The organism is Microbacterium sp. NPDC055357 (assembly GCF_053644835.1).
In genome coordinates this window covers 63,618-121,079 of record NZ_JBSHLZ010000009.1, presented here as the reverse complement: position 1 = coordinate 121,079, position 57,462 = coordinate 63,618, and the positions used below count along the sequence as shown (strand labels likewise).

Genomic DNA, 57,462 nt, shown 5'->3' with positions numbered 1-57,462 from the left:
CCGGTGACGGCGGACTCCACGAGCGAGAGCGAGAGGAAGCCCTCTTCGGCACGCTGCCACAGCATCGGCAACCGGGTACGCGCGTCACGGACCAGCCGGGCCACATCCTGCACCGCCCGCTCGGACAACTGCAACCGCAACGCGATATCGACGATCACGGCACGCTCGGCCAGATTCGACCCCGCCCGGCCCTCGACCGACGTGTACACGTACGGGTGCCGCACCGCGGTATCGATCGCCTCGACGATACGACCCGCACGAAGAGCCAGACGACGATTCGCGTCCATATGGTCGGCCAGCGCAGCATCCAGAAGATGACCCAAGATCTCTTCGGCGGGCAGGCGCACCGGTGTCACTTCTTCGGGATACGGGTCCTCCGCCATGCCCCCAAGTGTAGTACAAAGCTACGACACAGGGAAGGGTTCACTCGAAAGGAAATGCGAACAGAGGCATCGTAGAGTCGAACGATGACAGCCGACACGATGACGGGAGTCGACGGCCGTGCTCGGTGCGCGTGGGTCGGTGCGGACGCCGAGTACGCGCGCTACCACGACGAAGAATGGGGCGTGCCCCTGCACGGCGACCGGCGCTTGTTCGAGAAGATGGCGCTCGAGGGATTCCAGGCAGGGCTGTCGTGGATCACGATCTTGCGCAAGCGGCCGAGGTTTCGCGAGGTCTTCGCCGGGTTCGATCCGGCGGCCGTCGCGCAGTTCGATGAGCGCGACGTCGAACGGCTCATGGCCGATGCGGGCATCATCCGCAATCGCGCCAAGATCGAGGCCACGATCTCGAACGCGCGGATCGTGAGCGAGATGGATGCCGGTGAACTCGACGCGCTGATGTGGTCCTTCGCGCCCGAGCCGGGCACGCGTCCCGACTCCCTCGCCGACGTTCCCGCGATCACCGCCGAGTCGACGGCGCTGAGCAAGGAGCTGCGCCGTCGCGGCTTCCGGTTCGTCGGCCCGACGACGATGTACGCACTCATGCAGTCCGCCGGCATGGTCGACGACCACGTCATCGGCTGCTGGCGCGCTCTCCCCTGACAGCGAGACCGCATCCGCACGCCGAGACCGTGGGTAAACCCCGCAGTCTCGGCGTGCCGTTGCAGTCTCGCGGTCACGTGGTCGAACCCACGCGGCGGGCGCGGACCCACGGGTGGGCGCGGGCGCGGACCCACGCGGCGGGCGCGGGCCGGACCCGTGCGGCGGTCGCGGGCCGGAGCCGTGCGGCGGTCGCGGGCCGGACCCGTACGGCCGACCACGGGCCGTCCCGCACGGCCGACCCGCACGGTCGACCCGCACGGCCGACCCGCACGAATGAGGACGCGGAGTGTCCGGGGTGTGCGGCACAATGTAGCCGACTCGAGGGGGACCATGTCCGACAAGCACGTCGCCGATTCGCACGAAGTCATCCGCGTCACGGGAGCACGCGAGAACAACCTCAAAGATGTCAGCGTCGACATTCCCAAACGCCGCCTCACGGTCTTCACGGGCGTGAGCGGCTCGGGCAAATCGTCGCTCGTGTTCGCCACGATCGCGAACGAATCGCAGCGCCTCATCAACGAGACCTACCCGACCTTCGTGCAGCAGTTCATGGGGCAGCTGAACCGCCCCGACGTGGATGCGCTCGAGAACATCAGCCCCGCGATCATCGTCGATCAGGAACGCATGGGTGCGAACTCGCGCTCGACCGTCGGCACGGCCACCGACGCGCAGGCGATGCTGCGGATCCTCTTCAGCCGGCTGGGCCAGCCGCACGTCGGCCCGCCCCAGGCATTCTCGTTCAACGTCCCCTCGGTCTCCGGCGCGGGCGCCGTGACGATCGAGAAGGCGGGCAAGCGCATCAAGGAGCGCAGGTCGTTCGAGATCACGGGCGGCATGTGCCCTGCCTGCGAGGGTCTCGGCGAGGCGAGCGACGTCGATCTCGACGAGCTCTTCGACCGCACGAAATCGCTCGCCGACGGCGCCATCACGATCCCGGGATACAACGTCGACGGATGGATGGTGAAGGGGTACACCGAGTCCGGGCTCCTGGATCCGACGAAGCCGATCGCCGACTACACCGAACAGGAGCTGCAGGACTTCCTCTACAAGGAGCCGACCAAGGTCAAGATGTCCGGCATCAACGTGACCTACGAGGGACTCGTCCCGAAGATCACGAAGTCGATGCTGCAGAAGGACCGTGACGCGCTGCAGCCGCACATCCGCGCGTTCGTCGAGCGCGCCGTGAAGTTCATGCCGTGTCCGGCATGCGGCGGGACGCGCCTCAACGACGGGGCGCGCTCGTCCAAGATCCGCGGGATCAGCATCGCGGATGCCGCGGCGATGCAGATCACGGATCTCGCTGCCTGGCTGCGCACGGTCGACGATCCCGAGGTCGCGCCGCTCATGGAGGGTCTGCGCAGCACGATCGACTCCTTCGTCGAGATCGGACTCGGGTACCTCTCGCTCGACCGCGCGTCGGGGACGCTGTCGGGCGGAGAGGCGCAGCGCACCAAGATGATCCGCCACCTCGGGTCATCGCTCACCGACATCACCTACGTCTTCGACGAGCCGACCGCGGGCCTGCACCCTCACGACATCCAGCGCATGAACGATCTGCTCCGGCAGCTGCGCGACAAGGGCAACACGGTGCTCGTCGTCGAGCACAAGCCCGAGGTGATCGAGATCGCCGACCACGTCGTCGACCTCGGTCCCGGCGCCGGCCGCGCCGGCGGCGAGATCCGGTACACGGGAGACGTCGCGGGGCTCCGCGCCTCGGACACGATCACGGGACGCCATCTCGACCACAGGGCACGGCTCAAGGACGCGGTGCGCACGCCGACCGGTGCGCTCGAGGTGCGCGGGGCGGCGCAGCACAACCTGAAGAACGTCGACGTCGACGTGCCGCTCGGGATCCTCACCGTCGTCACGGGTGTCGCCGGCTCCGGCAAGTCCTCGCTCATCCACGGCAACCTCCCCGCCTTCGACGACGTCGTCGTGGTCGACCAGGCGCCCATCAAGGGCTCACGCCGCTCGAGCCCCGCGACGTACACGGGCCTGCTCGACACGATCCGCTCGGCGTTCGCGAAGGCGAACGGCGTCAAGCCGGCCCTGTTCAGCGCCAACTCGCAGGGCGCGTGCCCCGCGTGCAAGGGACTCGGCGTCATCATCACGACGCTCGGCTTCACGCAGAGCGTCGAGACGCTGTGCGAGCTGTGCGACGGCACGGGCTTCAGCGACGACGTGCTGGAGTATCGGCTGGACGGCAAGAACATCGCCGAAGTGCTCGCGATGTCGGCATCCGAGGCGGCGGAGTTCTTCACGAAGGGACCGGCGCACACGGTGCTCGCACGCCTCATCGACGTGGGCCTCGGCTACATCACGCTCGGTCAGGCGCTCAACACGCTCTCGGGCGGAGAGCGGCAGCGACTCAAGCTCGCCATCTCGATGGCGAAGAAGGGGGCCGTCTACGTGCTCGACGAACCGACGACGGGCCTGCACCTCGCCGACGTCGACAACATGCTGGGGATGCTCGACCGGCTCGTCGAGGCGGGCAACTCGGTCATCGTCATCGAACACCACCAGGCGGTCATGGCGCACGCCGACTGGATCATCGACATCGGGCCGGGAGCAGGTCACGACGGCGGTCGAATCGTCTTCGAGGGCACGCCGGCCGACCTCGTGGCATCCGGTGACACCCTCACCGCGCGGCACTTGAAGGAGTACGTCGCGCGGTGACCGATGGGGAATCATCCCCATGTCCGCGATTCCCGGCTCGGAAAACCCCCGGTTAGGCTGATCCGGTCACTCGTCTGCGAGCGACCCGATGCATCGCGTCGGCAGTGCCCTCGGGGGAGGCCCATTCCATGAAGTCGGTCGCGTGGCTGCGCGCGCGTCCGCGCGCTTTCGCGTCGGCCGGTGTCGTGACGGCGTCGGCGGTCGCCCTCACGACGATGGCCTTCGTCTACCAGGGCTTTCCGACGACCGAAGTCGACCTGCACGACGGCGGGGTCTGGGTCACGAAGCAATCGAGCCTGCTGGTCGGCCACATCAATCACGAGTCCCAGGTGCTGGACGGCGGTCTGCGCACGACGACGAGCGACTACGACGTGCTGCAGTCCGGCGACACCGTCTTCCTCGTCAACGACACGGATGCGACCCTGACGACGATCGACCCCGCGATGGTCGTGCTCGCAGACTCCGCACCGCTGCCCGCCGGGGCGCAGACGGCACTCGGCGGCCCGACCGTCTCGATCCTCGACCCGGCCTCGGGCGATCTGTGGGTCGTGCCGGCGAAGGGCGTGGGTGCGTTCAAGGTGCAGGGCACGGACCCGACCGTCTCACTCGGCAAGGGCGCCGCGTCGACGGTCGGTGTCGACGGCACCGTCTACGGCGTCTCGGTCGAGACCTCTGAGCTCGTGACGATCCCGGTCGACCCGCAGGGCACGCCCGGCGACCCGCAGCGCTCCGCCCTCGACGGCATCGACACCACCAGCACCGCGAGCGTCACGGCCGTCGGCACGACCGCCGTCGTGCTCGACACCGCCTCCGGCACGATCTTCACGTCCGCCGGCCGGAGCACGGTTCTCGACGACGGCGACACCGCGGTGCTGCAGCATCCGTCCGCAGCGACGGATGCCGTGACGGTGGCGACCAGGTCAGCGCTCGTCCGCGTCCCGTTCGACGGCGCCGCACCGACGGTCGTCACGACGACCGCGGGCGCCCCTGCCGCGCCCGTTCACATGGAAGGCTGCGCGTACGGGGCGTGGGGTGGTTCGGGCGCGTTCGTGCGCGACTGCGTCGGCGAGGAGCACGACCTCCAGGCCGACATCGACGGCCTGGAGGACACGGCGGTGCTGCGGTTCCGCACGAACCGCGACGTTGTCGTGCTCAACGACATCGTCGGCGGCGCTGCATGGATGGCGAGCGCCAGCCTGCAGAGGGTCGACAACTGGAACGAAGTGACGCCGCCCGAGAGCGACGAGGAAGACAACGAAGAGACCACGGAGGAGTCGGTCGAGACGACGCTGCCCGAGCGAACCGACGTCAATACTACGCCGGTCGCGAACGACGACGACTTCGGAGTGCGACCCGGTCGCACCACCGTGCTGCCGGTGCTCGACAACGACAGCGACGCCGACGGTGATGTGCTGACCGTCACCCTGCCCGAAGGCGACCCGGCGCTCGGAACCGTGCAGCCGGTCAACAACGGCGCCGGTCTGCAGATCGCCGTGCCCGAGGATGCGACCGGCGGGGACTCCTTCACGTATCGGGTCGATGACGGTCGCGGGGGGACAGCCACCGCGACGGCGCGGCTGAGCGTCCACGGGTGGGACGTCAACGCGGCCCCCGTGCAGAAGCGGATCACGGCGGTGACCGTCGAGTCCGGCGGCACCGTGTCGTACAACGTGCTGCCCGACTGGATCGACCCCGACGGCGACGATGTGTACCTCGCCCTCGCGACGCCCGCGGAGGGCGATGAAGCGGACTTCACCTCGGACGGCCGGATCACCTACCGCGCGGTCGGCGGCACGCAGGGGCGCAAGGACGTCGTCGTGCTCGTCTCTGATGGCGACAAGGTCGCCGAGGGCATCGTCCGGTTCGACGTGCGCCCCGTCGGCTCGACCGTGCCGGTGACCAACGCCGATCACGTCGTCGTGCGGGCGGGTCAGACGGCGACGGTCGCCCCCCTCGTGAACGACACGAGCTCGGGAAGCGAGCCGCTGCGCCTCACGCGCGTCGACGAGGTGAAGAACGCGACGGTGATCCCGGACTTCGCCAACAAGACGTTCTCGTTCACCTCCGACATCCCGGACACCTACTACGTGCAGTACCTCGCGTCGGCGGGTGCCAACGGGGTTCCGGGGATCGTGCGCATCGACGTGCTCGACGAGGCCGACACCGACCGTGCGCCCGTCGCGGTGCGTGACATCGCGCTGCTGCCCAGCGGCGGCGATGTGCTCGTGAACGTGCTCGCGAACGACTCCGACCCCGCGGGCGGAATCCTCGTCGTGCAGTCGGTGACGGTCGAACCGGACAGCGGCATCGCCGTATCCGTGCTCAACCACGAGACGTTGCGGATCACCGATCAGGCGGCACTGGCGCAGCAGGTGCGCATCTCGTACCGCATCTCGAACGGCGCGAAGACGGCGGAGGGTGAGGTCATCGTCATCCCGGTGCCCGCGCCGGAGCAGCTGCGCCCCCCGGTCGCAAACGACGATCAGGTGATCGTGCGCGCGGGCGACGTCGTCACGATCCCCGTGCTCGACAACGACTACCACCCGAACGGCGACAGGCTGCGCGTCGCCCCCGACCTCGTGGCACCGCTGGTCGATCCCGCCGACGGCGAGATGTTCGTCACCGAGGACACGCTCCGCTTCCACGCCGGCGACGAACCCAAGACGGTCTACGCCACGTACGAGGCCGTCGATTCGACGGGACAGAAGGATGCCGGATACGTCACGATCCAGATCCTCCCGGTGAACGAGGAGACGAACACCGCTCCCCGGCCGCGCGACCTCACGGCCCGCGTCCTCAACGGCGCGAGAGTGAAGATCGCGGTGCCGCTGGACGGCATCGACCCCGACGGCGACTCGGTCGAACTCGTCGGCCTCGCCTCGGCGCCCGGCAAGGGCCGCATCGTCGAGGTGGGCGCCGACTACATCATGTACGAGGCGTTCGGAGACGCGGCGGGTCTCGATTCGTTCGCGTACCGCGTGCGCGACTGGCTCGGCAAAGAGGCCACGGCTCCCGTCCGGGTGGGCATCGCGCCCGCCGAGGCGGTGAACCAGGCGCCGTACGCCGTCAAGGACTCGATCATCATGCGACCCGGTCGCTCTGTCGCCGTGCCGGTGACCGCGAACGACTCCGACCCCGACGGTGATCCGTTCAGCCTCGTCCGCGACGGCCTCGTGGTCCCCGACGTGCCGGGCCTCACCGCGACGGTCCAGGGTCAGCGTGTCGTCGTCACCTCGCCCGACGAACCGATCGAAACGTCGATCCAGTACAAGATCCGAGACGCCCGCGGTGCCGAGGCGACCGCCGTCCTGCAGATCACCGTCGACGAGGACGTTCCGCTCTCGCGGCCCATCGCGCGCGACGACCGCGTCCCGACGGAGAAGATCGACGGCGGCACCGTCGATCTCGCGGTGCTCGACAACGACGAGGACCCGGACGGCACGAAGGATGCGCTGACGGTCGAGGTCGACGCGGGTGCAGCGCGTGTCCTGGCCGACGGCCGGGTGCGTGTGACCCTCGCCGACGAGCGCCAGCTGCTCAGCTACACCATCACCGATGCCGACGGGCTCTCGGCATCCGCTTTCATCTTCGTGCCCGCCCTCGGCACGCTGCCCCCGACGATCATCGACACGGGAGCCGTCGAGGTCGGCAGCGGCGAGACGATCGAGATCCTCCTCGCCGATCACGTGCGCACGTCGGACGGGAGCAAGGTCGTGATCACCGAGGCGGCCAAGGTGTCGGCCGGGCACTCGAACGGTGCATCCCTCGTGAAGGACCAGACGACGCTCGTCTACACATCGGCCGACCGCTACTTCGGACAGGACGCGATCAGCTTCGAGGTCACGACGGGCACCGGCCCCGATGACCCGAAGGGCATCAAGGCGCTGCTCACGATCCCCATCACGGTCCTCCCGCCGGAGAATCAGCAGCCCACGTTCGTCAACGGGCAGATCGATGTCGCACCCGGCGAGGATCCGGCGTCGCTCGATCTCGCCGCCCTCACGACCGATCCCGATCCCGGCGACGCGGACAAGCTCCAGTTCACGCTCGTGGGCGGTGCGCCGAGCGGCTACACCGCCCGGATCGACGGGGGCACCCTCGCGGTCGGCGCGAGCGCCGACACGCCCAAGGGGTCGGGTGCGACGCTGAAGATCCGCATCACGGACGGCGACACGGAGCCGATCGAAGGCGCCGTGAGCGTCAGGGTCACGGCATCCACGCGCCCGCTCGCCACGGCGAACGACGACACCGTGCCCGAGGCGCACCAGGGCAAGACGGTCAGCGTTCCCGTGCTGGCGAACGATTTCAACCCGTTCCCCGATGAGACGCTCACGGTCACGACGGTGACGCTCGAGACGGGTTCCGGTCGGTCCGAGATCGCGGGCGATCAGGTGCGCGTCACGCCCGATGCCGACTTCTTCGGCACGATGGTCGTGCGGTACCGGATTCAGGATGCGACGAAGGATGCCGATCGCGAGGTCGACGGTCGCATCCGCCTGACGGTGCAGGGTCGCCCTGATGCGCCGGGTACGCCCACCGTGTCGAGCGTGCAGGATCGCACGGTCGTGCTGTCGTGGAGCCCGCCGCCCAACAACGGCGCCGAGATCGAGAAGTACGTGGTCACCTCGACCGCGGGCGACTACACGAAGGACTGCACGGCGACGACGTGCACGCTGGACCGCCTCACCAACAACGTCGAGTACAACTTCACGGTCGTCGCGGTGAACCGGGTCGGCACATCCGATGCGTCTCCGACATCGGCGACGGCGCGACCGGATGCCCGCCCCGACACTCCGAACCCCCCGGCGCTCGTCTTCGGCGACCGCAGCCTGCAGGTGTCGTGGGTGACGCCGTCGACGCCGGGGTCGCCCGTCGAGTCGTTCACGCTCGAGATCTCACCGGCCCCGCCGTCGGGGATCACGCAGAAGACGGGCCTCACCGGCACCTCCACGACGTGGGAAGGTCTCGAGAACGGCACGAACTACCAGGTGCGCGTGCGCGCCCACAACCGTGCGCCCGACCCGTCGAGCTGGAGCGCGTTCTCGGCCGGCATGGTGCCCGCGGCCCCGCCCTCGGCCGCTGCCGCGCCGACGACCTCCCGCCTGGACCCGGTCGGCGGGCAGGCGCAGATGCAGGTGGCGTGGGAGCCGCCCGCGGCGAACGGCGACGCGATCGACCAGTACCGGCTCAACGTCATCCGCGGCGGATCGGTCGTCAGCACGGTCACCAGCATCCCCGGCAGCGCCCGGTCGCAGGCGGTCGTGATGGCGGCATCCGAGACCGATTACACCTTCACGGTCGAGGCGCACAACAAGGCCGGCTGGGGCGCGGTCAGTCCCGCATCGGCTCCGCGCCGCGGGTTCACGCAGCTCGGAGCGCCGACGAACGTGCAGGCGACGACCCCCGCCGCCGACAGCCGCATCGTGGTCGACTACGGCGCCGCCGCCGGCAACGGCGCGCGGGCCGGCGAGATCGCCTACGAATACAACGTCGGAGGTGGCTGGCGCAGCGATTGGGACGGCCGCATCATCACGGCCGGCATCTCGAACAACTCCAGCTATACGGTGCAGGTGCGCGGCTACACGACGATCGACGGCGTCCGCTACGACGGTCCCCCCGCGTCGGCGCCCGCACAGGCCGCACCGTACGGTCCCGTGAACAACCCCGGGGTGTCCGCGCAGAACCTGGGCACCTCGGTGCGCGTCAACTGGTCGGCCCCCGCACCGAACGGGCGTGCGATCGCGGTGACCCAGATCAGCGTGAACAACGGCGGATGGCGTGATGTCGCCGCGAGCGGGTCGGAGACCCACGGCAACGGCTACCAGCAGACGCATTCGATCCAGGTGCGTTCGCGGGATGCCGCGGGCCAATGGTCGGCGGTCGTGTCGGCGAGTGCCCGGACCAACAACCCGCCCCCGCCGACGACCTGGTCCATCACGCCGCCGCCGAACGGCACGTGCGTGCAGCCCGACTTCAACTACAGCCGGTTCGGCAACGGCAACTGCTCCTCGTACTGGCTGCGCGCGAGCGACGGCCCGCAGACCGCGACGTGCTTCCGCGACTTGACCGGATGGGCGGTCGAGGGCGACACGATCTGGTACTGGCTTTCCGGGCGTGGCGTGTACATGAGTCGCAAGGGCGTGAGCGGCAGCGCGTCGGGGATGCCGGCATGCTGACGGCCGCCGGCCCGGAGCCGACCGGTGCGGCGAGGGTTAGGCTGTTCGAGTTGTTCGTGATCGCTTCACGCACCGCGCCCCGGGGGAGGCCGATTTCATGAAGTCGTTCGCTTGGCTGCGGGCGCGCCCGAAAGCACTCGCGTCGGGGGCTGTCGTCACGGTGTCGGCGGTGGCGCTCACGACGATGGCCTTCTTCCACGAGGGGCTTCCGACGACCGAGGTCGATCTGCACGACGGCGGTGTGTGGGTGACGAAGCAGTCGAGCCTGCTCGTCGGCCACTTCAACCACGAGTCCCGCGTGCTCGACGGCGCCCTGCGCACGACGAGCGACGACTACGACGTCCTCCAATCCGGCGACACGGTGCTCGTGCACAACGGCACCGACGCGACGCTGACGACCGTCGACCCCGCGATGGTGGCGCTCACGACGGCGGCGAGGGTGCCCGGTGACGCACAGGTCGAACTGGGCGGACCCACCGTCGCGGTCCTCGACCGGCCGTCGGGCGACCTGTGGGTCGTGCCGGCTGCCGCGGCAGGCTCCTTCGAGCTGCAGGGCACGGACCCGATCGCGTCGCTCGGCGCGGGTGCTGCCGTGACGGTGGGCGCCGACGGCACGGCGTACGCCGTATCGCGCACGACGGGCGAACTCGTGACCGTCCCCGTCGACCCCGACGGCGCGGCTCTCGATCCGGAGCACCGCGAGATCGCCGGCGTCGACGAGACGAGCGAGGTCAGCATCACGGCGGTGGGTGAGATCGCGGTCGTCCTGGATGCGGCATCCGGCACCGTGCACACCTCGACGGGCCAGTCCACCGAGATCGAGCGCGGCGACACGGGTGTGCTGCAGGAGCCGTCGGTCGCGACCGACGCGGTGGTCGTGGCGACGTCGTCGTCGCTGGTGCGGGTGCCGCTGGACGGGTCGGAGCCGACGGCGACGTCGTCCGGCGCGCAGGGCACCCCGGCGGCGCCGGTGCAGCTGCTGGGCTGCACGTACGGTGCGTGGTCGGGCTCGGCGGTGTTCGCCCGCGACTGCATCGGGACCGACAACGATCTCACGACGGAGATCGAGGGGGCGGATGCTGCGACCGTGCTGCGTTTCCGCGTGAACCGCGACGTGATCGTGCTCAACGACATCGTCGGAGGCGCGGCGTGGATGGCCAGCGACAGTCTGCAGCGCGTCGACAACTGGAACGATGTGACTCCGCCCGAGAGCGAGTCCGAGGAAGAGGACGAGCAGACGACGGAGGAGTCGGTCGAGACGACGCTTCCCGAGCGCACGGAGGAGAACACGCCGCCGATCGCCACCGACGATGACTTCGGTGTGCGTCCGGGCCGCACAACGGTGCTTCCCGTGCTCGACAACGACAGCGACCCCGACGGCGACGTGCTCACGGTGACGCTGCCCGACGGAGACCCGGGTCTGGGCGCGGTGCAGCCGGTCAACAACGGCGCCGGGCTGCAGATCGCCGTGCCGGAAGAGGCGACCGGGTCGGATGCCTTCGTCTATCAGGTCGATGACGGCCGCGGCGGCACGGATACCGCGACGGCGCGGCTCACGGTGCACGGCTGGGACGTCAACGCGGCTCCCGTGCAGAAGCGGATCACCTCCGTCACGGTCGAATCCGGCGGCACGGTGTCGTACAACGTGCTGCCCGACTGGATCGACCCCGACGGTGACGACGTCTTCCTCTCGGCGGTCGCGCCCTCGGAGGGCGATGAGGCCGACTTCACGTCGGACGGACGGATCACCTATCGCGCGGTCGGTGGCACGCAGGGCCGCAAGGACGTCCCGATCGTCGTGTCCGACGGCGACAAGGTCGCCGAGGGCGTCGTGCGCTTCGACGTGCGCCCCGTCGGCTCGACCATCCCCGTCACCAACGCCGACCACGTCGTCGTCCGCGCCGGCCAGACGGTGACCGTCTCACCGCTCGCGAACGACACGAGCTCGAGCCGTGAGCCGTTGCGCCTGACGCGTGTCGACGAGGTCGCCGGCGCGACGATCGTGCCGGACTTCGCCAACAAGACCTTCTCGTTCACGTCGGACATCGCCAAGACCTATTACGTGCAGTACCTCGCGTCGGCCGGCGCCAACGGCGTGCCTGGCCTCGTGCGCGTCGATGTGCTCGACGACGCCGATCTCGAGCGCGACCCGATCGCGGTGCGCGATGTCGCTCTGCTGCCCAGCGGCGGCGACGTGCTCGTCAATGTGCTCGCGAACGACAGCGACCCCGCCGGCGGCATCCTCGTCGTGCAGTCCGTCACGGTCGAGCCCAACAGCGGCATCGCGGTGTCGGTCCTCAACCACGAGACCCTGCGCATCACCGACCAATCCGCGCTCGGCGAGCAGGTGCGCATCTCGTACCGGATCTCCAACGGCGCCCGCTCCGCGGAGGGCGAGGTCGTCGTCATCCCCGTGCCGGCCCCGTCGCAGCTGCGGCCTCCCGTCGCGAACGACGACGAGGTCATCGTGCGTGCCGGCGACATCGTGACGATCCCCGTGCTCGACAACGACTACCACCCCAACGGTGACACGATCCACGTCTCGCCCGACCTGATCCCGCCGTTCATCGACCCCGCCGACGGTGAGATCTTCGTCTCCGAAGACACCCTGCGCTTCCGCGCCGGTGACGAGCCCGGCACGGCGTACGCGACGTACGAGGTCTACGACAGCACGGGACAGAAGGACGCCGGCTACGTCACGATCCAGATCCTGCCGGTCAACGAGGAGACGAACACGGCTCCGCGGCCGCGTGACCTGACCGCCCGCGTGCTCAACGGCTCCCAGGTGAGAATCGCGATTCCGCTGGACGGCATCGATCCCGACGGCGACTCGGTCGAGCTCGTCGGCGTCGCGAGCGCGCCCAAGAAGGGACGCATCGTCGAGGTCGGCCCCAACTACCTGACCTACGAGGCCTTCAACGAATCGGCGGGCCTCGACTCGTTCACGTATCGCGTGCGCGACCGGCTCGGCAAGGAGGCGACGGCACCCATCCGTGTCGGCATCGCCCCGGCGGAGGCGTCGAACCAGGCGCCGTATGCCGTGAAGGACTCGGTCATCATGCGCCCCGATCGCTCGGTCGCCGTTCCCGTGACGGCGAACGACTCCGATCCCGACGGGGATCAGTTCGGCCTCGTCCGCGACGGTCTCGTCGTGCCGGACATCGAAGGGCTCAAGGCCGTCGTCCAGGGGGAGCGCGTCGTCGTGACGTCGCCGCCCGTGCCGGTCGAGACGAGCGTGCAGTACACGATCCGCGACGCGCGCGGTGCCGAGGCGATGGCGGTCCTGCAGATCACGGTCGCCGAAGACGTGCCGCTGCAGCGTCCCATCGCCCGCGACGACCGGATCCGCCCCGAAGACATCGACGGCGAGACGGTCGACGTCGAGGTGCTCGCGAACGACGAGGACCCCGACGGCACGAAGGACGGCCTGACGGTCACGACCGACGCCGCGACGGCGCGGGTCGTCGGCGGCGACACGCTGCGGGTGACGCTCACCGACGAGGCGCAGCTGCTGACCTACACGATCACCGATCAGGATCGCCTGACGGCGTCGGCGTTCGTCTTCGTCCCCGGCCTCACGACGATTCCGCCCGTGCTCACGACGGTGCAGGGCATCGAGGTGGTCAGCGGCGAGACGGTCGAGATCCCGCTCGCCGAGCACGTGCGTGCGGCGGCGGGCAAGCGGGTCGTCATCACCGAGGCGGCGAAGGTGCAGGCGTCGAACGCGAACGGCGCGAACCTCGTGAAGGACCAGACGACGCTGGTCTACACGTCGAGAGACGGCTACTTCGGTCCGGATGCCATCACCTTCGAGGTGACGGACGGCACGGGGCCCGATGACCCGGCCGGCATCAAGGCGATGCTGACGCTCCCCATCACGGTCCTGCCGCCCGACAATCAGCAGCCCTCGTTCACGAACGGCCAGATGGACGTGGCTCCGGGTGAGGATGCCGCGACGCTCGACCTGCGTGCGCTCACGACGGACCCCGACAGCGGTGACCTCGAGCGCATGCGCTATCAGCTCGTCGGCGGTGCTCCGTCGGGGTTCTCGGCCTCGATCGACGGCGGCAGCCTCCTGGTGAGCGCGTCGGCCGGCACGGCCAAGGGCACGACCGTGACCCTCGCGATCCGCATCGCCGACGGCGAGACCGAGCCGATCGAGGGCAGCGTGACGGCGCGCGTGACGGCGTCGACGCGTCCGCTGCCGACCGCCAACGACGACACGATCCCCGAAGCGCACCAGGGCAAGACCGTGACGGTGCCCGTGCTCGCGAACGACTTCAACCCGTTCCCCGACACCCCGCTCAAGGTCACGACGGCGATCGTCGAGACCGGGGCCGGCACGGTCGATGTCGCGGGCGATCAGGTGCGCGTCACGCCGAACGGCGACTTCTTCGGAACGATGGTCGTGCGCTATCGCGTGCAGGATGCCACCGCCGACGTCGATCGTGAGGTCGAGGGCCGCATCCGTCTCACGGTGCAGGGCCGGCCCGACGCGCCGGGCACCCCCACCGTGTCGAGCGTGCAGGATCGCACGGTCGTGCTGTCCTGGAGCCCGCCGCCCAACAACGGCGCCGACATCACGACCTACACGGTCGAGTCGGTCACCGGCAACTACACCAAGGCCTGCGCCGCCACGACGTGCACCCTGGACGGCTTGACGAACAACGTCGAATACAACTTCACGGTCGTCGCGACCAACCGCGTGGGCGATTCGGACCCGTCGGCACCGTCAGAGACGGCCCGCCCCGACGCGCGGCCCGACACCCCGCAGCCGCCGACGCTGGTCTTCGGCGATCGGAGCCTGCAGGTGGCCTGGGTCACGCCGACGACCCCGGGATCCCCCGTCGAGTCGTTCACGCTCGAGATCTCGCCGGCCCCGCCGTCGGGCATCACGCAGAAGACGGGCGTGACCGGCACGTCGCTGACGTGGGACGGTCTCGAGAACGGCACGAACTATCAGGTGCGCGTGCGGGCGCACAACCGTGCGCCCGACCCGTCGAGCTGGAGCGTCTACTCGGCACCCATGGTGCCGGCGGCACCCCCGGCGGCTGCCGGAGCACCGACGACGGCGCGCCTGGAGCCGGTCGGCACCCAGGCGCAGATGCAGGTCGCCTGGCAGCCTCCCGCCAACAACGGCGACACGATCGACCAGTACCGCGTCAACGTCCTCCGTGGTGGTTCGGTCGTCAACACGGTCACGAACATCCCCGGCGGCGTGACGGCGCAGGCGATCGTCGTGGCGGCATCCGAGACCGACTACACCTTCACGGTCGAGGCGCACAACAAGGCCGGCTGGGGTGCGGCCAGCGCCGCGTCGGCGCCGCGCCGCGGGTTCACGCAGCTCGGTGCGCCGACGAACGTGCAGGCGACGACTCCCGCGGCGAACAGCCGCATCGTCGTGACGTACGGCGCCGCACCGGGCAACGGCGCGCGCGCCGGCGAGATCGCCTACGAGTACAACGTCGGAGGCGGCTGGCGCAGCGATTGGGACGGCCGCACGATCACGGCGGGGATCTCGAACAACTCCGCCTACACCGTGCAGGTGCGCGGTTACACGACGATCGACGGCGTCAGATACGACGGTCCGGCGGCGTCCTCCGCGAGCGCCGCACGCCCGTACGGCCCGGTCAACACTCCGGGCGCGGGGGCGACGGCCAGCGGCACGACGATCACCTACTCGTGGTCTGCTCCGGCAGACAACGGCCGCACGATCCAGGTCATGCAGATCAAGATCAACGGCGAAGCCTGGAAGAACGTCGGCCGCTCCGGAAGCGAATCGCGCGACCACGGTCACAGTTACACGGGCACGATCCAGGTACGGGCCTACGACACAGAGGGTCAGGTCTCGGCCGTCGCATCGAAGTCGGCGACGACCTCCGCGCCGCCGCAGGCGTCTGCGCAGACGTACAAGGGCATCCGGACCAACAGTCCGACCTGCACGTCTCAGTACTGCCACCAGATCGGCGTGACGGTGAAGAACTTCCCGGCCGGGAACTACGACATCGTCTGCAACCACACCAACGGCGGCACGGCGTTCGCGCGCTACCCCAACGTGTACCTCCCCGCGAACGGTTCGAAGGAGTTCACGTGCCACTTCGGTGGACTGTCCGGAACCCAGGCGTGGATCACGATCGTGGGCTGGGGCGACGCCGCACGCGCGAACTGGTGACCCCGATCGCTCCATACGCCCGCATCTTCGAGAGAAAGACACGACACACATGACTATGACCCCCGAACAGGCGGCCTGGTTCCAGGGCACCTTCGCCCGCCTCGTCGACAACGTCGACCGCGCCCTCATGGGCAAGCGCGAGGTCGTCGGGCTCGTGCTGGCGGCGATGCTCGCCGAAGGGCACGTGCTGCTCGAGGACGCACCGGGAACGGGCAAGACGAGTCTCGCGAAGGCCCTCGCGGCGACGGTGCAGGGCACCAGCAGCCGCATCCAGTTCACGCCCGACCTCCTGCCCTCCGACGTCACGGGCGTGACGATCTACGACCAGGCGACCCGCCGGTTCGAGTTCCACAAGGGTCCCGTGTTCGCCTCGATCGTGCTCGCCGACGAGATCAACCGCGCGTCGCCCAAGACGCAGTCGGCGCTGCTGGAGGTCATGGAGGAGTCGCGGGTCACCGTCGACGGCGTCGCGCACGAAGTGGGGCGCCCGTTCCTCGTCATCGCGACGCAGAACCCGATCGAGCAGGCCGGCACGTACAAGCTGCCCGAAGCTCAGCTGGACCGCTTCCTCGTCAAGACCTCGATCGGCTACCCCGACCTCGAGATCGCCGAGCAGATCCTCGCCGGGTCCGCCGACCGCAACCCGTCGGCGCACCTGCCGGCGATCATCACGACGAGCGCCGTCGCCGACATGGCCGACCTCGCCGCGACGGTGCACGTCGAGCCGGCCGTGCTGCGCTACACGGCGCAGCTCGCCGAGGCGACGCGTGAAGATGCCGCGACGCGCCTGGGCGTCTCGGTGCGCGGCTCGATCTCGATGATCCGCGTCGCGAAGGTGTGGGCGGCCGCGCAAGGACGTCACTTCGTGACGCCCGACGACATCAAGCGACTCGCTGCACCGACGTGGACGCACCGTCTCGTGATGGACCCCGAGGCGGAGTTCTCGGGCACGACGCCCGAGACCGTCATCGCCCGTGTGCTCGAGACCGTCGACGCTCCGCAGGCGAGGTCGGCAGCTTGATGACGACGGACGCGCTCCGCCCGGCGGCTGCCGTGGGGCAGCGCCGTGAGCACGCGCAGGGCGTCGCCCTGCTCGTGTGGGCGCGTGTCCGCAGCATCCTGTCGGTGTTCCGCCCGCTCGCGTGGGTGCTCATCGCGGCGGCCGTCGTGCTCTGGATCGCGGGCCAGACGCTCGGCTGGTGGGAGCTGACGATCACGGCTGTCGTGCTCGCGACCGTCGTCGCGCTGTGCGCCCTGTTCCTCATCGGTCGCACGACGTACGACGCCTCGCTCGATCTGAACCGCACGCGCGTCGTCGTCGGCGAACGCGCCGTCGGGGCGCTGACGCTCGCCAACACCGGCACGCGCGCGATCCTGCCCTCGCGCGTCGTGCTTCCGGTCGGGGCCGGTCGCGGCGTGTTCGCCGTGCGCCGCCTGGCGGCGGGAGAGTCCGCCGAAGAGCTCTTCGCGATCCCGACGCAGCGCCGGGGCGTGCTCGCGGTCGGGCCGGTGAGCGTCGTGCGCGGCGACCCGCTCGGCGTCTTCGAGCGCGTGCACCGTCGCGACGAGCCCGTCGATCTCTTCGTGCACCCCCGCACCGTGGCGTTCTCGGGCCAGTCGCTCGGGTTCCTGCGCGACCTCGAGGGGCTCCCCGCGACCGACCTCTCGCGCGATGATGTGTCGTTCCACGCCCTGCGCGAATACCAGCCCGGCGACGATCTGCGACACGTGCACTGGAAGTCGACGGCGCGCATCGGCGACATGATGGTGCGCCAGTACGAGGAGACGCGCCGGTCGCACTTCGTCATCGCCCTGTCGCGCAGCGCGGCGGATTATCGCGATTCGGACGAGTTCGAGCTCGGCATCTCGATCGCCGGGTCGATCGGCCTGCGCGCGCTGCGCGACTCGCAGCGCGTCGAGATGCGCGTGCAGGGCCGTGAGCTGCCGGCATCCAACGGCAAGCGGTTCCTCGACTCGCTCTCGATCATCGACCATTCCCGGCCCCGCGAAGGCGGCATCGTCGAGCTCGCCGGAACGGTGGCCGCGACGCTGCCGCTCGCGAGCGTCGTCGTGCTCATCTGCGGCAGCAACGTCGACGCCGCGGCGCTGCGCCGCGCGTGCGCGCGCCTGCCGTTCGGCGCGCGGGTGCTCGCGGTCGTCGCCGAGCCGGGCGCCACCCCGTCGCTGCGCCGCATCGGCGACGCCGACGTGCTCACGGTCGGCGCCCTGGACAAGCTCCCCGGCGCGCTGCGGAAGGTGCTCGCATGACCACTCCGACCACGACGCCGCAGCGTCTGCCGCTGCGGCGATGGGTCCTCGACCTCGTCGCCGTCGCACTGCTGCTCGCCGTGCCCATCGCGGGCTTCTGGCCGACGTTCGCGGCGCCGTCCTATCTGGTCGCCGCGCTCGGCGCGGCCCTGCTCGGCATGACCATCGCGTCGCTGGGCGCCCTGTGGCGCTGGGGAGCGCTGCTGATCGCCGGCGCGACGGTCGTCGTCTACTTCGTCTTCGGCGGTGCGCTCGCGCTGCCGCACACGACCGTCGCCGGGGTCGTGCCGACCCTCGACACGCTCGGGGGCCTCGCTCTGGGCGCCGTGACGTCGTGGAAGGGACTGCTCACGACGGTCGCCCCCGTCGCGGCGAGCGACGGCCACCTCGTCGTTCCGTTCCTGCTCACCCTCGTCGCCGCGGTCCTCACGACGAGCCTCGCGCTGCGCGTCGCCCGTGCCGCGTGGGCGCTGATCCCCGTCGCGGCATTCCTCGTCGTGCAGATCGCGATCGGCACGTCCGAGCCCGCCGCGCCCATCGTGCAGGGCATCGTGTTCGCCATCGTCGCGGTCGCGTGGCTGTCGCTGCGCGCCGCGTGGGCGCACAGCGGCGCGGCGATCTCGCTCGGCGGAGACGGCGAGGGGTCGTCGCGCACTGCCGCGACCCGTCGCATCCTGCTCGGCGGCGGGGTCGTCGCCGTCGCCGCCGTCATCGGCGTCGCGACGAGCGCTCTGGCGGCCCCCGAGGCTCCGCGCTACGTGCTGCGCGACGTCGTCATCCCGCCGTTCGACATCCGCGAGTACCCGAGCCCCCTGCAGGGGTTCCGCGCCCTCGTGCGCGACCAGGCGGACGATCCGCTCTTCCGGGTGTCGGGGCTGCCCGAGGGCGCGCGCGTGCGCATCGCGACGATGGACGCCTACAGCGGCACGGTCTACAACGTGTCCGACGAGGGCGCCGGATCGTCGAGCGCCTTCCGCCCCGTGCGCGGCAAGATGTCGCCGGATGCCGCGGGCACGCCCGTCACGCTGCGCTTCGACATGGGCGAATGGGACAACGTGTGGATGCCGGGCGCCGGAGAGATCGCCGAGGTCCAGTTCGACGGTCCGCGCGCCGACGACCTGCGTCGCAGCGCCCACTACAACGAATCGACCCGGACCGGCGTCGTCACGGGACGACTCACGACCGGTGACGGCTACACGATCGACACGACTCTTCCCGCCCAGCCCAGCGACGAGCGGCTGTCGGGCGAAGCCTTCGCTCCGGTCAAGCTGCCCAAGCAGGAAGGCGTCCCGCAGGATCTCGCCGACATCGCCGCGAAGGCGGTCGCCGAAGCGAACACGCCGATCGAGCAGGCGCGCGCGCTGGAGAGCTTCCTGGCCGACGGCGGCTTCTTCAGCCACGGGCTCGAGGGCGAAGTGCTCTCGCGAGCCGGCCACGGCGCCGAACGGATCCTGACCCTCGTCGATGCCGACCAGATGATCGGCGACGACGAGCAGTACGCGACCGCGATGGCCCTCCTCGCGCGCGAGATCGGGATCCCCGCTCGCGTCGTGATGGGCTTCTATCCCGAAGAGGATGCCGCGGGTCAGGCCGTCTTCACCGCGACGGGCGACACACTGCACGCGTGGGTCGAGATCGCCTTCGAAGACTCCGGCTGGGTGCGGTTCGACCCGACTCCGCCCGAGGACCAGGTGCCGAACGACCAGACCACGAAGCCGCGCGCCGATCCGAAGCCGCAGGTGCTGCAGCCGCCGCCCCCCGAGCAGGAGCCCGTCGACCTGCCGATCGCGATCCCCGACGACCGCGAGAGCGAAGACGAGGAGAAGAACGACCTCGGCCTGCTCGGCGCGATCCTGGCGATCGGCGGCGGTGTGCTCGGCGTGCTCGCCCTCCTGGCGGCGCCGTTCATCGTGATCGGTGTCTTCAAGGCGGCCAGGCGTCGTCGGCGCCGAGCCGCGGAGCGGCCCTCCGACCGGATCAGCGGAGGGTGGGATGAGCTCGTCGACCGCGCGGTCGACTACGGCACGCCCGTGAACTCCGGCGGCACGCGCCAGGAAGACGCGGTGACGGTCGCCGACGCGTTCGCCGAATCGCGCGTCGCGACGCTGGCGACCCGCGCCGATCTCGAGGTGTTCGGGCCGACCGATCCCACGCCGGCCGACATCGATGAGTTCTGGCGTCAGGTCGACGACATCGTCGGCGGGATGGCGGCGCACCGCTCGCTCTGGCAGCGGATGCGCGCCAGACTGAACCTGCGCTCGCTGCTGGCGGGCACACGGTTCGCGCTCCCCCCTCGCACAATCCGTGCCCGTCCGGTCGGCGACGATCGACGAGCCGACACCTCCCCACCCCCGGAGTCCGAATGAGTCACCCCAGCTACGCCCCGCCGGTCGCACCCGCGCCGCGCGGCCCCGCCCTCGCATCGATCGGGCGTCGCGTGGCCGCGTACGCGATCGACGGCGCGATCGGTGCCGCCATCATGGTCGTGCTGGCCGTCGTGGGCGTCGCGATCGCACTGCCGCTGTCCGACGGAAGTCCCCAGAGCGTCCTGTTGGTGCTCGCACTCGTCTACGGCGTCATCGGACTCGCGAGCCTCGCGTGGGCTCTCGTCTACACGGCGCTGCAGGGCGGTCAGGGCTCGCCGGGGCAGCGTCTGATGCGCGTGCAGGTGCGGGATGCCACCACCGGCGCCCCCCTCGGCTTCGGCCGCGCGCTGCTGCGCAACATCATCTGGGGGCTGGCAGGGTCCATCGTCGTCGGCTACTTCACGCCCCTCTTCGACCCGGTGCGGCGTCAGGGCTGGCACGACAAGGTCGTGAACGCCGTCGTCGTCGACGCCGTCGCCCGAGCCGACCGGTCTGACGGTCGCACGCCGTCGCGACCCGCGGCCACGCCGGCGCCCGCTCCGGGCCCCGCGGGCGCACCAGTGCCCGCTCCGGGCCCCGCGGCGCCCGCCGTGCCGCCGCCACCGCCGCTGCCGCCGCGCGAGTTCACACCGCCGCCGGCACCGGCGTACCCGTCGGCCGCTCCGAAGCCCGTCGCGCCCGCGTTCCGTTCGGCCGCGTCGGGCGACGGCATGATCTCGCTCGTGCCCGGAATCACGATCGACCCGACCGGTGGCGCGGCATCCCCGGCGCCCGCGGCACCGGCACCCGTGGCTCCGGCACCCGTGGCACCGCCGCCCGCAACGGCTCCGGCGCCCGCGGCTGCCCCCGCTTCGGCGACGCCCCCCGTGCCGCCGCCCGCCTACCTCGCGCCGCCGCGCGTCTCGACGCCGGGGCCGGCCTCGGAAGAGATCGACATCGACGAAACGCGCGCCGCGAGCCCGGCCCGCACGGTCGCCGTGCTCGTGTGGGACGACGGCACCCGCACCGCCGTGTACACACGCACGCTCTTCGGGCGCAATCCGGGCCGCGAAGAGGGGGCGGTCGTGGCGTCCGTCCGCGACGAGACGCTGTCGCTGTCGAAGACCCACTTCGAGATCGGATCGAACGCGGCGGGTCCGTACGTCGCCGATCGCCACTCGACCAACGGCACGACGCTCGTGCGCGACGGCGGGCGCCAGGTGCTCGCACCGGGCGTGCAGACGGCGCTGCGCCCCGGGGACGTGCTCGAGTTCGGTGATCGCCGCGCCACCGTCGGGGGCGACGCGTGAGTGTGCCCATCGTCGAGGTCGTCGCCGGTGCGGCGACGGATCCGGGCCTGCGCCGTCCGATCAACGAGGACTCGCACCTCGCGGCATCCCCGCTCTTCCTCGTCGCCGACGGCATGGGCGGACACCAGGCGGGCGAAGTCGCATCGGCCGCCGTGATCGCCGAGTTCTCGACTCTCGCGGGGCGCGGAAGCCTGTCGATGCGCGAAGTGCGCACGGCATTGGACGCCGCGCGGCGTCGCGTCGACGCGCTTCCGGAAGCGGCCGCGGGCGCGGGCACGACGCTCACGGGAGTCGTCATCGCCGACGTCGACGGCGTCGCGTGCTGGCTCACCCTCAATCTGGGGGATTCGCGCACCTATCTGCTCAGCGACGGCGAGTTCGACCAGATCAGCGTCGACCACTCGGTCGTGCAGGAGCTCATCGACAGCGGACAGCTCGACGCCGCCACGGCGGCCGTCGACGCTCGCCGCAACGTCATCACGCGCGCGATCGGCGGCGGCAGCTCGGCTGAGGCCGACTACTGGGTCATCCCGGCACAGGTCGGCGACCGGGTGCTCGTGTGCTCCGACGGGCTGTCGGGAGAATTGAGCAGCGAGCGCATCGACACCGTCCTGCGGGCGGAATCGGATCCGCAGGCGGCAGCGACCCGCCTCGTGCACGAGGCGATGCTGCAGGGCGGTCGCGACAACATCACCGCGATCGTCGTCGACGCCGTCGCGGTGCACCGCGGTGTCGCCGCCGACGACGGCGATGACGACGTCGACGAGGACACCCGACCCCGTGTCGGGACAGGAGGGGGTCGGCGATGATCGTCGGACGATACGCGCCGGGACCGTGGCAGGCGGTGGTGACGGGCCGCGGGCTCGTCGTGCTGGGCGCCGACGTTCCCATCACGCTGCTCGAGAGCGTCTGGCGTCAGGCCGACGCGGGCCGCGGGCTCCCCGCCGTGATCGAGGCCCTGACGGGTGCGTTCGGCACATCGCTCGCGGCGATCCCGCCGTTCGCCGTCGTGCTCGCCGAAGACGACGGCGTGCGTGCCGTCGTGCGGGGGGCGTTCGAGCTCACCGTCGAGACGGCGACCGGCGTCGAAGAGCTCTCGGGTGCGACGGTCACGACATGGACCGAGCGCACGATCCCCGGTGCGGTCCGCGCGAACATCGTGACGGCCGAGCACGATGCGCCCGTCGAGTACCCGATCCGCGACGGCATCGTGCTGGTGTCGGCCGTGACGGTCACCTTCGATGAGGCGGATGCTGCGCCGGTGGCCCCGCCCGAGCTCCACGCCGCGCGTGGCGCCACGCCTCCCGCAGCCGGGTTTGGGGCGGGTTCGGGCACGGACACGCCGGAGGGCGCGGCGAGTCGTGACGCGAATCCGCCCCAAACCCCGGACGCCGGTGGGGTTGAACCCGGAGTCGAGGTCGAGCTCCAGGCCGCGCGTGTCGCCACGCCTCCCGCAGCCGGGTTTGGGGCGGGTTCGGGAACAGAAACGCCGGAGGGTGCGGCGAGTCGCGACGCGAATCCGCCCCAAACCCCGGACGCCGGTGGGGTTGGACCCGGGGTCGAACCGGAATCCCAGGCCCAGGCCCAGCCCGAGCCCGCGGCCGGGGCCCACGCCCAGGCCCAGGCCCAGGCCCAGGCCCAGGCCCAGCCCGCGGCCGGGGCCGAGGCCGGGGCGCTGGCGACTCCCACGGCAGTGGAGGCGCCGGGGATCATCGACTCCGCCGCCGTCACGATGGCCGGAGCCGACACGCTCCTTCCCGCCGACTCGACCTTCGCGCGCGCGGCCGTCACGGGCGACAGCGCCTCCGCCGAAACCTCTGCCGACCCGGCCGAGGGCGACAGCGTCTGGGCGGCGACGGTCGTGCGCCCGACCGACGCGACCGGACCCGCCCCGGCACCCGCCGCGGGTGATCACGACGGTGAGACCATCTCGCTCGCACAGGCGCGCGCACTGCGCGGCGCGGCGGATTCCGACTCGATGCCGCCGCCGCTCGCGCCACCGCGGCGCACCGCGCCCGGTCGCATCCGTCTGTCCACGGGGCAGGAGCTGCTGCTCGATCGCACCGTCGTGATCGGCCGCCGGCCGCGATCGACGCGAGTCGTCGGCACCGATCTGCCGCACCTCGTCGCGGTCGCGAGCCCGGAACAGGACATCTCGCGCAGCCACCTCGAACTGCGGGTCGAGGGCGACAGCATCGTGGCGACCGACCTGAACACGACCAACGGCACGATCCTGCACCGGGCCGGGGCCGACCCCGTGCGCCTGCACCCGGGCGAGGCGACCGTCGTCGTCAGCGGCGACCTGCTCGACCTCGGCGACGGGATCACCGTCACGGTCGAGGAGACCGCATGAGCGCGAAGCGCGCGCCCATGGCGCCGCCGGATCTGCCGGGATTCACGTATGTCGACGTGCTCGGATCCGGCGGCTTCGCCGACGTCTACCTCTACGAGCAGCAGCTGCCCCGCCGCCGCGTCGCGGTGAAGGTGCTGCTGCTGGATCGCATCTCGAGCGGCTCGGTGGCGGAGTTCACCGCCGAGGCGAATGTCATGGCGATGCTCTCGACGCATCCCGCGATCGTCACGATCTATCAGGCCGGGGTCGCCGACGACGGCCGCCCCTACCTCGTGATGGAGTACTGCCCCAAGCCCAACCTCCAGGTGCGGTACCGGCGCGAGCCGTTCTCGATCGCCGAATCGCTGCGGGTCGGCGTCCAGGTCGCGGCCGCCGTCGAGACCGCGCACCGCGCCGGGGTGCTGCACCGCGACATCAAACCCGCCAACATCCTCGTGACCGAGTACAACCGACCGGCGCTCACCGACTTCGGCATCGCGTCGACGACGGCCGCCGCAGCGGAGTCCGCGGGCCTGTCGATCCCGTGGTCGCCGCCGGAGTCGTTCGCCGATGCGCCGCAGTCGACGCCGCGCTCGGACGTCTACGCGCTCGGCGCGACGGTGTACACCCTGCTGGCGGGGCGGTCGCCCTTCGAACAGCCCGATCAGCGCAACACCGCCGCAGACCTCATCCAGCGGATCGAGGCCGAACCCCTCCCCGCGCTCACGAGGACGGATTCCCCCGCGTCGCTGCAGTGGGTGCTCGAACGCGCGATGGCCAAGAACCCGGCCGACCGCTACGAGTCCGCCCTCGGGTTCGCGCGCGCCCTGCAGAAGGTGCAGATCGAGCTGTCGCACGCCGTGACGGCGATCGACATCCTCGATGACGCGCTGCCCGAAGAGGACGTCGTCGAAGACGATGACGACGGCCTGACCCGTGTGCGCGGCGTCGTCAGCATCAACCCCGAGACCTCGCCCGCGGCGGGGCTCACCCGGCCCTCGGCCGCGACCGCACCGGCGCAGTCGCGGCATGATCCGGCCGTCCCGGCCTTCGCGCCCGGCGTCGACGAGACGATGCTGCGCGCGCCGTCCGCCCCCGCCGAGGCCGCGACGGACGTGACCGCGACGATGCGCCGGCCGGTCGCCCAGCCCGCTCCGCCCGCAGAACCGCCCGCGTCGCCGCCGCTCGCCCCGCCGCCGCCCGCAGCATCCGAACCGCCGCGCGCGGCCCGGTCGCGCCGCGCCGTCCTCGGCTGGTCGATCGGCGGCGGTGTCCTGATCGTGCTCGCCGCCATCATCGTGGGGGTGTCGCTGCCGGGAATCCTCTCGGGGAACACGCCGACCCCGCCGCCGCCCGAGACCTCCGCCGACCCGCAGGACCCCGTCTCGGTCGTCGTGCCCGCACCCGCCGACGTCACGGCCGTCGCGAACGCCGACGACGTGACCTTCACCTGGACGAACCCCGACCCGAAGGACGGCGACCACTATCTGTGGTCGGTCGTGAGCATCGGCGCAGAGGCCTCGACCGAGAGCACGACCGAGACGAGCGTCACGGTGCCCGCCGATCCGTCGGGCCGCACGTGCATCGAACTGTTCACGGTGCGCGACAACGGTCGTTCGTCGCAGGCTGTCACCGAGTGCACGCCGTGAGCGCGCCCGCCCCGCTCACCGTCGAGTTCGCCGGCGAGGTCTTCCCCGTCTCACCCGACGCCGAGTTCACGGTCGGCCGCGAGGGCGACCTCGCGATCGACGACAACCTGTTCCTGCACCGCAACTTCCTGACCATCTCGCGCGTCGAGGGACTGTGGCTGCTCTCGAACGTCGGCAGCCGGCTGTCGGCGACGGTGACCGACTCCGGCGGACGCGTGCAGGCCTGGCTCGCCCCCGGAGCGCGACTGCCTCTCGTCTTCGCGAAGACGTCGATCATCTTCAGCGCCGGACCCACGACCTACGAACTGACCGTCACCTCGAGCGAGCCGGCGTTCCGCGAGACGGTGCGCATCGACGACGACGAGGGCGACGGACTCAGCACGATCGGCGACGTGCCGCTGACGCTCAGCCAGCGGCTCATGATCCTCGCCCTCGCCGAGCCCGTCCTGCGCCGCGAGGGCACCGGCATGAGCGAGCTGCCGACCTCGGCGCAGGCGGCGGAGCGGCTGGGCTGGACGCTCACCCGCTTCAACCGCAAGCTCGACAACGTGTGCGACAAGCTCGACCGCATCGGCGTGCCGGGGATGCGCGGGGGCGTGCGGTCGTACGCGACGAACCGTCGCGTGCGACTCGTGGAGCACGCGATGGCGGCGCGGCTGGTCACCCGCGAGGATCTGGCGCTGCTCGACGAGGCGCGCGACGCCGACGACGAGAGCTGACCGGGTCAGCGTCCCGTGTCGTAGAGGTGCCGGCCGCCGAGGCCCAGCACCTTGACCATGATGCCGCGCCGACGCAGCTCGGCGACCGTGCGGGTCTCTTCGTCGATGCTGCGGCCGAGGGCGTGCACGTTCGCGACAACGAGCACGTCGCCCGACTCGAGGCGGCCGACGAGGCGGTGCAGACGCTCCTCCCACGTCTCCATCGTCTCCGGCGCGGGGTGGCGGAAACCCTCGATCGGCACGCCGAATCGCGTGAGCTCGTTTCGCTGCTCGACGACCGACGGCATGTCGTCGCGGGCGACGACGAGACCGACGAGGCGAGATCCCGACGGTCGGGCCTGCCACCAGTCGCGCTCGGCGCGCAGCTCGCTGAAGCACTTGGGGCACTCCGCCGCCGCGTGCGGCAGGGTGACCGGGCTCGTGTCCGGACCCGGCGTCGGCTCGGCCCGGGTCGTGATCGCGGCATCCGCATCGATGATGTCGCTCATGGTGCTCCCTTGGTCCCGTCCATTGTCGCCCACTTCCGGCGCGCGGTCACTCGTCGAGGCGCAACCGCACGCTCAGCTCGTCGGCGTCGAGCTCGGCGAGCGCGTGGCGCAGCGCCGGCGTGCTGAACTCGCCGCCCGAGGACAGCTCGATGAGCCTGCGCCGCATCGCCTCGATCATCGTCAGGCGCACATCGAGCAGGTCGCCGCTCATCGTCGACATGTCCTCGTCGGGCGGCTCAGTCAGCCGCGCGCGCATGCGCTCGAGCATCCCGGCGGGAAAGGCGCTGCCGTCGCGTCGTGTCAGGGCGTCGTGCGAGAGGGCGGCCGCCGCGGCGCTGCGCAGCTCGTCGTCGAGTCGCCGCCGATCGTGCGCTGAGGCGCCGTCGCCGGACGCGGGCTCGAGGCGCAGCAGCCGCACGAGCCACGGCAGCGTGAAGCCCTGCAGCATGAGGCTGCCGACCGCGACGAGGAAGGCGACGAAGATGAGCAGGGGGCGCTCGGGGGTGTCCCGGGGGAGCGTCTGCGCCGCGGCGAGCGTCACGACGCCGCGCATGCCGGCCCACACGATGATCGTGCCGTGCTTCCAGCCCAGCGGCGCCGCCTGATAGTAGGCGAGGTCGGCGAAGGCCCGCGTGATGCGCCGGCGGGCCGCGACGAGGCGCCGCGCGTGATGCGGTGGCGCGTCGGGGTGACGCGCCGCTTCGTGCTCGGCGACGGCGTGGTCGATGCGATCGCTCAGCCGCTGCAGCTTCTCCTTCCGCTTGCCGCGGGCCCGCCGGCTCTGCAGCCAGACGAGCACCGACACGTAGACGCCGCGCACGACGAGCACGATGCCCAGCGCCGTGAGGGCCAGGAGCGGTCCGTGCCCGACACCGTGGTCGCTGCGGATGTTGTGGGCGAGGATGTCCTTGAGCTCGAGCCCCATCACGAGGAAGACGGCGCCCTCGAGCATGAGTTCGACCGTGCGCCAGTTGAGGTCGTCCGATCGGCGCTGCTCGGGCGTGAACCACCGCACCGAGCCCTGTCCCGTCACGATGCCGGCGACGACCGCGGCGACGAGACCCGACCCGCCCAGGTGTTCGGTGGGCAGGTAGGCCGCGAACGGCACGACGAAGCCGATCGCGGTGTTGGCGGCGGAGTGGCGCACGAGCGCGCGCAGACGCAGGTTGAGGTAGCCGATGAGCCCGCCGACGATGAGGGCGACGATGACGCCCCACACGAACGCGCCGATGAAGCCGCCGGCCGGAACTCCGGCCAGCGCGACGCCCGCGATGGCGGTGCGCAGCAGCACGAGCGATGTCGCGTCGTTGAGCAGGCTCTCGCCCTCGAGCAGCGTCACGACGCGGCGCGAGAGTCCGAGACGCTTGACGATCGACGTCGCGACGGCGTCGGTCGGGCTGAGGATCGCCCCCAGTGCCAGGGCGAGCAGGAAGGGCAGCCCGGGAATGACGGCGACGAAGAAGAAGGCGAGCGCGATGGAGCTGACGATGACCAGCAGCACCGACAGGCCGGCGATGTGGCCGAGGTCGCGCCGGAACTCGATCGCCGGCAGCGAGACGGCGGCCGAATAGAGCAGCGGCGGCAGCACCCCGACGAGGATGATCTCGGGGTCGACGGCGACCGGGGGCACGAACGGCAGCAGACTCACCCCCAGCCCGACGAGCACGAGGATGAGGGGGCCGGCGATGTTGAGCTTGGGGGCGACCGCCGTGGCGCCGGCGATCACGACGACGCCGATGATGATGAGGACGAGGGGGCTCATCAGCTCTGCCATGCCGAGAGCCTACGGCGCGGTACGGTCGAGATCATGACGCTCGACGAGATCCTCTACCCGCCGATCGAGCCGTACGAGACGGGTGAGCTCATCGCGGGCGAGGGCAACCGGCTCTACTGGGAGCAGTCCGGCAACCCCGACGGCAAGCCCGTCGTGTTCCTGCACGGCGGACCCGGCGGGGGCACCGCACCGTGGCATCGCCGGTTCTTCGACCCCGAGCGCTACCGCATCGTGCTGTTCGACCAGCGCGGATGCGGCCGCTCGACGCCGCACGCGAGCGCGCCCGAGGCCGACCTGCGGCACAACACGACGTGGCACCTCGTCGCCGACATGGAGCTGCTGCGCCGCAATCTCGGCATCGAGCGCTGGCAGGTCTTCGGGGGATCGTGGGGCAGCGCCCTCGCGCTCGCCTACGCCCAGACCCACCCCACCGCGGTGTCCGAGCTCGTGCTGCGCGGGATCTTCACGCTGCGTCGTCACGAGCTGGAGTGGTTCTACGAGGGCGGCGCCGCGGCGCTCTTCCCCGACGAGTGGGAGAGGTTCCTCGCCCCGATCCCGGTTCTGCAGCGCGCGCGGCTCATCGAGGCATACCATCGGCGCTTGACCGATCCCGATCCGGCCGTGCATCGTCCGGCAGGGGTCGCGTGGTCCCGGTGGGAGGCCGCCTCGCTCACGCTCCGTCCTGATCACGAGCTCATCGAGACCATGACCGAGCCGGACTCGGCCGTCGCGTTCGCGCGCATCGAGAACCACTACTTCCTCCACGGCGGCTGGTTCGAAGAGGGTCAGCTGATCGCCGACGCGGGCCGGCTGCGCGGCATCCCGGGGGTCATCGTGCAGGGCCGTCACGACGTGTGCACGCCCGCGATGACGGCGTGGGATCTGCATCGCGCGTGGCCGGAGGCGGAGCTGGTGATGATCACGGATGCTGCGCACTCGGCGTCGGAGCCGGGGATCGCGGCCGCTCTCCTCGAGGCGACGGACCGCTTCGCGGCGGAGTGAGCGTCGTCGCGCCGGCGCGTGTCCGGGCGGTCGGCGTCAGGCGCCGAACGCGCGCACGAGGGTCGCGACGAGCCCCGATCGGCGGCCGTCCATGCGGAAGCGGGTCAGCCCTTCGCTCACGACATCGCCCGTGCGCGACGTGACGAACCAGGGCGGCTTGGGCAGCACCGAGAAGCTGCGCCCGCGGGAGCGGATGAGCCCGCGCGGATCGAGCGAACGCGGGAACGGACGGAACGGGCCGCGCACGACCGAGCGCTCGACGCGATCGAGCAGCAGCGCGTTGTGCACGATGCCGATGCCGCTCTCGACGTTTTCGCGCGTCGCCCCGGGGAACCCGCCCCACGTGAGGGTCGGGGTGAGAAAGCCCAGCGCCGTCCACGCGTTGACGGCGATCGAGCCGTAGCGCAGGTCGGCGATCGCGCGCTCGAGACCGGCGCCGAGCGCCGCCTCGGTGACGGGGTCGACCAGGAGGTTCGCGCCGAGCGTGCCGACGAGGCGATCGTTCGCGTGGGCGACGGCCGCGTCGACGAAGCGCTGACCCGTGCCGGGCAGAGCGATGACCCCGAGCACGGGAGCGAAGTACTCCGTCGTCTCGAGCGCTGTCGCGTCGTCGTCGGGTCCGATCTCGACGAGCAGGCGCGTGCCGTCGGCGCACGCCTGGGCGCGCGGGTAGTCGGCGGCGGCGTCGGCGAGCTTCTCGTCGCCGCGCGGGTACCAGACGGGCCGCGCCGGCGCTGCCGCGTACGCGCGGCGCAGCGCCGCGGTGAACGCGTCGCGCTGGGGCCAGTCGGCGCTCAGGATGACGACCTGTCCCGCGATGCAGTTGTGCCCGCTGTTCTGCAGCCGCATCGTCGTGATGTGCTCGGCGTGAAAGCGCAGATCCGCGTCCGACCACTCGCCGGGCACGACGATGATGGGCGAGACCCCGCCGAGCTCCGCGGTGATCGGCTTCTCCAGCCCCCCACCCCCCGACTGCGCCCCGGTCCCTGAGCTTGCCGCGGTCCCTGAGCTTGTCGAAGGGTCGCCCCCTGACTCCGCTCCGGTCCCTGAGCTCGTCGCGGTCCCTGAGCTTGTCGAAGGGTCGCCCCCCACGATCGCGTCGAACGTCGCGGCGGCGCCCGTGATGTGCACGTGAGCGATCTGCGGATGCCGCGTGAGGTACGCTCCGACATCGCCCCCGCCGCGGACGATCCGCAGGAATCCGGGCTCGATGAGCGGCGCGAGCGCTCGTTCGTAGACAGGGACGAGGTCGTCCTGCGTCGGGTTCACCTTGAGCAGCGCGACGCGGTTGTGCGCGAGCAGCTCGTAGAGCACGTCGAGCACGGGGATCGAGGTGACGTTGCCGGCCCCGAGCACGAGTCCGATGCCGCCGGGGGTCGTGGGGGACAGCTGCGCGAGTCCGGCGTCGCGGCGAGCCGCGGCATCCGTCACTCCGGGCTCGAACCACACTTCGCCGGTGTATCCCGACAGCAGCAGCCCGTCGATGGGGTCGAGGGGGAAGACCTGCGCGCGCCGGCGTCCGCCGGGCGCGGGCGATGTCGCGATGCCGTGCAGGGGGCTCTCGCCCTTCGCGAGACGCTCGAGCGTGCGGCGGTAGGCGTCCAGCGCGACGATCGTGCCGTACGGGCCGGCGAGCCACTCCTCGCCCCGCAGCGGATGGTCGGCGTCGAGACCCTTCGAGGCCGCGGCGATGTCGGCCCACTCCCCGGCGACGGCGGCGACCGTCGTGCGCACACTCTGCATGAGACGTGCGCGCTGGGTCAGCGTGAGGTGCGTCCACGTGGTGGCGCCGGTCGCGAGCTGCGCGATCGCGGCATCGAGCGGCGCACGGGTGTTCTTGCTCACCTGGGGCACGGGCCCTCCTTCCGGCAGGGCGGTCCAGTCTACGGGCGGGGCGGATGCCGCGTGCGGCTCGCCGCCCGTCAGCTCGCGCGGACCGCCGCGGCGACGGCCCGCAGGCCCGTGAGCGTCTCGGCGAACGACGTCGACAGGGGCGACAGCCCGATGCGCAGGCCCTCGGGATCGCGGTAGTCGGGGATGACGTCCTCGCTCCACAGCCGGGCCGTCACGGCGCGCATCGACGGGTGCGACAGCGTCACATGCCCGCCGCGCAGCTCGGGGTCGCGCGGCGACGCGAGGGTCACCCCGAGCGGAGCGAGCAGCGCGTCGGACACGTCCACGGCGAACGAGGTCAGTGCGACCGACTTCTCGCGCACGGCGTCGATGCCGGCGCTGTCGATCATGTCGACGGTGTCCTGCATCGCGAGCATCCCCACGATCGGGGGCGTGCCCGAGAGGAACCGACGCATCCCGGCCGCGGGCTCGTACGCCGGCCCCATCGCGAAGACGTCGGCCGTGCCCATCCATCCCTGGATCGGCTGCGCGAGCCGGTCCTGCAGCCCCGCCGCGACGTAGGCGAACGCGGGCGAGCCCGGACCGCCGTTGAGGTACTTGTAGGTGCATCCCACCGCGAGGTCGAAGCCCCATTCGTCGGCGTGCACGGGCACCGACCCGGCCGAGTGGCACAGGTCCCACACGATGAGCGCGCCGGCGTCGTGCGCGATGCGAGTGAGGGATGCGGCATCCGCGAGGTAGCCCGACCGGTAGGCGACGTGCGACAGCAGCACGACGGCGGTCTCGGGTCCGACCGCCGCCTGCAGCGCCTCGGCCGTCACACCCGCCGACAGGTCGACCTCGACCCAGCGCACGCGTCCGCCGCGCTCGCGGGCGATGCCCTCGACGAGATACCGGTCGGTCGGGAAGTTGTCGCGATCGACGACGATCTCCACGCGCGCGGGATCGGCCGCGTGCTGCGCATCGAACGCCGCGCGCACGAGCTTGTAGAGCAGCACGGTCGTCGAGTCGCCGACGACCGTCTGACCGGAGGCGGCGCCGATGACCGCCCGCCCGATGGCGTCGCCGACGGCGAAGGGCAGCTGCATCCACGACTCGTCCCATCCGCGGATGAGCCGCCCGCCCCACTCCTCGGTCGCGAACCGCGCAAGGCGATCCACCGACGCGCGCGGCGGGCGTCCGAGCGAGTTGCCGTCGAAGTACACGAGCGACGACTCGGCTCCGACGAACAGGTCGCGGAAGCGGCGCAGCGGGTCGGCGGCATCGAAATCGGATGCGGCGCGGTCGAAGTCAATCCTGGTCATGTACGAGCTCCTCGGTGAGAACGACGGTCGCGGTCGCGAGCCACGCGGGCAGCTCGTCGACCGTGTCGGGCGGCGTGCCCGGGATGAAAGTCGTGAAGGCGCCCGTGCCCGGCTCGAGCGGCCACGCGTCGGTGAGGGCGTCGATGAGAGCGGGACCGTCGAGACCCGCGTCGACGAGGGCCGCGAGCTCGCGCGCGTTGACGCCCGTGGGCAGGTCGCCGTTGCCGAGGTCGGTGCCGTAGAGCACCGTGCCTCCCGCCGCGGCGAAGGCGGCGAGGTTCGCGACGGCGGTCGAGCGCGCGTCGCCCTCGTGGATGTCGAGCGTCGAGATCCACCGCTGCCCGGCGGCGACGGCGCTCGCTATGAACCGCGGGCCGAGATGCTCGGTGGGCGTGTGGGCGAGCGCGTCGACACCGGCGCGCAGCGCGAGGCGCGGCATCCCCTCGCCTTCCGCGTGCGCGACGACGGGCAGCGCGCGATCATGCGCGGCCGACACGATCGCGGCCAGGGTCTCGCGGTCGAACACGGGCCCCGCCGTGCTGTTGAGGGCGACCTTGATGACGGATGCACCGAACGCGGCCTGCTCGGCGACGGCGGTCGCCGCCCCACCCGGCACGCCCTCGTGCGGGGAGTCGCTCGTCACTTCGCGCACGACGGCGTCGGGGGCCCATGAGCGGCCGGACGGGTATCCGCTCGGCACCGTCAGGAACGCCCCCGCGAAGGCGCGGCGGGGCACGGCGCGTCGCGGTCGGCGCGTGAGCGCGGCGGGGTCTCCGCCGAGGTCGAGGATCCCGGCGATGCCGCCCGCCGTGAGGGCGCGGTCGTCGATGAGGTGCAGGTGCACGTGGTGATCGATGAACGGGGGCAGTGCGACGCCGGTGCCACCCGTGAGGCCTTCCCGGCACGCGGATGCCGCGGGGCCGAGCAGCCGCGCCAGCCGCAGCGGATCGACGGGGTCGTTCACAGCTCCGTCCGCACCGCGAGCAGCTCGGGGAAGAACGTCAGTTCGAGCGCTCGCCGCAGGAACGGCACGCCGCTCGAACCGCCCGTTCCGATCTTGTGGCCGATGATGCGCTCGACGGTCTTGAGGTGACGGAAGCGCCAGAGCTGGAAGTTGTCCTCGAGGTCGACGAGCTCCTCGCTCGTCTCGTACGCCGCCCAGTGCTCGGAGGGGTGCGCGTAGATCTCGGTGAAGACCGGCACGAGCTCGGGAGCGAAGGTCCACGCCTGCGTGACGTCGCGCTCAAGCACGCTCGCCGGGATCGTGTAGCCCCTCCGTGCGAGCAGGCGCAGGAATTCGTCGTACAGGCTCGGTGCGTTCAGCGCCGCCGAGACGAGGGCGTGGGCCGCGGGGTCGGATTCGAAGACGCGCAGCATCCCGGCGTTCTTGTTGCCGAGGGTGAACTCGACCGCGCGGTACTGCGCCGACTGGAACCCGCTCGAATTGCCGAGGACGCCGCGGAACTCGACGTACTCGGCCGGGGTGAGCGTCGCCAGCACCGACCACTGCTCGGTCAGTGTCTTCTGGATGTGCTTGACGCGGGCGATGCATTTGAGCGCGAGTCCGAGGTCGTCCTGGCGCAGGTGCCGGCATGCCGCGCCGAGCTCGTGCAGCACGAGTTTGAGCCAGAGCTCGGTCGTCTGGTGCTGGATGATGAAGAGCAGCTCGTCGTGGTGCTCGGGATCGCTGAGCGGATGCTGCGCGGCCAGCAGCGTGTCCAGTTCCAGGTAGCCGCCGTAGCTCATGCGGTCCGAGAAGTCGGTCACGACTGTGCCCTCGATGATTCGGGTGTTTCCTTCGATGCCGTCGTTCACGCCCTTGAGCGTAGACGGTCGACTGTCTTCGTCGTCAGGCCCTGTCGCCGGATTCTCAGGACAGAATGGAGGGCATGACCTCTGACTCGACCATCACGATGTTCGGCGCCGAATGGTGCTCGGACTGCCGCCGCACGAAGAAGCAGCTCGACGACCTCGGCGTGGAGTACACCTACGTCGACCTCGAGGCCGACCCGAAGGCGGCCGACGTCGCGCGCGACATCTCGGGGCGCACGAACATCCCCGTCGTGGTCTACCCCGACACGTCGCACCATGTCGAGCCGTCCAACGCCGACGTCGAGGCGAAGCTGCGCGAGCTCTCCCTCATCTGACCCCCTGACCGCGAGACTGCAACGGCACGCCGAGACTGCGGGTGTTACCCGCTGTCTCGAGCTCCCGTTGCAGTCTCGCGGTCAAAAGGCGGCGGGTCACGGCGGGCGTCAGCGGCGGCCGAGACCGCGGTAGGTCCAGCCGGCGGCGCGCCAGCGCGCGGGGTCGTAGGCGTTGCGCGCGTCGACGATGTTCGGCGTCGCGACGAGCGGCCGCACCACCTCCGGGTCGAGGTAGCGGTACTCGTCCCACTCCGTCACGAGCACGACGACGTCCGCACCGCGCACGGTGTCCTCGAACGATGCGCGGTAGTCCAGCTGCGGATGGCGTGCTCGGGCGTTCTCGATGGCGGCCGGATCGGTCACCCGCACGTCGGCCCCGAGCCCCTTCAAGCGCACCGCGACGTCGAGCGCGGGTGAGTCCCGCACGTCGTCGGAGTGGGGCTTGAACGCGAGACCGAGCACCGCGACGACCTTGCCGACCGGCTGACCGTCGAGCGCCTCGACGACGTGGTCGACGACCTTGCTGCGCCGGCGCAGGTTGATCGCGTCGATCTCCTTGAGGAACGCGACCGAGTCGGCGCGGCCGAGCTCTTCGGCCCGCGCGGTGAAGGCGCGGATGTCCTTCGGCAGGCAGCCGCCGCCGAAGCCGACACCCGCGCCGAGGAATCGGCGGCCGATCCGGTCGTCGTGGCCGATCGCGTCGGCGAGCTGCACGACATCGGCGCCGGTCACCTCGGCGATCTCGGCCATCGCGTTGATGAACGAGATCTTCGTCGCGAGGAAGGCGTTCGCGGCCACCTTGACGAGCTCGGACGTCGCGAAGTCGGTCACGATGAGCGGGGTGTCGAGCGCGATCACGGGCGCATACGCTTCGCGCAACGCGGTCTCGGCCACGGCCGCCTGATCCGGCTCGGGCGGCAGACCGAACACGAGCCGGTCGGGGGTGAGCGAGTCCTTCACGGCCCAGCCCTCGCGCAGGAACTCGGGGTTCCACGCGAGTACGGCGCCCGAGCCGGCGATCCGCTCGGCGAGGGCGGCGGCGGTGCCCACGGGCACCGTCGACTTGCCGGCGATGACCTCACCCTCGCCGATGTGCGCGAGCACGCCGTCGATCGCGGCGTCGACGTAGGACATGTCGGCGGCCGTGCCGTCTTTACGCTGCGGGGTGCCGACAGCGATGAAGTGGATGCCGCTGCCCGCGGCATCCGTCATGTCGGTCGAGAACCGCAGCCGGCCGGACGCGACGTGCGTCTGCAGCAGTTCGGGCAGGCCCGGTTCGAAGAACGGGGCCTCGCCGCGCGTGAGCGCCGCGATCTTGTCGGCGTCGACGTCGATGCCGACGACGTCGTGGCCGAGTTCGGCCATGGCCGCCGCGTGGACGGCTCCGAGATATCCGCATCCGATGACCGAGATCCGCATCGATGTCCCTTCGTTGTTGGCGCTCGTCCATCATGGCGTGCTCGCGTGCAACGATGGGTGGGCTCACCCCCGGAGCGCAAGGGAGATTCCCATCGAACTGTCGATCGTCGTACCGACCTACAACGAGGCGCCCAACGTGGCCGAGCTCGTGCGGCGAATCGCGGCCGCGACGGCGGGAATCGCGTGCGAGATCATCGTCGTCGACGACAGTACGGATGCCACCCCCGACGTCGTGCGGGAGGTCTCGGCGTCGTCGACGATCCCTGTGCGTCTGCTCCACCGTGAGCGGGCGGTGGGGGGGCTCGGCGGGGCGGTGCTCGAGGGATTCGCCGCGGCGATGTCGGACCTGTGCCTCGTGATGGACGCCGATCTGCAGCATCCGCCCGAGAAGATCCCCGAGATGCTCGCGCGCTTTCGCGAGGGCGACGTCGACGTGGTCGTCGCGTCGCGGTATGCCGGCGGCGGCACCGCGAACGGACTCGCCGACCGTACGCGGGTGTTCGTCTCGAAGCTGTCGACCGCGGTGACCAAGTCGATGTTCCCCGTGCGACTCAAAGACGTCACCGATCCCATGACGGGGTTCTTCCTCGTCGATCGCCGTTCTCTCGATCTCGACGGCCTCAAGCCGCGCGGGTTCAAGATCCTGCTCGAGATGCTCGCGCGCAAGACGCTGCGCGTCGCCGAGGTGCCGTTCGATTTCGCCGATCGGCACGCGGGGGAGTCGAAGGCGTCGCTGCGGCAGGGAGTCCACTTCATGACGCAGCTGACGGCACTGCGATTCGGCAAGATGTCGCTGTTCGCCGTGGTGGGCGCGCTCGGAGCGGTCGCGAACATCGCGATCGTGTGGGCGCTGACCGCGGTCGGGATGGACTACATCCTCGCCGCCATCATCGCCGCCGAGGTGACGATCATCGGCAACTTCCTGCTGATCGAACGGTTCGTGTTCCATGACATGCGGGGCGAGGCATCGGGCGGCTGGGTGCGGTTCGCGAAGTCGTTCGCGTTCAACAACGCCGAGGCGCTCGTGCGCATCCCCGTGCTCGCGCTCATGGTCGAGACGTGGCACATCTCGGCGGTGCTGGCCACGGCGATCACGCTCGCGGTCGCGTTCATCGTGCGCTTCGTCTTCCATTCGCTCGTCGTCTACGCCCCGCGCAAACCGGAGCCGTCGCGGGCGCGGGCGATTGTGGAGAGAATCGACGAACACGTCGTCCAACCGGGAGAGCTGTGACCACGATCGCGCTCGCACACGATTACGTCACACAGCGTGGCGGAGCGGAACGTGTCGCGCTCGCGATGGCGCGCGCGTTTCCCGGGGCCCCCCTGCACACGACGCTGTTCCACGCCGAGGGCACTTTTCCCGAGTTCGACCAGCTCGACATCCGCACGTCGCGCGTCGACCGCTGGCCGGCGCTGCGTCGGCACCACCGACTCGCCCTTCCGTTCCTCGCCGGTGCCGTCGACGCGCATCCGATCGACGCCGATGTCGTGCTCGCGAGCTCGAGCGGATGGGCGCACGGATTCCCGACGGCAGGTCGCAAGGTCGTGTACTGCCACGCGCCGGCGCGGTGGCTCTATCAGCTCGACCGGTATGCCGGTGGTGACGAGGCGCCGGGAGTGCGCGCCCGAGCGGTTCGCGCGGCGATCGGGATGCTGGGGCCGCGACTGCGGCGATGGGATCAGCGCGCCGCGGCGACCGCGGACCGCTATCTCGTCAATTCGACGGTCATCCAGCGGGCCGTGCAGGATGTCTACGGAATCGACGCGGAGGTGCTCGCGCCGCCCCCCGCCACGCTGCACCCCGATGACGCGCGCGAAGAGATCGCCGGCGTCAGGCGTCCGTTCCTGCTGTGCGTGGCGCGCCTCCTGCCCTATAAGAACGTCGACCTCGTGATCGAGGCCGTCGCGGCGGCCGGTGGGCTCGACCTCGTCGTGGTCGGCGACGGTCCCGAACGCAAGACGCTCGAGGCGCTCGCGGCGCGCGCGGGCGGCACGCACCTGGTCGGCAAGGTGTCCGACGCGCAGCTGCGCTGGCTGTATGCGCAGTGCGAAGGTCTGGTTGCGGCATCCTACGAAGACTTCGGGCTCTCGCCTCTCGAGGCGGCGACCTTCGGCAAGCCCACGGCCGCACTCCGAGACGGCGGATACCTCGACACGGTCGTCGAGGGGCGCACGGGTGTCTTCTTCGACTCCCCGACGGTCGACGCGGTCGCCGGCGCGATCGGGGAACTGGCCGAACGGTCGTGGAGCGCTCTCGAGATCACGGCGCACGCCGAGTCGTTCTCAGAGGAGCGGTTCGCCACTCGGCTGCGCGATGTCGTCAGCGAGGTGGTCTCCCATCGTTGACGCGCGAGGAACCCGTAGGACAGCAGCTCTCTGGGCGGCCGGGTTCCTCAGCGCGTTCGTGCTGCTCTATGTCCTCGCGGTGCTGACCCCGCTGGGCCAGCGTCTCGACGCGTCGACACTCGGATCGTTCCCGGCGCTTCGAGACGAGCCGTGGATGCGGATCTACGGCGCCCGCAATGCCCTCATGCTCGGGCTCGTGGTGCTCGCCGCCCTCGCCGCCGTCGGCGCGCTGCTGGCCCGACGGTTTCTCGCCGTGGCCGCCGCGGCGATCTGTCTCGGCGGAACAGGGGTGCTGGCCGCGCTGTTCGACATCGCCGTTCCGCGCCCCGACTTCGGCGCCTTCGCGTACGCGCACAACACGTATCCGAGCGGTCACGTCGCGGTCTGCGCCGCCGCCGTGATCGCGATCGCCTGGCTGAAGCCGCGCTGGGCACCGCGACCGGTCGTCGCCGTGCTCGCGGGGGTGGTCTGGATCGAGGCGGCGATGTCACTGCTGTCCTTCGCGCATCGGGGCAGCGACGTGCTGGGCGGCATCCTGCTGGCCGGCGCTGTCGCGTTCGCGGTGCAGGCCGCGGTCGGCGTCGTCGTCTCGCCTGCACGACGGCTTCGGGCCTGGACGGCGGTGGGGTCGGCGGTCTGCCTCATCGGGGCGGTGTGCGTGCTCATCGCGATGGCCGACGTTCCGCGGGCGCCCGACGTCGCCGGCGGCGGGATGCTGCTCGCCTGCGCCGGCGTGCTCGTCGTGCTCGTCGCGCGTCAGGGGGCGGTCGCGAGCGTCGAAGTGGGGTCTGAGAGCCGGAGGTAGGCTTGCTGTGACGCTGGGCGTGTCCTGCGAGTCTGGCCGATGCACACGTACATCGGGTTCTTCCACCTGGATACTCGAAGACGCGAAGCCGTCAGCGGCTGCACGATCAGCATGAGTTCGACCGGGGGGCAGAACGCGTGACACTACGGCAAGTGCTCGACGTGCTGTGGAAGCGCATCTGGGTGATCCTCGCGATCACGGCTGTCGCGGGCATCGTCGCCGTGGGCTATCTGCAGGTGCGTGATGTCACGTATGAAACGAGCGGCACCGTTCGGCTGAACGCCGTCGTCACCGAGACGGCCGTGTCGGGGGAGATCGGCGGCATGACGGTCGATCTCGACCCCGAGACCATCACCGCGCCCGTCATCCTCGACGCCGCGGCGGCGATCACCGGCGACGCGCGCGGTGCTCTCGCGGGGCAGATCGAAGCCCGCCTCGATGACAGTTCGCGCACCGGCCGGTTGACCGTGACGGCGTCCGGTCCGAGCCCGGAGTCCGCTCAAGCGCGGGCGAACGCCGTGATCGAGGCGTACGTCGCATACGTCGACGAGCAGATGACCGAGGTGCAGACGACACTGCGTGAGCAGCACACCGAAGCCATCCAGCAGGCCACCGAACTGCAACGGGAGGTCTTCCGCAACCCCGAGAACGCGATCGCCCAATCGAACCTGGCGTCTGCGCTCAACCGGATGAGCATGCTGCAGACCCAGCTCGACGCGATCGCCGCATCGGGCCCCACCATGACGGTCTTGCGCGAACCGGCACCGGGAGAATCGACCGTCCCCGGCCAGCTCATCGTGTTCGGACTCGCCCTCTTGACCGGCGCCATCGTCGGGATCGGAGTCGTTCTGATCCGCGACCAGTTCGACAACCGTCTGCGGGGCTCCGACGAGGTCGAAGGCATCGCCGGCACCGTGTCGCTCGGTGAACTGCGCTGGGACCGGTCGGTCAAGCGACTTGATCCGCCCCTCCCTGTCGCGAGCTCGCAGCGAACCGATCTGAGTGAAGGCCTGCGGACGGTGCGGTCGACGGTGCAGGTTCTCATCCCGCCTCGCCACGCGGTCGTCGTGGTGACGAGCGTCGAGCCGGGCGACGGAAAATCCTTCATCTCATCCAACCTCGCCCTCGCCTGGGCGCGCGCGGGAAAGAGCGTCATCCTCGTCGGCGGCGATCTGCGCCGCCCGGATCTCGCACGCTACTTCGGCGACGCGGCCGACGGTGAGGGCGTGGCCGAGCTGCTGCAGAACCAGGAAGACGGCACTCCCGTGTCGTCGGAGGAGATCGAGGCTCGACTCAACGTCACGACCTATCGGCGTCTTCGCATCCTTCCCGCCGGTGCGGAACCGAGGGACCCCGCCGACCTTCTGGCCGGCGCGGCGTACGAGTCGCTCGTCGACGAGCTCAGGCTGCTGGCCGATATCGTCATCATCGACTCGCCGCCGGCCATCGGACTCGCCGACGCCTCGTTGCTCTCGATGTACACCGACGGCGCGATCGTCGTCGCGTCGGTCATGCGCACCGACCGCACGCTGCTTGCCGACACCGTCGCCGGGCTGCGCGCGAACGGCGTCGAGATCCTCGGCGTCGTCGCGAACCGAGGACGGCGGAAGCTGCCGAAGACGTATGCCGCCTATTACATGCGCAGCGACAAGAGCGGCCGTCGCCGCACGGCTCAGGTCACGCCCGACTCGCAACCCCTCGATACGGATGTCGAAGATGATGATCTCGATGTGTTCGACGGTCGCTCCGACCTGGCCGACCGTCCGCGCTACCGACGCGGGGTCACGACGAACCCCGTGCCGACGACCCGACCCAAGACCTCGGTGCTTCATCCGCAGCCGCCGGATGAGCAGGAAAGCGGTGCGCCTGCATGACTTCTGCGCCCCCCGGTGATCGACCGTTCGCCGCGCCGGTGCGATCTCCCGAAGCCATCGCCGGGCAGAGCGAGATCCTCTTCGTCTGCCACGGCAACCAGTGCCGTTCTCCGTACGCCGCGGCCATCGCCGAGAGGCTCGGGGGCAAGCGCAGCCTGCGTTTCCACTCTGCCGGCCTGATCGAGGGCGGCCGCTCGATGCCCACGGTCGGTCGCGCTCTCGCAGCCCGGATCGGGTACGACTTCACCCAGCACCGCAGCCGCGAACTCGATGCGCACGACATGGCGGGATTCGATCTCGTGCTCACCGCCGCGCGCGAACAGGCGCGCGAAGTGATCGCCGAGAATCCCGATGCCTGGCCGCGCGTGTTCACGATCAAGCAGTTCGCGCGGTGGATTCAGGAGAACCCCCGGCCTCCGCGAGCAGCGCTGGGGTCATGGCTCGATGCCGCCGCCGCCGACCGGCCGCGCACCGAGCTGGTGGGGGCCGACCCGGCCGACGATGTCGCCGATCCGCTCATGCTGCCGGAGCGGGCATGGACGACGATGGTGGACGAGTTGACCCGGGATCTCACGACGATCATCGAGGGGCTCGCGCCCACTTCGAGGTGACGCAGCTCAGATGCTCTCGAGAATCGCCCTCAGCTGATTCCACGACCGACGCCAGGAGCGCGCGCGTGCGCGTCGGAGCGCTGACTGTCCGAGGGCTGCACGGGCGAGCGGGTCGTCCCTCAACGTCGTGATCTCGGTCGCCAATCGTTCGGCATCGTCAGCATCGATCAGCACGCCGGCGTCGCCGACGACTTCGGGGATGCCGCCGACCGCGCTCGCGATGACGGGAAGCCCCGTGGCCATCGCTTCACCGATCGTGAGGCCGCTGGGCTCGCGCCACCGCGAGGGTACGACGAAGATGTCCGCGGTGCGCAGCAGATCGGGAAGGCGACCCCGATCGACGAAGGGCTCGAAGGCGACCCTGCCGGACACCTTCCCGGCCAGGTCGCGTAGCGAGCGTTCGTACGGGGTGAGGGGAGCCGCGGCGTCGAACCCGGTGCTTCCCACGATGACGACCTCGATGTCGTCGTGGGGCAGAAGCGCGGCAGCCCGGAGCAGGACATCAGGCCCCTTGTCGGCGATCACGCGTCCGACGTACATGAGTCGCAGCGGGTGAGCGTCGCTCCGCGGCTCGTCGCGCGGTGCGAAGGCCTCGGTGTCGATGCCGTTGTCGACGATGTGCACCCGGCGGGCGAGGGAGCGCGGCAGCCGTGATGCCGTGTGGCGCGCGAGATCTTCACTCACGCAGACGATGGCGGCGACACCGTCGAGCGTGCGCTCGGCCTCGCGCCGACCGACCGTGCGGAACAGGTCGTTGTGCGCATACAGCACGGTCGTATGCGGCTGATCGCCGAGAAGGCGCGGCAGCGCCGGTGCGTTGTGGGCGATGACGATCGAAGGCGACTGATCCCGCAGCGCATCCGATACGGGCTGCCAGGCGCGAACCGCCGATCGTCGGGCGACGCCGAGACGCGCGAGAGCGGCATCCGCTATCCGCTCCGCGCGTCGGGTGGGCATCGCGCCGGTGTATTCGAGCACCTCGGCCGACTCGTAGCGGGGGCGGAAGGTGGTCGAATCGACGAGCACGGCGTGACGCGCATCGTCGCCTTCTGACGCGAGTGCCGCACGCGCGAGACCGTGGACGACGGTCGGAATCGCCGATCCGGTGCGCGGCGAGAAATGATCGCCCGGTGTGATGGCGTGAATGATGCGCCGGGTCATATCCGCACGACCGGAGTCCTGCGAAGAACGGTCTGAACCGGATGCGGGATGCGTTCGATGCCCAGGGCTTTGTCTCGCGCTTGGACTCCGTAGCAGATGCCCGCGATGATCCACAGGATCGAGGAGTGGCCGGCGACCCAGTAGAGGTCGAACTGCACCTGCGCGAAACGCCCGACCACGACGGCGAGGGCGAGCGTGCCGTACACCGGGTTCATCTTCGCGAGCAGCCAGAAAGCCCCGCCGAACATCGCGAGGAAGCCGATGAGGCCGAGGACGCCCACTGTCGTGAGGACCTCGAGCTCCGCGTTGGGGGGCTGGAAACCCGAGTAACCGGTGTGCCCGGTCACCCACCAGCGATGGCCGACGCCGAAGAGCGGCGACATCAGCCAGACCTTGATCGAATCGCCGTACCAATCGAGCCGCTGGTTGGACGAGTTGAACTGATCGTCCGAGCCGAGCTGCTCTTGCACCGCCGTCACGACGAAGTACGCGACGGGAACGAGCACGACCCACATCCACCGTGATCGCTTGCCGTTGTGGAAGCGTGGCCGCAGACCGACGATGAGAACCCCGACGAGCGCGCCGATGAGAGCTTGCCGGGATTGTGCGGCGAGCGCCCCGACGCCGCAGACGGCGAACGTCGCGTACCCGAACCACGGTCGCCACTCGAGCCACGGCGGGTTGGCGAATGCGATGATCGCGCCGATCATGAGGATCGCTCCGATGGCGTTCTTGTGCAGCATCCCCAAATACACGGGACCGAAGCCGTTCGAGACGGCCGTCACCATCGCGGCGATCCCGATGAACCAGCACAGCGCGATGTACATGCCCAGCGCGAGTTTGGCGTGACCTTCGCGCCCCACCACGAATCCGACGATCATGCTGCCGAGCACGAGAGCGATCTCGTGCGCCCACTCGATGTAGTTCGCGACGTAGCGGTTGAGCAACAGCTGTGGCGCCGTCAGCGCGATGTAGCAGGCGCCTGCCCACAGGAGCGGCTGCAGGGTCTGCGCACCCTTGCCACGCAGCATGAGGAGGGCGACGATCGCGGCGAAGCCGAGCACGAAGTCCGCCAGGCTCATCGGACCGACCCGCACCACCGCCATCGTCGCCGGAACGGCCAGCACCGGAATGAGCGAGAGGTCGATGGCCGCGATGCCGACCACGAGCACGGCGAGGGCGGCGGGGATGGCGAGGTCGGGTTCGGTCACCGCGATGAAGCCCGCGGCGAGCCCGACCAGGACGACGGCGAAGCATCCGAGTATGAGCGAGCGCAATCTGCGCATCGAACCGGGGCTGCGGCCCGCGCGCGTTCGCGCCACACCGAAACGTGTGGGATGCCGCGGGCTGGTCACGCGTCAATCGTACGGACCGAGTCCCGAGTGCGCGCCGGTAGTGTGTCGACGTGGCACCGACGATGCAACGGACGGATCACGCGACAGAGGCCCATCCTCCCCGCCGAGTCCTCGTCCTCACGCACACCGGCGAGCTCGGCGGTGCCGAAGCGGCCCTCATCAGGCTGGCTTCAGCCATCGACCGGCGAGCTTTCTCGGTAGAAGCGGTACTTCTCAGCGCCGGCCCCCTTGCTGCGCGACTTGAGGACATCGAGGTTCCGGTAGTCGTGCTGCCATCCGGCGAGGTAACTCGCGTGACGCGGGAGCAGACGGTCGGGTCATTGAGCCGGCTGTGGAGGAATTTTCGGCAGACGGTCGCCGCATCGGTGCGCATCCGACGGTTGTTGCGGGAGCGGTCCCCGGACCTCGTCGTGGCGAACTCGCTCAAGGCGGCAGTTCTGCTGTCGCTCGCGACGCCGGGTTCTGGAACACGGTGGGTCTGGCATCTGCACGACCGGATTTCGGACGATTACCTCCCGGCGGCTGTCGTCATCGCGCTCCGATGGGTCGCACGATTCGGGCCTCATCGCGTCGTGGCGAACTCGCACGCGACGGCACGAACCCTCGGGCAACGGGTAGGCCGGTCGAAACATGTGGTGGTCGCATACCCCGGACTGGAACCGCACGCGTTCGACGAACCACGAAGGCGCGGCGGAGGCCGCACCATCGGCTTGATCGGACGCGTCAGCGCGACCAAAGGTCAGCGTGAGTTCCTCTCGGCCGCTGAGCTGATCCATTCGAGCGCACCTCACCTGCGATTCAGAATCATCGGCGCTGCACTTTTCGATGACGCCGTCGAGGAGTCGCGGTTGCGCGCGCTCTCGACGGCATCGCGAGCCGCGGGTCGGATCGAATGGCGCGGTTGGGTGGCTGATCCGAGCCGCGAGCTGCGCAGATTGCGGATTCTCGTGCACGCATCGCCCGTCCCCGAGCCGTTCGGTCAGGTGATCGTGGAGGCCATGGCGGCGGGTGTGCCGGTCGTGGCGACCAACGCGGGAGGCGTGCCTGAAATCCTCGACCCGGGCGGCGTAGCAGTCCTGGTGGCGCCGGGGGTTCATGCGGCGCCCGCAGGCGTGCTCGTTCGGCCGGGGGATCCTGAAGCCCTGGCCCGCGGCATACTCTGGCTGCTGGAGCATCCCGCGCGCGCAGCTGATGTCGCCACGTTCGCACGAGGCGAAGCTCGCAAGAGGTTCACGATCGACCGCACCAAGGATGTCGTCGAGCGCGCGTGGTTCGACAGTGCGCGGCCTCGGCCCCTCCGGCGAGCGTGAATGCCCGCGCGTCGACTGCTTGATGACGTGCGCGCGCATATGCGGTACTATTCTCCCGCCTGCAGCTGGGGTTCGCAGGTCAAAGCGTTTCGTGATCGAGCTGGGGGAAATCGATGAGTCGTGCGCGCACACTGAGCGAAGAGCCGGGGGCGGAGCCCGCGGCGAAGTCACCTCGTCCCAGGCGGTCGACATGGGTGGCCGCCTCCATCGCCGGCGTGCTCGCGTCCGCCGTCGTCGTCGCCGGCATGTTCGCGCCACCTCAGCAGACGACACCGCCCGCAGCGGCCGACGTCACCGAGGAATTCCGCGATCCCGACGTGGTCATCGGCGCAGAGCCCAGCAACGCGCGCGCTATCGGCGGCGTGGTTGGTCAGGATATCGGCGCTACGTTCCCTGAATCGCAGACCGGTCCCGGCGAGGCGGTCACGGTCGCGGGCTCCCTCTGGTGGTCATGGATCGCACCGGAGACGGGTGCTTTCCGGTTCTCCACGGTCGGCAGTGAGATGAACACCGACATCGTGATCCGAGAGGCAGATTCCGCCGGAACCGTGGTCGGCAGCGGAACCGAGGCAGGGGATCTCGATACCGGCGAAGTCACGGTCGATGTCGTAGAAGACACGAAGTACTTCGTCCAGGTGAGTACGGGAGGATCGGATCCCGATCCAGGGCTGATTGTCCTCTCGTGGCAGCGTGCCGCTGCCGCCGTCGAACAGCCCGAGCCGGTGCCGCCCGCGGCAGTGTTCAGTGCTCCAGAGATCCCCCTCCTCGGCACGACGGGTGAAAAGCCCCAGTCGAAACTGTGGCATGCGAACGGAATCTGGTGGGCGGTCATCGGCACCGCCGCCACGACCCCCGTCGGTACGTGGATCTGGCGCTACGACGGCGATTCGTGGTCCGCCGTCACCCGCGTGTCCGACCGCACCGACGTGCGCGCGGACGTGCTTGCCGACGGTGAAGTCGTGCATCTGCTGTTGCACGGCCCCGTCACATCGCTCGTCTCGGTGCGTTACGACAGTGCGACGGCCGCGTACGTGCCGTGGGAAGCTCGGCCGGTCGGAACCGCCGTTTCACTCCCGGGCAGTGAAACGGCCACGATCGATGTGGACGGCACCGGTCGGATGTGGCTCGCCACCGAAACTGCGACACAGATCCAGATGCGGTGGGCCGACGCCCCCTATTCCACGTTCTCCGCTCCGATCACTGTGGCTTCGGGAATCAGCGGCGACGACATCGCCGTCGTGACTGCTCTCCCTGGCCGTATCGGCGTGCTCTGGTCGAATCAGACGACGAAGAGGTTCGGCTTCCGGACGCACGTCGACGGCACGTCCCCGACGACGTGGACTGCCGATGAGGTACCGGGCGCGTCGGCCGCGCTCAATATCGACGGTGGGATGGCCGATGATCATCTGAATGTCGCAGTCGCAGCGGATGGCACTCTCTACGCCGCCGTCAAGACGTCATACAACTCCTCGAACCGGCCCGTGATCGGGCTCCTCGTGCGAGCAGCGAGCGGCGGATGGACGTTCCACGAAGTCGACAAACGAGGTACCCGCCCCATCGTCCTCGCAGACGAAGCCACAGGCAGCCTGCGCATCACCTACACCGCAAACGACGGAATGGGGGCGATCCTCGAAAAAACAACGACGCGCTCTGCACTCGACTTCTCTCGCCCCGCCGACGTCATCGTGCCAGGCTCGTACAACAACGTCACGAGCACGAAAGCCAACGTCCCCGGGGCTGCACTCGTGATGGTGAGCAACGCGACTTCGACGAAGACGAAGTCCCTCCAATGGGTGCATCCGGGCGCCCCGGTGGCCGACGATGTCACCGTCTCCACCACGCAGGGCACTGGGGTGACAGCCTCATTCGCCATCGACTCGGACCTCCCGATCGACGAGGTGGCGATCATCCGCTCGGCGACATCCGGTGGGGTGTCCGTTGACGGGAAGACATTCACCTACGAGCCGGAGGGCTCGTTCGTCGGTCGGGACTCGTTCACGTATCGCGCCCGTGCGGGAGAACTGTGGTCGGCGGAAGCGACCGTCACGATCGCCGTTTCCGACGAGACGGCGCTGCTGGGGTCGTGGGACTTCGACGAAGCGACCGGAACGACCACCGAAGACGCGTCTGTCTGGGCCAACCATGCGGCAGTTCAGGGTGGGGCGTCCTGGGTGGACGGCGTGTCAGGGAGCGCCCTTCGCGTAGACGGCAACTCCGGGCAGGCGACAGTTCCGCACTCCGCCGCATTCGGTGAGGACTTCGAGGGCTTGACTGTTTCAGCCTGGATCCGCCCAGAGAAGCTCACGAAGCAGTACATCGTGACCAAAGCCGACCCGAACTTCGTGGACGGCTTCGAATTGAGCATCGCATCGAACGGCGTGCCGTACTTCAGGGTGAACCACGCCACTGCCGACAACGACTACCGGCTTCTCGGTCCCGCTGCGCCGATCGCCGACGCGGCGACGTGGACACACCTCGCCGGAACATATGACGGCACGACGATGCGTCTCTATGTGAATGGTGTCGACGTCGCATCGATGCCGGCACCGACGTCGGTGGGCGCGAACAGTCTGCCTCTCATCATCGGTGGCCAGCCCGACGGCACGAACAGGTTCCAAGGCGGCGTCGACGGCGTGCGCGTTTATGCGCGCGGGCTTTCCGCAGCCGACGTTCGTGGGCTCTTCGAAGGTGAGCACGGGGAGAGCCCCGAGCCCGAACCGTCGCCGGCTGATCCGACACCGACGCCCGCGCCGAGCGTCACGGCGAACCCCGAACCGGGGAGCGTGGGGGACTGGAAGTTCGAGGAGACGGCGGGAGCGATCGTCATCGACGCATCCGCGGCGGCGAACAACGGCACGATTTCGGGCGGCGTGCAGCGCGTCGCTGGGGTCACAGGCCGCGCACTCGCCTTCGACGGAGCGAATGGACGCGTCACTGTCGCCCACCACGCTTCACTCGATCTGACGACGAGCATGACGCTGTCCGCCTGGGTTCGACCTGATCGCGTCGGCACACAGAACATCATCAAGAAATCCACCAACGGTGGCACGAACGGCTATGAGCTCTCGATCGCCTCGTCTGGGAAGCCCTTCTTCCGGGTCAATCAGGCGTCTGCGGGCGACCAGTACCGGGTCAACGCCGCCACGGCTCTCGTATCGAACGGCACGAAGTGGACCCACCTTGTCGGCACATTCGACGGCGACCGGATGCGTATGTTCGTGGATGGCGTGGAAGTCGGCAGCACTGCCGGGCCGGCTGCAGTGGGAACGAACAGCCTTGCGCTGACGATCGGCGATCAGCCCGGTGGCGGGTATGCTTTCGACGGCTCGGTCGATGAGGCGCGTGTGCTCGACCGTGCCGTGACCGCCGCGGAGGCGTTGGCTCTCTACAACGGCGAGGGGCTCGGCGCGCCGACGCCGACACCGGCCGTGACGCCGACGCCGACGCCGACGCCGACTCCCACGCCGACGCCGACGCCGACGCCGACGCCGACCGTGACGCCGACGCCGACGCCGACGCCGACCGTGACGCCGACGCCGACGCCGACTCCCACGCCGACACCGACCGCGACGCCGACGCCGACGCCGACGCCGACTCCCACGCCGACGCCGACGCCGACGCCGACCGCTCCGACCCCGAGCGCAGCGTGGTCTTTCGAGGAGGCCTCCGGGGCAACGGTGCTGGGTGATGGCGGGTCCGGTATCAATGGTCGGTTCGAAGGCGGCGTGAGCCGGGTGCAAGGCATTTCGGGGAGAGCCGTTCGGTTCGACGGTGTGGACGGCAGCCGGGTAGCGGTCGCTGATCATGCGGCACTCGATGTGACCGGGCCGTTCAGCGTCTCCGCGTGGGTCAAGCCGGAACAGGCCGCGACGCAAGGGGTCGTCAAGAAGTCCATCAACGGCTCCGTCGCGGGGTACGAGATCTCCCTCGCGAACAACGGCAGACCGTTCTTCCGAGTCAACCAGAGCGTCTCAGGCGACACCTTCCGAGTGAACGGGACGTCGACCTACCCGACGAATGGCAGCACCTGGACTCACCTCGTGGGGGTCTACGATGGGGCGACCCTGCGACTCTACGTCGATGGCACCTTGCAGGGGCAGGTCGCAGGGCCCGCTTCGGTGATCGCGAACGATCTGGCGTTGACGATCGGCGGTCAGCCCGGGGGTGGCCACCCGTTGAAGGGCGCAGTGGACGACGTGCGGCTCTACGACCGGGCGCTCAGCGCCACCGAGGTCGTGATGGTCAGGTCTGCAGCAGGGTAGCCTCACTCTTTACCGGCCATATCGTCGCGCGCGCACGATGTGGCTCGTAACTGGAACGGGGAGTCCAATCGGTGACGCACAGTGAGGAAGTCGCGGAGTCCGCGCCGACAGTGACGGTCGTCGTTCCCGTCTACGAGGACCTCGCGCGATTGAAGATGTGCCTCGCGCTCATCGCCGCGCAGGACTATCCTGCCGAACTCATCAACGTGATCGTCGTCGATAATGCGTCTCGAACGGATCTGACACCCGCTCTGCCGCCAGGGGACCCACGCTTCACGCTGATTCGCGAGATGCAGCGCGGCTCCTACGCAGCCCGCAACGCTGGCCTGAAGATCGCAGAGGGCGAGATGCTCGCCTTCACGGATGCCGACTGCTTGCCGCACCCCACATGGATCAGCACAGCGGTGGCGATCCTGACCGAAGAAGGTCATCCGCAGGCTGTCGGCGGTGACATCCATTTGGTGTTTCGAAACGGCATGCACCCGCGCAGCGGACCGGAGCTGTACGAATCAGCCCACGAGTTCCCCCAACGTCGGTTCGTCGAAGTGGACGGATTCGCCGCGACCGCGAACCTCGTCGTATCCCGTTCGGTCATGTCACGCGTGGGGCCCTTCAACGCCGCTCTGAAATCCGGAGGCGACCAGGAGTGGGGCAAGCGACTGCATGCTAGCGGCGCACGGATGGTGTTCAGTGCACGCGCGGTGGTCGATCACCCGGCGCGATCTTCGTGGTTCGGGCTGGCCAAGAAGACCGTACGAGTCGAACGGGGGATCAGTGCATTGACCGTCGGGCAGCAGAGTTCGGAAGACCGCCGGTACATCGGCCAGCAATTGCGGATCGGGCTCGGAATCTGGAGGGCGGTGTGGCGTCAGGACTGGCCCGCTTCCCGCGGTGAAAAAGCGAAGTACGCTGCAGCGCAGAGCTGGGTGAACGCGTTTCGGATCGCAGAGCGAATACGCGCGAGATCCTCGCAACGCATACGAAGCCGTGGTCTTTCCCGATCGATCACACCGTGACAGACACACGGTTCGCGGCGCTTGCACTGCTTCCTCTCATCAGGCCCGGCGACCAGGTCTTGTGCGTCGCTTCGGATTGGGGCGCGCTTGCGGATGCACTGACCCATCTCGGGGCGTCTGTCACCACCGTCGGACCGGACGAGAGCCGTCTCCTGCAGGGCAGACGATTCGCGGTGGCGTTCGTCGATGTGCGCCAGTTCGGACCAGCGGGGGTCGAACGGTCGAACACGCGACGACTACTGTCACACGTGCGGGAGAACCTCACACCCGACGGAGTCGTGGTTGTGGCGGCTTCCAACCCCCTCCGTGCGCGGATGCGCGGTCGGCGCTCGCTCCCGGGTGCGGGAGTGTCGTTGTTCTCAGATCCCGTGCGACCGTGGGGCGCGACGCTCCGCGGCACGGGCCTGTCCGTGTCCCGACTGCTCATCCCGCTGCCGTCGCTCGATCACCTCGAGGTGATCGTGCACGCCGAATCGCTGCGTCGTGGGCGGGACACCGCGACGAACAGCACTCGACAACGGCTCGGTAGATTTCTCGCCCGGGCAGGTCTGGGAAAGTGGATGGCGCCCGACTACCTGGTCATCGCGCGAGCCCATCGCGCGGCGACCACGTCGGTGACGCGCGCGGAGGAGCTGTCATCCAACCGCGCGACGATCATGGCGCGCACACATCCACGCGTGGTCATCGACGCGGAGAGTGTCTTCCTCAAGGTGCCGCTCTCCGCCGTTGAAGAGCGCAGAGCCGAGCAAGAAGTCCAACGCACCCGCGCAGCATTCGCCGGGCCGTGGGGGCACTATGCCCCGGAGAACGTAGAACTGGTGGAGCAGGGCAGGCTCACGGTGTGCCGGTATGCGCGGTACGACGCCGTGCCGACGAGCTTGGGGGAGTACGAGCGAGACGTGCTCACGGTCCTGGACGCCCTTGAGTCCGGCGAGACCGGTCAGATGTCATCGACCGACCTCTACCGGCGCCTGCAATCACCCCGCGAGCCCGCGAACTTCGAAGACGACGACCTCGAGAACCTTCGGTCCCGCTTACTCGGACAGGGGACGCTGCCGGTGCTGATCGGGCCATCCCACGGCGATCTGCACCGTGAGAACGTGCTCCGGTTGCGCGGGGGAGGGATCAAGCTCATCGATTGGCCACGCGGCGAAGACCGTAACCCGCGTTTCCTCGACGCTGTGTACGCCACGTTGGACCTTCACCGTCGGCGTGCGGGTGCCAGCCTCAGCGAAGCGGCCATCGCGTTCATGAAGAACGACATCGAGGGGCCGCTCGCCGAGAGGGCCGGCGAACTGCTCGGCTCGATGAGTCGGGAGGATGTCATCCTCTGGCGAATGCTCCACGCGATGAGTTTCTACGCGCACGATGCGCGTCGAGACCCGGGCAATCAGACGTTGCAGACACTGCGGCGACTCTGGGGCTGACCGTCACCCCGAGGAGATCGACCCGACGCTCTTCACACTTGCTTCTCGGGGGGAGGGTCGCCGGATTTCCCGGAAGACATCGCGTGCACCGAGTGCGACAACGGCGCTGCCGACGACGATGCAGACGATGAGGTCGTAATCTCCCGTGTACGCCAACGAACCGCCGAAGATGAAGAAGGACCCGCCGCCGGCGATTCGCGTCACGCCATGCCACACGGTGGCGAACACGGCGATCGCGACGGCAGTGATGCGCGCGGCAGAGTAGGCTCTTTCGCCCCTCGCGGGCCATGGCAGCGTGGCCAAACTGAAGAACGCCGCGTAAGCCACGATCTGCGTTGAGAACGTGATGTTGAGCACCAGCGCATTGACAAGATGGAAGCTCGCCGCGGCAAGCAGCCATAGACGCCAGGGAACACGCCCCCACAGCAACCAGATGAAGCCGCTGACCTCGAACAGCACCGCGATCACATCCGCTGCTTTGAACGCCAGCAGCAGAACGCCCGGAACGAGGCCGGCGAGCAATTGGGGTTCCTGCAAGTCCATTCGCGGGTAGTACCAGCTCAGGAAGCCGCTCACGCCCAGATCAGGTGTGAGCCAATATCGGCTCTTCTCGACCCCTGCGACCAGGAACCCGAAGCACAGGGCAACACCGAGGAGCGAGAGGCCCTGTGCTATCCGTCGCGGAGCCGCCTTGCCCCAGTCTGCGATCAGCATGCACACGAGCACGAGTGCAATCGCGATTTGGTGAGAGATCTTGCCTTGCGAATAGGCGAACGTCGTACTCACGATGTAGGTCACGAGCGCGACGGACGTCGAGATACGGGTGGCCCACCCGCATGTCATGGCGCAGATTGCCGCGAGCCCGACGAGATCGACGATCGTGAAGAACGGGGACGGCGGGAACCCGCCGGCCATGCTGGACAGGCTCAGAAGCGGAGGCGTAAAGAACGCATCCGGAGTCTGGTCCAGCCACGAGAACCAGCGGGCGTCGAAGAGCAAGAGGTAGAGCCCGAAGACCCAACGGAAGACCCCCAACGATCCTGGGGCAACCCGGGTCGAAGCCGCGATTCGGCCCCACGCCCATAGCAGCGCGCGATCAACCAATGAGGTTCACCTCCTCGAGGACCTCTCGATCCAGTTCTCGTCCGGTTCTGTGATCGATCGTCACCCGCTCCTTGCGAACGATGAGGGTTTCCTCGCTCAGGCCCATTGAGCGCAACTGACCCGCCAGCCACTCACGGGCGCGTGTTGTCTCTTCGAGCGTGGGCACCGCGCGCGGAACCTCGAAGACGAGGTCGATTCCGCGGACGACGACGGATCGCGTCGAAGACCGATCTTGACCGAACCTCGACGCGATGAGACCGCTGAGTTGAGACGGTGGGATCGGATCGAGAAGCAGGGCTCGGTCGACGACGCGTTCGACTCCTGCCGGAGTGTAGGCGACGAGAGTGTCTGACTGGAAAGCAGCTACCCCGTCCACGACATGCGTTTGGATCTGTCCTCCGCCGGGGAAGATGACCGCCGGATACGGCTCTTCTCCAGTGAGGGTCAGGATGGCGAACGGCGCCGCGAGCACAACGGCGATCCCCAACGTGGCCCCCAGCCCGAACAGTGGTCTGGCTCTGCCGTCGTCGTCGTCTCGCGTTGCCCGCTCTTTCGGTGACATCGCGCAGTCCTTCCTCACGGAGAGGAGACCAGCAGGTCATCGACGGCCCCAGGACGTCGATGGTGCACACCATATACCCGCCGGCCAGGCTGTGCCAGGCTGCGAGCGCGAGCAGGCCGGTAATGTCAGTTGCGTGATTATGGCGTCCGGGGTTCCGCACGGTGCCCGGGTGCTCGATGTCGGCGCACGTGATGCGTATCTCGGGGTGTTGCTCACCGAGAGCATCGGGGCGAAGTATCTCGGTCTCGTGTCCGCTGAAGCGCTGGACGGCGTCCGCAGCCACGCGGGACCGCTCGCGGAGAGATTCCACAAGCTCGACCCTTTGTTCAGGGTCTCCCAGAGTTCGGCGGACGTGCTCGTGGTGCGCGCTGATCGGCCGCTTTCCGTCGCGGGGTTCAGTGAACTGGCGCCCTTCCGCTGGATTGCGGTCGAGCGCGGTAAAGGCCGGCGCAGTGCGGCGACCCGCCTCGCCCTCGGGATCGCCCGCAGGCGGGGCCGGATCTCTGCGGTCGACAGCTGGACAGATTCCGCACACGCGTTCGATGTCTTTCGGCTGCACCACGAACCACCGTTGCGACCACGCGTCTATTTCTCACCAGTGTGGGGCGTTACGGGGCTCGCGCGACGGCTCGAAGACGCGGGTTTGGAGTATGTCGTGCTGCGCTGGTTCACGCAGCTGCCGCAGATGGCCCCCGGCGAGGACCTCGACATCTTGGTGCGCGACGAACACGCCGAGACCTTTCGTGAAATCGTCGGCGCCGAGCCGGGCACGATCCCGATCGACCTTTACAGCGAAACCGGTCTTGACGGCTATGACTTCCGCGGCGCTGCCTACTATGTTCCTTCGCTCGCGAAGACGATTCTGGATCGCTCTGTGATTCATGCGAGCGGTATGCGCGTGCCGGCTCCCGCCGATCACCTGCACTCGCTCGCGTACCACGTGCTCTACCACAAGGGGTTTTCTGCCGGCCTCGCATCGTCTCTGCCACATAGCCCCCTCGAGGAGCCGGCCGAGCATGACTACGCGGCCGCACTCACGGAGGCTGCAGAGAGTGCTGGGTCACACATTCCTCTCGATATGGAGGGCCTCGACGACTACCTCGGGCAGCAGAAGTGGCGGCCGCCGCTTGATGCCCTTCGCCGGCTGTCGAGCTCGAACGATTGGGCTGCTCGCCGCATTGACGTCCGGAAGGACGCGTCTGGCGTGGAGGGGGAGCTTGCGGTCTTCGTCATTCGTGAGCGCCTGGAAGAAGTCGTCTCGCTTGATGACGTACGCGGGATCCTGGAGCATCTGGGTTTTCAGATTGTTTTCACGCATCGCCTGGATGCTGCTGCCCGCGGCCGTGCCGCAGCTCACATCCGCGGAGGTAACTGGGGGCGTGGGCCGTATCCGGCCAGCGGAGGGGGTCCCTCCCTGGTCATCGCAGCGCTCCACTTCGCTCCTGAATCGGTGGATCCCGCGCTGAAATCACGCTATCCGCATCTCACCAACGCCGACATCCTCGCGGCGAAGGTGACCGTCCGTGACCTCGTCGATGCGACGCTCGGAGAGTCCCGCGCATTCAACGGGATGCACTCTGCGGACGACGAGACCGAAGCCTGGCACTATCTCGAACTCGCTGCTCCGGAATCCGTCGCGCGGGTCCGAGAGATCGTCGCAGCCGGCCGCGCGGCGCAGGGCGTTCCGCACGGAACGACGAGAACGCTCAGCCGCGGGCGACGCGCTCGTGTCGACGTGCGAGCTACCGATGCAGGAATTGTCGTGCGGAAAACGTTCGTGCCGGGCGCCCGACGGCATCTCGAGCGAGAACTCGCTGCCCTCGACGCGCTGGCCACCAGTGATATCGCTCCGGAGGTGCTCGACCGCGGCGAAGACTGGTTCGAGATGCCGTACTACCGCAACGTGCTGACCCGTCGACGCCGTCTGCTCCCTCTGCCGATCCTCCGACGCATGGTGGCGGTACTCGATCAGCTGCACGCCGCCGGCTTCGATCTGGTCGACGCGAAGCCCGATAACTTCATCATCGATGAGGATGGTCGCCTACTCCTGGTCGATTTGGAGTTCGCCTACGCCACGACCGGGGAAGCCGAAGCCCGGCGGACGCTGGTCGACGGCCCGGAGTTCTCGTCTCCGGACCCTCGACGCTATCCCGACGTCCCTGTCGGCGACTCGTCCTACGGCGTGCGCTGGCTTCCGCACTCCGGAATGCCCCCCGCGGTGCTGATCAGTGGCGGTGCCTTCGCACAGCACCGCCATCGGTCCGTCTACCGGATTCGCCAGAGCCTCTGGGCACCAGGGGCCCCACCGCGAGCACTGCTCAGGTATGCGCGCGATGCGCTCCGGGGATGGCGCCGGGGGATGCGGCAGTCCGCGCTGAGCTTGCTCAACGCTCGATCAGCCCGCGGTCAGGGGAAGACGTGAGGGCTGTCACACCGGCCGGCTATGCGCCGGGGGTGCCGTCGCCAACCTGATGCAGGTCCTCCACCGTGGCGCGTCGCCATCCAGACGACCAACCGATGCGCCAAACCAGATTCGCCCACCTTGCCGGACTCCCGGCTGCGCGGACGAGACGCCCGAGCTTGGCTGACCCGGGGGATTCTTCAGGCGGGGCTCCGTCCTCGAACGGGTGCTGGTCGAGGCCGGTCGTCGAGGCTGCCAGCAATGCGTACTTGTGTGTCATCCTGCGGGCGCCTCGCCCGTAGGTGCGAGCCTGTCTGTAGACGGCGCGGAGCCCGACACGCTGCTGGACGTATAGCAGCATGTCCGGAGCAAACGTCAAGTGATATCCGGCCAGCTGCGCACGGATGCAGAAGTCGTCGTCTTCTGCGGTGAACTCGGACTCATCGAATCCGCCGATGGAGTCGAAGACGGCGCGGTGCATGGCCATGTTGTTGCTGCCCGCGGATACGAAGCCGGGAAGGTAGGACAACGCTGAAAGGCCGTCAAGCTG

Annotated in this window: 37 protein-coding genes (1 of these 37 cut by a window edge); 24 read left to right on the top strand and 13 right to left on the bottom strand. The window is 69.5% G+C overall.

Features of this window, described 5'->3' with window-relative positions; all coding sequences use genetic code 11:
- Positions 1–383, bottom strand: a 383-nt coding sequence (locus tag ACWICD_RS12195) for a hypothetical protein (protein WP_454140317.1), incomplete at its 3' end; no start/stop codon positions are given.
- Between the two features lie 84 nt (positions 384–467).
- Here ACWICD_RS12195 and ACWICD_RS12190 point away from each other — a divergent pair.
- The 12 genes from ACWICD_RS12190 (at position 468) to ACWICD_RS12135 (ending at position 26,690) form a co-directional block, all read left to right on the top strand.
- Positions 468–1,043 (top strand): DNA-3-methyladenine glycosylase I, encoded by a 576-nt coding sequence (locus ACWICD_RS12190; RefSeq protein ID WP_376128306.1) that lies wholly within the window; start codon positions 468–470, stop codon positions 1,041–1,043.
- A gap of 330 nt (positions 1,044–1,373) precedes the next feature.
- Entirely contained in the window at positions 1,374–3,719 is a 2,346-nt protein-coding gene (locus ACWICD_RS12185) for an ATP-binding cassette domain-containing protein (protein WP_376128304.1), read from the top strand.
- Positions 3,720–3,847: 128 nt separating this feature from the next.
- A complete protein-coding gene (locus ACWICD_RS12180) occupies positions 3,848–9,895 on the top strand; it encodes an Ig-like domain-containing protein (protein WP_454140316.1) in 6,048 nt (2,015 codons plus the stop codon).
- 97 nt (positions 9,896–9,992) lie between these two features.
- Positions 9,993–16,067 carry an Ig-like domain-containing protein gene (locus ACWICD_RS12175; protein WP_454140315.1) on the top strand — a complete coding sequence of 2,025 codons (6,075 nt, stop codon included), beginning with the start codon at positions 9,993–9,995 and terminating at the stop codon, positions 16,065–16,067.
- 49 nt (positions 16,068–16,116) lie between these two features.
- A complete protein-coding gene (locus ACWICD_RS12170) occupies positions 16,117–17,088 on the top strand; it encodes an AAA family ATPase (RefSeq protein WP_376128299.1) in 972 nt (323 codons plus the stop codon).
- On the top strand, positions 17,088–18,335 hold the full coding sequence (locus tag ACWICD_RS12165) for a DUF58 domain-containing protein (protein WP_454140320.1): 1,248 nt from the start codon (positions 17,088–17,090) through the stop codon (positions 18,333–18,335). The genes ACWICD_RS12170 and ACWICD_RS12165 overlap by 1 nt, the downstream gene beginning before the upstream one ends.
- Positions 18,332–20,701, top strand: coding sequence for a transglutaminase-like domain-containing protein (locus ACWICD_RS12160; protein WP_454140314.1), 2,370 nt, complete (start codon positions 18,332–18,334; stop codon positions 20,699–20,701). Before ACWICD_RS12165 ends, ACWICD_RS12160 begins: the two co-directional genes overlap by 4 nt.
- Complete coding sequence (locus tag ACWICD_RS12155; RefSeq protein WP_454140313.1) at positions 20,698–21,990, top strand: RDD family protein; 1,293 nt, start codon at positions 20,698–20,700, stop codon at positions 21,988–21,990. The genes ACWICD_RS12160 and ACWICD_RS12155 overlap by 4 nt, the downstream gene beginning before the upstream one ends.
- Positions 21,987–22,799, top strand: a complete 813-nt coding sequence (locus ACWICD_RS12150; protein ID WP_454140312.1) for a PP2C family protein-serine/threonine phosphatase — start codon at positions 21,987–21,989, stop codon at positions 22,797–22,799. The genes ACWICD_RS12155 and ACWICD_RS12150 overlap by 4 nt, the downstream gene beginning before the upstream one ends.
- On the top strand, positions 22,796–24,343 hold the full coding sequence (locus ACWICD_RS12145; RefSeq protein WP_454140311.1) for an FHA domain-containing protein: 1,548 nt from the start codon (positions 22,796–22,798) through the stop codon (positions 24,341–24,343). Before ACWICD_RS12150 ends, ACWICD_RS12145 begins: the two co-directional genes overlap by 4 nt.
- On the top strand, positions 24,340–25,971 hold the full coding sequence (locus tag ACWICD_RS12140; RefSeq protein ID WP_454140310.1) for a serine/threonine-protein kinase: 1,632 nt from the start codon (positions 24,340–24,342) through the stop codon (positions 25,969–25,971). Before ACWICD_RS12145 ends, ACWICD_RS12140 begins: the two co-directional genes overlap by 4 nt.
- Positions 25,968–26,690, top strand: a complete 723-nt coding sequence (locus tag ACWICD_RS12135) for a hypothetical protein (protein ID WP_376128288.1) — start codon at positions 25,968–25,970, stop codon at positions 26,688–26,690. Before ACWICD_RS12140 ends, ACWICD_RS12135 begins: the two co-directional genes overlap by 4 nt.
- A 5-nt stretch (positions 26,691–26,695) precedes the next feature.
- Here the strand turns inward: ACWICD_RS12135 and ACWICD_RS12130 are convergent, their stop codons facing one another.
- Both ACWICD_RS12130 and ACWICD_RS12125 read right to left on the bottom strand, forming a co-directional pair.
- Complete coding sequence (locus tag ACWICD_RS12130) at positions 26,696–27,178, bottom strand: recombinase family protein (protein WP_376128286.1); 483 nt, start codon at positions 27,176–27,178, stop codon at positions 26,696–26,698.
- 46 nt (positions 27,179–27,224) lie between these two features.
- Entirely contained in the window at positions 27,225–28,952 is a 1,728-nt protein-coding gene (locus ACWICD_RS12125) for a cation:proton antiporter (RefSeq protein ID WP_376128284.1), read from the bottom strand.
- Between the two features lie 33 nt (positions 28,953–28,985).
- Between ACWICD_RS12125 and pip the strand changes: the two genes are divergently transcribed.
- Entirely contained in the window at positions 28,986–29,954 is a 969-nt protein-coding gene (gene pip / locus ACWICD_RS12120; RefSeq protein ID WP_376128282.1) for a prolyl aminopeptidase, read from the top strand.
- Positions 29,955–29,990: 36 nt separating this feature from the next.
- On the opposite strand, the gene ACWICD_RS12115 is transcribed toward pip, so the two are convergent.
- From ACWICD_RS12115 to kynA, 4 genes are all read right to left on the bottom strand, one after another.
- A complete protein-coding gene (locus ACWICD_RS12115) occupies positions 29,991–31,808 on the bottom strand; it encodes an aldehyde dehydrogenase family protein (protein WP_454140309.1) in 1,818 nt (605 codons plus the stop codon).
- 68 nt (positions 31,809–31,876) lie between these two features.
- Positions 31,877–33,112: a kynureninase gene (locus ACWICD_RS12110; RefSeq protein ID WP_376128278.1), complete on the bottom strand. Its 1,236-nt coding sequence runs from the start codon at positions 33,110–33,112 to the stop codon at positions 31,877–31,879.
- Positions 33,099–34,076 carry a hypothetical protein gene (locus ACWICD_RS12105; RefSeq protein ID WP_454140308.1) on the bottom strand — a complete coding sequence of 326 codons (978 nt, stop codon included), beginning with the start codon at positions 34,074–34,076 and terminating at the stop codon, positions 33,099–33,101. Before ACWICD_RS12105 ends, ACWICD_RS12110 begins: the two co-directional genes overlap by 14 nt.
- On the bottom strand, positions 34,073–34,858 hold the full coding sequence (gene kynA / locus ACWICD_RS12100) for a tryptophan 2,3-dioxygenase (RefSeq protein WP_376128312.1): 786 nt from the start codon (positions 34,856–34,858) through the stop codon (positions 34,073–34,075). The genes ACWICD_RS12105 and kynA overlap by 4 nt, the downstream gene beginning before the upstream one ends.
- Before the next feature lie 143 nt (positions 34,859–35,001).
- Between kynA and ACWICD_RS12095 the strand changes: the two genes are divergently transcribed.
- Positions 35,002–35,259 (top strand): glutaredoxin family protein, encoded by a 258-nt coding sequence (locus ACWICD_RS12095; RefSeq protein ID WP_454140307.1) that lies wholly within the window; start codon positions 35,002–35,004, stop codon positions 35,257–35,259.
- Between the two features lie 108 nt (positions 35,260–35,367).
- Here ACWICD_RS12095 and ACWICD_RS12090 read toward each other — a convergent pair whose 3' ends face one another.
- Positions 35,368–36,678 carry a UDP-glucose dehydrogenase family protein gene (locus tag ACWICD_RS12090; RefSeq protein ID WP_454140306.1) on the bottom strand — a complete coding sequence of 437 codons (1,311 nt, stop codon included), beginning with the start codon at positions 36,676–36,678 and terminating at the stop codon, positions 35,368–35,370.
- A gap of 91 nt (positions 36,679–36,769) precedes the next feature.
- Between ACWICD_RS12090 and ACWICD_RS12085 the strand changes: the two genes are divergently transcribed.
- The 5 genes from ACWICD_RS12085 to ACWICD_RS12065 all read left to right on the top strand — a co-directional run bounded on the left by ACWICD_RS12085 (position 36,770) and on the right by ACWICD_RS12065 (position 42,314).
- Complete coding sequence (locus ACWICD_RS12085; RefSeq protein ID WP_376128310.1) at positions 36,770–37,909, top strand: glycosyltransferase; 1,140 nt, start codon at positions 36,770–36,772, stop codon at positions 37,907–37,909.
- Positions 37,906–39,024 carry a glycosyltransferase gene (locus tag ACWICD_RS12080; RefSeq protein WP_454140305.1) on the top strand — a complete coding sequence of 373 codons (1,119 nt, stop codon included), beginning with the start codon at positions 37,906–37,908 and terminating at the stop codon, positions 39,022–39,024. Before ACWICD_RS12085 ends, ACWICD_RS12080 begins: the two co-directional genes overlap by 4 nt.
- A 58-nt stretch (positions 39,025–39,082) precedes the next feature.
- A complete protein-coding gene (locus ACWICD_RS12075; protein WP_454140304.1) occupies positions 39,083–39,829 on the top strand; it encodes a hypothetical protein in 747 nt (248 codons plus the stop codon).
- Positions 39,830–39,966: 137 nt separating this feature from the next.
- Entirely contained in the window at positions 39,967–41,703 is a 1,737-nt protein-coding gene (locus ACWICD_RS12070) for a polysaccharide biosynthesis tyrosine autokinase (RefSeq protein WP_454140303.1), read from the top strand.
- Positions 41,700–42,314 (top strand): arsenate-mycothiol transferase ArsC, encoded by a 615-nt coding sequence (locus tag ACWICD_RS12065; RefSeq protein WP_454140302.1) that lies wholly within the window; start codon positions 41,700–41,702, stop codon positions 42,312–42,314. The genes ACWICD_RS12070 and ACWICD_RS12065 overlap by 4 nt, the downstream gene beginning before the upstream one ends.
- Positions 42,315–42,320: 6 nt before the next feature.
- Here ACWICD_RS12065 and ACWICD_RS12060 read toward each other — a convergent pair whose 3' ends face one another.
- Together ACWICD_RS12060 and ACWICD_RS12055 are read right to left on the bottom strand one after the other, a co-directional pair.
- The gene (locus tag ACWICD_RS12060) at positions 42,321–43,475 is read right to left on the bottom strand and encodes a glycosyltransferase family 4 protein (protein WP_454140301.1); all 1,155 of its coding nucleotides are present in this window, start codon (positions 43,473–43,475) and stop codon (positions 42,321–42,323) included.
- A complete protein-coding gene (locus ACWICD_RS12055) occupies positions 43,472–44,761 on the bottom strand; it encodes an O-antigen ligase family protein (RefSeq protein WP_454140300.1) in 1,290 nt (429 codons plus the stop codon). The genes ACWICD_RS12060 and ACWICD_RS12055 overlap by 4 nt, the downstream gene beginning before the upstream one ends.
- Before the next feature lie 119 nt (positions 44,762–44,880).
- On the opposite strand from ACWICD_RS12055, the gene ACWICD_RS12050 reads away from it, so the two are divergent.
- The 4 genes from ACWICD_RS12050 to ACWICD_RS12035 all read left to right on the top strand — a co-directional run bounded on the left by ACWICD_RS12050 (position 44,881) and on the right by ACWICD_RS12035 (position 52,845).
- The gene (locus ACWICD_RS12050; protein WP_376128259.1) at positions 44,881–46,140 is read left to right on the top strand and encodes a glycosyltransferase; all 1,260 of its coding nucleotides are present in this window, start codon (positions 44,881–44,883) and stop codon (positions 46,138–46,140) included.
- A gap of 194 nt (positions 46,141–46,334) precedes the next feature.
- Entirely contained in the window at positions 46,335–50,402 is a 4,068-nt protein-coding gene (locus tag ACWICD_RS12045) for a LamG-like jellyroll fold domain-containing protein (protein ID WP_454140299.1), read from the top strand.
- Positions 50,403–50,473: 71 nt separating this feature from the next.
- Positions 50,474–51,418, top strand: coding sequence for a glycosyltransferase (locus tag ACWICD_RS12040; RefSeq protein ID WP_376128256.1), 945 nt, complete (start codon positions 50,474–50,476; stop codon positions 51,416–51,418).
- 560 nt (positions 51,419–51,978) lie between these two features.
- A complete protein-coding gene (locus ACWICD_RS12035; protein WP_376128255.1) occupies positions 51,979–52,845 on the top strand; it encodes a hypothetical protein in 867 nt (288 codons plus the stop codon).
- Positions 52,846–52,848: 3 nt separating this feature from the next.
- Here the strand turns inward: ACWICD_RS12035 and ACWICD_RS12030 are convergent, their stop codons facing one another.
- Both ACWICD_RS12030 and ACWICD_RS12025 read right to left on the bottom strand, forming a co-directional pair.
- On the bottom strand, positions 52,849–53,844 hold the full coding sequence (locus ACWICD_RS12030) for a hypothetical protein (protein ID WP_454140298.1): 996 nt from the start codon (positions 53,842–53,844) through the stop codon (positions 52,849–52,851).
- 97 nt (positions 53,845–53,941) lie between these two features.
- On the bottom strand, positions 53,942–54,511 hold the full coding sequence (locus ACWICD_RS12025) for a hypothetical protein (protein WP_376128252.1): 570 nt from the start codon (positions 54,509–54,511) through the stop codon (positions 53,942–53,944).
- A 169-nt stretch (positions 54,512–54,680) separates the two neighbouring features.
- Between ACWICD_RS12025 and ACWICD_RS12020 the strand changes: the two genes are divergently transcribed.
- Entirely contained in the window at positions 54,681–56,933 is a 2,253-nt protein-coding gene (locus ACWICD_RS12020) for a protein kinase family protein (RefSeq protein ID WP_376128250.1), read from the top strand.
- Between the two features lie 19 nt (positions 56,934–56,952).
- Here ACWICD_RS12020 and ACWICD_RS12015 read toward each other — a convergent pair whose 3' ends face one another.
- Positions 56,953–57,462, bottom strand: the 3' portion of a protein-coding gene (locus tag ACWICD_RS12015; protein ID WP_376128249.1) for a glycosyltransferase. 396 nt of this gene lie beyond the right edge of the window; 510 of the gene's 906 nt are visible here — the last part of the coding sequence; its start codon lies beyond the right edge, outside the window; the stop codon is at positions 56,953–56,955.

Coding starts and splice junctions, on each gene's coding strand:
- ACWICD_RS12190 (WP_376128306.1), top strand. CDS start 468: ATGACAGCCGACACGATGACGGGAGTCGACGGCCGTGCTCGGTGCGCG.
- ACWICD_RS12185 (WP_376128304.1), top strand. CDS start 1,374: ATGTCCGACAAGCACGTCGCCGATTCGCACGAAGTCATCCGCGTCACG.
- ACWICD_RS12180 (WP_454140316.1), top strand. CDS start 3,848: ATGAAGTCGGTCGCGTGGCTGCGCGCGCGTCCGCGCGCTTTCGCGTCG.
- ACWICD_RS12175 (WP_454140315.1), top strand. CDS start 9,993: ATGAAGTCGTTCGCTTGGCTGCGGGCGCGCCCGAAAGCACTCGCGTCG.
- ACWICD_RS12170 (WP_376128299.1), top strand. CDS start 16,117: ATGACTATGACCCCCGAACAGGCGGCCTGGTTCCAGGGCACCTTCGCC.
- ACWICD_RS12165 (WP_454140320.1), top strand. CDS start 17,088: ATGACGACGGACGCGCTCCGCCCGGCGGCTGCCGTGGGGCAGCGCCGT.
- ACWICD_RS12160 (WP_454140314.1), top strand. CDS start 18,332: ATGACCACTCCGACCACGACGCCGCAGCGTCTGCCGCTGCGGCGATGG.
- ACWICD_RS12155 (WP_454140313.1), top strand. CDS start 20,698: ATGAGTCACCCCAGCTACGCCCCGCCGGTCGCACCCGCGCCGCGCGGC.
- ACWICD_RS12145 (WP_454140311.1), top strand. CDS start 22,796: ATGATCGTCGGACGATACGCGCCGGGACCGTGGCAGGCGGTGGTGACG.
- ACWICD_RS12140 (WP_454140310.1), top strand. CDS start 24,340: ATGAGCGCGAAGCGCGCGCCCATGGCGCCGCCGGATCTGCCGGGATTC.
- ACWICD_RS12130 (WP_376128286.1), bottom strand. CDS start 27,178: ATGAGCGACATCATCGATGCGGATGCCGCGATCACGACCCGGGCCGAG.
- ACWICD_RS12125 (WP_376128284.1), bottom strand. CDS start 28,952: ATGGCAGAGCTGATGAGCCCCCTCGTCCTCATCATCATCGGCGTCGTC.
- pip (WP_376128282.1), top strand. CDS start 28,986: ATGACGCTCGACGAGATCCTCTACCCGCCGATCGAGCCGTACGAGACG.
- ACWICD_RS12110 (WP_376128278.1), bottom strand. CDS start 33,112: ATGACCAGGATTGACTTCGACCGCGCCGCATCCGATTTCGATGCCGCC.
- kynA (WP_376128312.1), bottom strand. CDS start 34,858: ATGAGCTACGGCGGCTACCTGGAACTGGACACGCTGCTGGCCGCGCAG.
- ACWICD_RS12095 (WP_454140307.1), top strand. CDS start 35,002: ATGACCTCTGACTCGACCATCACGATGTTCGGCGCCGAATGGTGCTCG.
- ACWICD_RS12090 (WP_454140306.1), bottom strand. CDS start 36,678: ATGCGGATCTCGGTCATCGGATGCGGATATCTCGGAGCCGTCCACGCG.
- ACWICD_RS12065 (WP_454140302.1), top strand. CDS start 41,700: ATGACTTCTGCGCCCCCCGGTGATCGACCGTTCGCCGCGCCGGTGCGA.
- ACWICD_RS12060 (WP_454140301.1), bottom strand. CDS start 43,475: ATGACCCGGCGCATCATTCACGCCATCACACCGGGCGATCATTTCTCG.
- ACWICD_RS12055 (WP_454140300.1), bottom strand. CDS start 44,761: ATGCGCAGATTGCGCTCGCTCATACTCGGATGCTTCGCCGTCGTCCTG.
- ACWICD_RS12035 (WP_376128255.1), top strand. CDS start 51,979: ATGGCGCCCGACTACCTGGTCATCGCGCGAGCCCATCGCGCGGCGACC.
- ACWICD_RS12025 (WP_376128252.1), bottom strand. CDS start 54,511: ATGTCACCGAAAGAGCGGGCAACGCGAGACGACGACGACGGCAGAGCC.